Genomic DNA, 57,671 nt, shown 5'->3' with positions numbered 1-57,671 from the left:
ATATCGTTGATTTTCCAGCGCCACTCGGCCCAACAAGCGCAATCTTTTGTCCGAAGTTAGCCGTAAAAGTAACGTCTTTCAACACTTGAACTTCTGGTCGAGAAGGGTAGTGAAACGCCACATTTTTAAACGTAACCTCTCCGTTTATTTTTTCAGTCGGATGTTTTTGTGTCGCATTGATTTTTTCAGGGGTTTCGTCTAGCAATTCAAAGACTCTTTCGGTAGCACCTACTGCTTTTTGAATCTGCGCATACAATTCGGCGATACCCCCAAAAGAAGCTCCTATAAAAGTGGAATACAATACAAATGAAATCAATTCGCCGACTCCTTTTATTTCACCACTAATACACAAACTAACACCATACCAAACCACAGCAACGATAGCACCAAACAAACAAAAAATAATGAATGAAGCAAAATAGCCACGGTATTGACCTCCTTTGATGGCTAATTTTACCACTTCGTTAATTTTACCTTTGTAACGTGCAATTTCATACCATTCATTAGCAAAGGCTTTCACATTGGTAATGCCTTGCAGGGTTTCTTCAACAATTACCTGACTTTCGGCTACTTGGTCTTGTACGTTTTTAGAAAACTTACGAATGAACCGTCCAAAAATAACAGCAGCAACTGCAACTACAGGAACGATACACAACATCATTAAGGTTAAGCGCAAACTGATGGTAGCTAAGAAAATAATCCCTCCAATAATCAGGATGAATTGTCTTAAAAACTCTGCTATGGTAGAGGTTAAAGTATCTTGAATTTGCGTGATATCGGCACTAATGCGGCTGTTCAATTCGCCCACACGTTTTTGAGAAAAGAACGTCATCGGTAGTTTAATCAAATTACTATAAAGCGCCACACGGATATTAGCAAGCGTATTTTCGGTAAAGTTTACAAACAAAGATAAACGGAAGAATGAAAAGAACGATTGTAAAAACAATATGCCCATTAAGACATGAGCAATGTTTTTGGCTTTGATTAGGTCTTTGTTATTGACACAATCTACCAACATGCCAAGAAGTTTTGGAAAGGCTAGGGCTGTGGCACCAGTTAGTAATAGAAAAAACAATCCTAAGTAGAATTTCCATTGATGTGTGTGTGCATAGCGAAAAATAAGGGTTACCTTCTTTAAGGCATTTGCATTGAGCTTAGCTTTAGGTAAGTCATTTTCTTGAAATCGAGCCATTTCTGTTTTTTTTAGCAAAAGTAGTGTAAACTTAAAGCTAAAATGAGGTACAAATGATAAAATTTTGTGAAATAAAGACAGTGTTTTTATTTGTGAGAATTCAAACTTACTTTTTCATTTTTTTAAAATTAAATACACTACTTTTTTTATAATGCACTACGGGTTAGAACTACAAATAATGTAACCGATTTGTTTTTCAAATTTGTATTCTTTCTATTTTATTGTTTTATATTTGTTTCATGAATAAAAAGGTATTGTGTATTGGCGCCACGTTGCTTGATGAATTGTATTTTTGCGAACAAAAGTGTCTTTGGTACACATCAAATCCCGCTCAGAAAAGGAGTAGTGTTGGTGGTGTAATTGGCAATATTGCACAACATCTAGGATTACTGCAGTGTAAACCGTCTTTAATCACAACTTTAGGGAAAGACTCTGATGCAAAGTTTATCACAGAAAAATTAACTGAATCAAATGTAGATTATGGTAATTCATGTCTTACAGATGATAGTACGGGAAAATATGTATCCATACTAAATCCAGATGGTAATTTAGTGATAGCAGTTTGCCAGGACACTTCTGAGAAGTCAATTAATCCAATTTTCTTGGCCTCTAACTCTAATTATATTCAAACTTTTGAATACATCATTATTGACACTAATCTCTCCAAAGAAGCCATACAATGGATTATAAATTTTTCACGAACTCATCATCAAAAACTTATTATAGAGCCCGTTTCAGTACTAAAAGCTGAAAAATTAACGTCCTTAAATTTGGATGGTGTTTTTATGATAACACCCAATGAAGAGGAACTCAAGGTGCTTGCTCATCAAGATAACCTCTCTGAAACACAACAAACACAAAAAATACTAGCTCAAGGAGTAGAAATTGTTTGGGTTCGTAAAGGGGCATCAGGTTCTGTTTTTTATCAAAAATCGGATGCTATTGCATTAGGAGTTCCTGAGATAAACATTGTAGATAGCACTGGAGCAGGAGATGCAGCATTGGCGGGCTGGATGTTTGGTGTTATTCAAAAGCAACAAATTCAAAAGGCATTACAGCTAGCACATACCTTAGCTATAGAAGTGTTACAAATCAATGGTGCTGTAAACTACGATATTACTCCAGAAATATTAATTGAAAAAAATAAAAAATATTATAATGAATAACACTGATTTTTTGTGTATTAGTTCAGAGGTACAACAAGCTCTAGATCATAATTTGCCAATTGTAGCTTTAGAATCTACTATTATCTCACACGGAATGCCATGGCCTCAGAATGCCATTACTGCCAAACAAGTAGAGGAGGAAGTTCGAAGTCAAGGTGCAGTTCCAGCCACCATAGCCATAAAAGAAGGAAAATGTTATGTAGGTCTAACTAATGAAGCGATTGACGAATTTGCTCAAGAAAAACACGTATGGAAAGTTAGTTTGAGAGATATGCCTTTTGTTATTTCTCAAAAATTGCTTGGTGCAACTACAGTAGCAGCTACGATGAGAATTGCCGCTATGGCTGGAATAAAAATATTTGCTACGGGGGGTATTGGAGGAGTTCATCGTGGTGCAGCAACAACGATGGATATTTCTGCGGATTTAACAGAAATGGGGCACACAAATGTGGCTGTTGTAGCAGCGGGTGTTAAGTCTATTTTAGATATTGGACTCACCCTAGAGTATTTAGAAACGTTGGGGGTACCCGTGGTAACATTCAATCAAGATGAATTTCCAAGTTTTTATTCCTCAAAAAGTGGTTTTTCAACCCCATTGCGTTTGGATAGCCCACAAGATATAGCTTCGATGCTAAAAACCAAGTGGGATTTGGATTTAAAGGGTTCTGTATTAATAGCTAATCCTGTTCCTGTTGCCTACGAAATGAATGATACACAAATTCAGAAACATATTGTTGAAGCGCTTACCGCTGCAGAAGGAAAAGGAATAAAAGGAAAAGCAGTAACTCCATTTTTATTAAAATATATTGCAGACCACACACAAGGAGAGAGTTTGGAGGCTAATATCGCTTTAATAAAAAACAATGCTCGATTGGCAGCTCAAATAGCTGTGTCTTTCGTCAGATAAATTTAATACCAGCGCTTCTTATTTTTTTTTGATGCGGTAGATTTTCTTGATTTTTCCTTGTTTTTATTTCTAAAATCAGTTTTGGGTTGTGTTTCAGCTTCAGTTGTATTTTCCTTGAAAGGAAACGGATGATCAGTAATAATTTTGGCATTAATTCGAGTTAATCTCTCGATATTTTTCCAATAGGTGAGTTCGTCTTTTCCACAAAAAGAAATCGCTACGCCAGAATTACCTGCTCGTCCTGTTCTTCCTATACGATGAACATACGTTTCAGGAATATTAGGCAAATCAAAATTAATGACAAAAGGCAAGCTTTCTATATCAATGCCCCGAGCAGCAATGTCAGTGGCAACCAAAACTGAAATTTCTTTGTTTTTAAAAGCATCTAAAACCCGTTGTCTTGCCGATTGTGACTTGTCTCCATGGATTGCTTCAGCCAAAACATTATTTTTTCGTAAGGCTTTAACGACATTGTCGGCTCCATGTTTAGTCCTCGTAAAAACAATAACATTCTCTATTTTGTCATTTCGTATGATATGATACAATAATTTTCGTTTGTCTTCTTTTTCAACAAAATAAACTTTTTGATGTATTTTTTCAGCTGTTGACGCAACAGGTGTTACAGAAACATATTTTGCTTTGGTAAGAAAGGTGTCAGCTAATTCCCTTATAGGTATAGGCATTGTTGCAGAAAAAAGTAACGTTTGTCGATTCTCAGGTGTGAGTTTAATTATTTTTTTTACATCATTTATAAAACCCATATCCAACATCAAATCGGCCTCGTCTAGAACAAGGTAATGTAAATGATCTAAAGAGATAAAACCTTGTTTATGTAAATCAAGCAACCTCCCTGGAGTGGCAATTAAAATATCAACGCCTTTTTTTAATTGGTCTACTTGGTTATTTTGATTGACACCACCAAAAACAACCATCGATCGAATATTGGTATATTTCCCATAAGTAGAAAAGCTTTCTTCAACCTGAATTGCTAATTCACGCGTGGGGGTTACTACTAAAGTTCGAATTAACTTTCTTTTTGAAGCGCCTCCAACAATGCGATGTAAGGTATTTAATATAGGTATCGCAAAAGCAGCTGTTTTTCCAGTTCCTGTTTGGGCACATCCAACTAAATCGGTTCCTTCTAAAATTATAGGAATGGCTTGCTCTTGAATAGGGGTAGGATTTTCATACCCTTCTTCTTTTAAGGCTTGTTGTATATTTCGTAATAAATGTAAGTCTTCAAATGTCATCATGTAGCTTTCTTTTTTGAAAGAAGGGTCAAAGTTAACCATAAAAAAAGAAGAAATCTTACTTTGAAGACATTAAATGGTTTTATAAGCATAAAAAAAAACTAGTGTATACTCTAAAGATACATACACTAGGCTATACTAAAAAAGGTAAAACTATTTTATGATTGCTGAACATGCTACACGTGCACCAGCATTTCCTGTAGGTTGTGTTACAAAATCATCAGCTTTATCATGTACAATCAATCCTTTTCCTAGAATGTCTTTGTTGGTATCTCCACATCCGATACACCATTCGTCGGTTTTTAGAGTAATGGTAGCATTTCCTTGTTCATCTGCTGTAAAGTTTCCAATATCCCCCTTGTGATGTTCAGCATCGGTCCATTTGCCATGTTTTACGTGAGTTGGATTCCAGTGCCCACCAGCCGAAGTAGCATCGCCACTTGAGCAATCTGCTTTTTCATGAATATGAATACCATGAACGCCTGGTTTTAATCCTGATAATTTTGCTTCAAAGGTAACTATGCCATTTTTTTCAGTAAAAGTAGCATTTCCTGTAACTGTACTACCGCTTTTAGACTCTAGTGCAATGGAAATAGTATTTGTAGGAGTTGTACCCCCGGATTTACACGCTATTGCGATTGCAACAGCAATGCATGATGTAAGTAGTATTTTTTTCATAATAGAATTGATCTAAATTTTATTCAAATGTACTTATTTATGATCTATATTGTTTTAAATTTATCTTAAAAAAAAGAAACCATTCAAAATAATGAATAGCTTCGTCAACAAAAAAATAAACTAAAATTAATAACAGTATTGATTTTCTTTAACCAATTTAGCTGTTATTAGTTCTCTCAATCCTACAATATTAGGCATGTTGGTATATTTTGTAAATCGACGTAATCCCATAAGCATCATACGTTGTTCATCACCTTCGGCAAATGAGATGATGCTTTCTTTACCTCGTAAAGCAACAATATCTACAGCTTTATATAAGTATAGTTTTGCCATAGCAATTTGTTCTTGGACATTATTTTCACCTTGTTTTTTTGCCATTTTTTCAGTTCTTAAGACCGTACTTTCAGCCATGTATATTTCAATCAACATGTCGGCTGCGGCAGTCAATAATTGTTGGTGATGATCTAAATCCATACCATATTTTTGAACGGCAGCTCCGGCCACCATTAGGAACGCTTTTTTCAATTTGGCTAACATTTCTTTTTCTTCCGAAAATAATTCTGAATAATCAGGTGTGTCAAATGATGGAATACCCATTAGTTCCTCTTGTACTTTCATAGCTGGAACTAATAAATCGACATGGCCTTTCATCGCTTTTTTTATCAACATTCCAACAGAAAGCATGCGATTGATTTCATTCGTTCCTTCATAGATACGAGCAATACGAGCATCGCGCCATGCACTTTCCATTGGAGTGTCTTCTGAAAATCCCATTCCGCCATAAATTTGTATACCTTCATCGGCACAATTTTGAACATCTTCGGATACGGCAACTTTTAGAATAGAACATTCAATGGCAAATTCCTCAACCCCTTTCAATTCGGCTACTTGATGTGAGGCACCTTCCGATTCACGTATTTTAATTCGTGTTTCAATGTCTTTTGCGGCACGATAGGTAGCGCTTTCTCCAGCATAAGCTGAAGTAGCCATTTCAGCTAATTTGTATCGAATAGCTCCAAAATTAGCAATAGGTGTGTTAAATTGAACTCGTTCATTAGCATAATGAATAGCATTAGATGTCACACGGCGTTGCGCATCCAGACAAGCGGCAGCCAATTTAATACGACCAACATTAAGTGCGTTCATGGCTATTTTAAAACCTTCTCCACGACTTGCCAACATATTTTCCACGGGAACTTTGGTTTCATTAAAAAATACTTGTCGCGTAGAGGAGGCACGAATTCCTAATTTATGTTCTTCATCACCAAGCGTAATGCCATTTGAAGGGTCATTTTCTACAATGAAACCGGTGATGTTTTTATCGTCTTCAATACGAGCAAATACAATAAAAAGTGAACAAAAACCCGCATTTGAAATCCACATTTTACCTCCGGTAATTTTGTAGTGAGTACCATCTTCTGATAATACGGCTTTAGTTTTCCCCGAATTAGCATCAGAACCTGCTCCGGGCTCTGTCAAGCAATATGCACCAAACCATTCGCCTGAAGCTAGTTTTGGAACGTATTTTTGCTTTTGCGCTTCAGTTCCATACAAGGTAATGGGCATCGTACCAATTCCGGTATGCGCTCCAAAGGCAGTAGAAAACGAGCCAGTAGCCCCTGAAATGTAATCACAAACTAAGCAGGTATCCACGAATCCCATCCCCATTCCGCCATAAGCTTCTGGTACTGCGACACTCAAAAAACCCATTTCTCCAGCTTTTTTCATCATTTCTTCTGTAAAAGCATAATCTTTACTTTCAAAACGATTTTTGTTCGGCCAAATTTCTTTATCTACAAACTCTTTAACGCTTTCACGCATCATGATTTGTTCTTCCGAAAAATCTTCAGGAGTGAAGATGTCTTCACATTTTGTTTCTTTAACTAAGAATTGTCCACCTCTTGTAATTTCCATTTTTTTATTTTTTAATAGTTGGTTGTTATAGTAATTCAAAAACGCCAGCTGATCCTTGACCTGTTCCCACACACATACTTACTATTCCGTATTTTGATTTTCTTAATCGCATTTCTTCAAATAATTGAACCGACAACTTAGCTCCAGTACAACCTAGCGGGTGACCTAAAGCTATCGCACCACCATTGACATTTACAATATCAGGATTCAAACCTAATTCTCTAATGACAGCTAAAGATTGTGATGCAAAAGCTTCGTTTAGTTCGATTAAATCGATATCATTTAACGTTAAACCAGCTTGTTTTAGAGCTTTTGGAATGGCTTTGACTGGACCAATTCCCATAATTCTCGGTTCAACTCCAGCTGATGCAAAATTTACCAATCGGGCGATAGGAGTGATGCCCAATTCTTTGACCAGTTCTTCACTCATAATTAATACAAAAGCCGCACCATCACTCATTTGAGAGGAATTTCCTGCGGTAACACTACCATCGGCTGCAAATACTGGTTTTAGTTTTCCTAAAGCGTTCAGATTGGTATCGGTTCTTGGTCCCTCATCTTTATTTACCACATACGATTTGGTTTCTTTTTTACCGTTTTCATTGATGAACGTTTGTTCTACCGTAATCGGAACAATTTGCTGATCAAATTTACCTTCTGCTTGGGCTTTCAAGGCTTTTTGATGTGAGTTAAACGCAAACTCATCTTGGTCTTCACGCGACACGTTGAATTGTTTGGCAACAGCTTCGGCAGTTAATCCCATTCCCCAATAATAATCCTCGTGACCTGCTGCTGCCACACCATAATCCGGTGTAGGTTTGTAGCCACCCATCGGGATGTAACTCATGCTTTCGGCACCACCAGCAATGATACAATCGGCCATACCACTTTGTATTTTAGCGGTTGCCATTCCGATGGTTTCCAATCCAGAGGCACAATATCTGTTAACTGTTACCCCAGGAACGTCGGTTACTTTCAATCCCATTAAGGAAATTAAACGTCCTACATTTAAACCTTGTTCGGCTTCGGGCATGGCATTTCCTACCATTACGTCATCGATGCGTTTTTTGTCGAAATCAGGAAACTGAGCCATCATGTGTTCGATGGTTTCTGCGGCTAATTCGTCCGGACGTTTGAAACGAAAAACACCTTTTGGAGCTTTTCCAACGGCTGTTCTAAAGCCTGATACTATATATGCTGTTTTCATTTTTTCTATTTTAAATTTTAAATTATGAATTTTAAATTAAGTCTATTTTATATGATTGGTGATCATTTAAAATTTAGAATTTAGAATTCAAAATAATTAATTACGAAGCGGTTTTCCTTTTGTTAACATAAATTGGATGCGCTCCAACGTTTTTCTTTCGGTACACAAACTCAAGAAGGCTTCTCTTTCAATGTCTAATAAATATTGTTCACTTACTAAAGTGGGTTCAGACAAATCGCCTCCTGCCATGACATAAGCCAATTTGTTGGCAATTTTTAAATCGTGTTCTGAAATGTATTTTCCAGCTACCATTTGGTTGGTTCCTACTAAGAACATCCCTAAGGCTTGTTTTCCTAAAACTTTGATATCGGTTCTTCTTACAGGTTGTGTATACCCTTGGTCTGCCATTTGTAAACACACTTGTTTAGCGACTGCAATTTGACGGTCTTTATTCACTACCACAATATCTTTTCCTTTTTGTAAGATGCTTAAATCAAATGCCTCATAAGCCGAAGTCGCTACTTTTGCCATTCCGATTGTTAGAAAATGTTCTTGCAATACATTCAATTCCACATCGTTTTTACGGAATAGGTCGGAAGCGCGTAAAGCCATTTCTTTAGAACCACCGCCACCTGGAATCACACCAACACCAAATTCTACCAAACCAATATAGGTTTCTGCTGCAGCTACCACACGGTCGGCATGCATGGTCATCTCGCAACCACCGCCAAGCGTCATACCGTGAGGCGCAACCACAATAGGTATTGCCGAATAACGTACGCGCATCATGGTGTCTTGAAACATCTTGATGGCCATGTTCAATTCGTCGTATTCCTGCTCAACAGCCATCATGAAAATCATTCCGATGTTGGCACCTACCGAGAAATTAGCCCCTTGATTTCCAATGACCAATCCACGGTATTCTTTTTCGGCTAAGTCAATGGCTTTGTTGATAGCGGTTAAAACCCCTCCACCAATGGTATTCATTTTAGAATGGAATTCTAAGTTTAAGATACCGTCTCCTAAATCGAAAACAGTTGCGTCTGAGTTGCCCCAAACTTTGTGATTTTGTCTAATGTTATCTAAAATAATAAAGGCATCTTGACCTGGTTTTTCTTCTTGCGTTTTAGAAGTGGTATTGTAGTAACACGTTTTTCCATTTTTAACGCTGTAAAAAGAAGTATTACCTGACGCTATCATTTCGGTTACCCAAGCTGCAGGAGCATAGCCTTCCGATTGCATTAATTTGATTGCTTTTTCCACACCAATGGCATCCCAAATTTCGAATGGTCCGTTTTCCCAACCGAAACCGGCTTTCATCGCATCGTCTATTTTGTAAAAGTCGTCCGTGATTTCTGGAACTCTATTAGAACAATAGGTAAACATGGCAGCAAAGTTCTTTCTGTAGAATTCGCCTGCTTTGTCTTTTCCTTTTACTAAAACTTTAAATCTATCAATAGGTTTTTCAATAGTTTTAGTCAATTCTAAGGTGGCAAAAGATGCTTTTTTAGCCGCTCTGTATTCTAGGGTATTTAAGTCTAATGATAAAATTTCTTTTCCTTCTTTTTTATAAAATCCTTGACCTGTTTTACTACCCAACCATTTGTTTTCCATCATTTTGTTGATGAAATCAGGGAGTTTGAATAAGTCGTGTGCCTCATCATTAGGACAACCTTCATACAAACCGTTGGCTACGTGAACCAAAGTATCTAAACCAACCACGTCAACAGTTCTAAAAGTAGCTGATTTTGGGCGACCAATGACAGGCCCCGTTAGTTTATCGACTTCTTCAATAGTCAATCCCATTTCTTTAACCAAGTGAAACAAACTCTGAATTCCGAAGATACCAATACGATTTCCTATGAAAGCCGGCGTGTCTTTGGCTACTACCGAAGTTTTACCTAAAAATTGAGAGCCATAGTTCGTCAAGAACTCCAATACTTCGGTTGTTGTCTTTGGTCCCGGAATGATTTCAAACAATTTTAAATAACGCGCTGGGTTGAAGAAGTGCGTGCCACAGAAATGCGATTGGAAGTCTTCACTACGTCCTTCACTCATGAATTGAATTGGAATTCCCGAGGTATTTGAGGTCACCAGTGTACCAGGTTTACGGAACTTATCGATTTGTTCGAATACCAATTTTTTGATGTCCAAACGCTCCACAACTACTTCAATAATCCAATCGCAAGTCGCAATTTTCGACATGTCGTCGGTAGTGTTTCCTGTGGTGATTCTACTGGCGAACTTCTGACTGTAAATAGGAGAGGGGTTCGATTTTAAAGCATTGGCCAAATGGTCGTTCACTACGCGATTGCGTACCACTTTGCTTTCTAGAGTCAGTCCTTTTTTTTCTTCTGCTTCGGTGAGTGCATTTGGAACAATGTCTAAAAGCAATACCTCTACGCCAATGTTAGCAAAATGACAAGCAATCCCAGAACCCATAATTCCAGATCCAACTACGGCCACTTTTTTGATGATTCGTTTCATTTATAGTATTTTAAATTATAAATTTTGAATTTTAAATTAGTAGTGTTTTGGGATTGAATTGTTTTCAATTAAAATCATTTAAAATTTATCATTCAAAATTTAAAATAGTTGTTAGAAAATTTTTTTCTCTATTATTAAATCATTAATTACTTCGGCTACTTCCATAAAGTGATTAAGTTTTTCTTCACTGATGTTTTTCTTTATGGTTTCGTTGAATTTTAGTACTGTAGCTTTCGATAATTCTCTTTTCTCTTTTCCCAGTTCGGTGAGGTAAATCAATACGCCTCTACCGTCTTCTGGATTTTTTTTTCTAGTGATTAATCCTTTTTCTTCTAGTGTTTTTAAAGTACGTGTAAGCGAAGTAGGTTCCATACCCATCCGGTTACTAACGTAGGTTGATGGGGTGCCGTCTTCTTTATCAATGCTCAGTAATGCAAATCCTATAGCCATTGAGCCATCAAACTTTGAGGCTTCTTCGTTGTACATTCTAGAAACCGCTTGCCATGTTGCTCTAAGGATGTAATCTATGGTCTTATCTTTCATAAGATCTATACTAAATTTTAAACAAAGATAAATAAAAAATACTATGCATGCATATAAAGTGTGTTAAATTTTATGCGCGCATAGTATTTTTTTTTTTTTTAGAGTGTCATTATTTGATTGTAAAGTAAAGTAAAGTAAAGTAAAGTAAAGTAAAGTAAAGTAAAGTAAAGTAAAGTAAAGTAAAGAGAAGTTGTTAAACTATTGTAAAAAAAAACACCTACTTAAATATTACTTTAAGGAGGTGGTTTAGTTTAAGTAGATTCAACTACGCATCTGGAATGTTAGGTTCTACCAAGTGTTTTAATTTGTCTATTGACTCTTGCCAACCTAAATAGCACATTTCTGTTGGAATGGCGTCGGGAATGCCTTCTTGGGTTGCTATGTGTTCTGTGCCACACAATACCTTTCGTAAGGTTATAGTGGTTATCATTTGCCCGGGTAAGTTAGGGTCATCAAATACATCGGTATAGACTAGTTTTTCGTTAGGAATGATTTCCAGATATTCCCCACCAAAAGAATGACTGCTACCGGTACCGAAATTGGTAAATGCCATTTTATAATGACCTCCCACTTGCAGCTCCATGCTATGGACTTTGCAAAGAAAGCCATAGGGTGCTATCCATGATGCCAGAGCGTCGGCGTCAGTAAAGGCTTTATACACTTTTTCTGGAGTTGCTGTAAATACGCGGTGTTTTGTAACTTTATTTTTACTCATGATTTTAATTTTATGAAAAAATCTTTGTTTTTAATTTTTTAAGTTTAGAAAAATCAGTAGCATATATTATGAGTGTATAGATGTTCACTAATAACAAATAAAGCGACTATCACAAGTTCTAATACTTAAAGAAGTTTTTTTAAACACGTGATTTAAATTAATTTGATTCAAAAGAAATCATCCATTCAATTCCGTATTTATCTCTAAACATACCAAAATAAGTTCCCCAAGGGCTATTAATTAAAGGCATTTCTACTTGTCCGTAAGCAGATAAACCATTAAAAATACTATCAGCTTCTTCTTTACTTGATGTACTAATAGAAATTTTACTGCGGTGTTCGTTTTCATTTGTTGTGCCTATACTTTCTGGAACATCATTTGCCATTAATACATTGGGACCAATAGGTAATTCAATATGCATTATTTTGTTATGTTCATGCTCAGGAATTGGGAATTCATCACTAGCAATGTCTTTAAATCTGATAATTTTTGAAATTTCACCTCCAAAAACAGATTGGTAAAAAAGGAATGCTTCTTCTGCATTTCCGTTAAAATTGATTATGTGGATTTATTAAAGCCATTTAAATTTTATTTTAAAGATTGATTAAAGTATTTGTTTTGTTTAGGCACTAAAAAATAACAGCTTTATTTTCAAAGATAAAGCTACTATTTTACGTAATTAATTTATAGGTTTTTCTGCTTTTCGAATCTTTATGGTCAACTCTTCCGCACCTTCTTCAAGATTCATGGTTATTTCGTCTCCCATACTAATTTTAGAGGTAATGATTTCTTCAGCAAGAGAATCTTCTACATATTTTTGAATAGCTCTTTTTAAAGGTCTTGCCCCAAATTGTTTGTCAAAACCTTTTTCAGCAATAAACGCTTTAGCTTGTTCTGAAAGAGTTAGATGATAGCCTAAATCTTCGATACGAGCGTATAATTTTGATAATTCAATGTCAATAATTTTATTAATATCATGTTTTTCAAGTGAATTAAATACAATCACATCATCTATACGATTTAAAAATTCAGGAGCAAAAGTTTTCTTTAAAGCATTTTCAATAATTCCTTTAGAATGTTCGTCGGCTTGAGCTACTTTGGCAGCTGTTCCAAATCCGACACCTTGACCAAAATCTTTCAATTGACGTGCACCCACATTTGAAGTCATGATAATAATGGTGTTCTTAAAATCAATTTTTCTACCCAGACTATCCGTTAGATATCCGTCATCCAAGACCTGAAGCATCATGTTGAATACATCTGGATGCGCTTTTTCAATTTCATCCAACAACACCACACAATACGGTTTTCGTCTTACTTTTTCGGTTAATTGTCCGCCTTCTTCATAGCCAACATAACCTGGAGGAGCACCAATCAAACGTGAAACGGCAAATTTTTCCATGTACTCACTCATATCGATTCTAATAAGCACTTCTTCAGAGTCGAAAAGTTCTTTAGCTAATACTTTAGCTAGCTGGGTTTTTCCAACCCCAGTCGAACCAAGGAAAATAAACGATCCTATAGGGCGATTCGGATCTTTCAAACCAGCTCTATTTCTTTGAATTGATTTTGCGATTTTTAATACCGCTTCATTTTGACCAATTACTTTTCCTTGAAGTAGTTGTGGTAAATTAGCTAACTTATTACTTTCAGTTTGTGCAATTCTGTTTACTGGTATTCCAGTCATCATAGACACCACATCGGCTACGTTGTTTTCGGTTACTATAATACGATTGGCTTTGGCATCTTCTTCCCATTGTTCCTGTGCTAACGCCAAATCTTTTTCCAATTTTTTTTCATCATCCCGAAGTTTGGCGGCTTCTTCGTATTTTTGTCTTTTTACAGCCGAATTTTTTTGATCGCGTACCTCTTCTAATTGACGTTCTAAATCTAGAATTTGTTTAGGAACATCAATGTTTGTGATGTGAACTCGCGAACCCGCTTCATCTAAAGCATCGATAGCCTTATCGGGTAAGAATCGTTCCGACATATATCGATCGGTCAATTTGACACAAGCTTCTATGGCTTCTGCAGAATAGGTAACATTGTGATGGTCTTCGTATTTGTTTTTAATGTTGTTCAGTATGGTAATTGTTTCTGGTACTGAAGTTGGTTCCACAATCACCTTTTGAAAACGTCTTTCAAGAGCACCATCTTTTTCGATATATTGACGGTATTCGTCTAAAGTCGTGGCTCCAATACATTGAATTTCTCCTCTTGCCAGAGCTGGTTTAAACATATTGGAAGCGTCGAGAGATCCTGTAGCGCCTCCAGCGCCTACAATAGTGTGAATTTCGTCTATAAATAAGATGATGTCGTCATTTTTTTCCAATTCGTTCATGACCGCTTTCATTCGTTCTTCAAATTGGCCTCGGTATTTGGTGCCTGCTACTAAACTAGCTAAGTCAAGGGTAACGACTCTTTTATTAAATAAGATACGAGAAACTTTCTTTTGGATAATTCGTAAAGCCAGTCCTTCTGCAATAGCCGATTTCCCTACACCGGGTTCACCAATAAGCAACGGATTGTTTTTCTTTCTTCGGCTTAATATTTGTGATACTCGTTCAATTTCTTTTTCTCTACCTACAACAGGATCAAGTTTGCCTTCTTCTGCCATTTCGGTAAGATCACGCCCAAAATTATCTAACACTGGTGTTTTAGACTTCTTGTTTGTTTTGTTTGATGGATTGTTAAAATTAGCATCTTTTAACCCGTCATCATGACTTGAATCATCATTATAAGATTCGTTTTTTGGTAAATTTTCCATAAAATCGTTGTCGTTTGGCGTCATGTTTAAATATTGTTCTTTTGCCCTTTCATAATCAATTTTTAATTTGTTGAGCAATTTTGTAGTTGGGTCGTTTTCATTTCTCAGAATACATAATAATAGGTGTGCAGTACTGATAGAACTACTTTGGAAAACTTTGGCTTCCAAAAAAGTTGTTTTTAGTGCACGTTCAGCTTGCCGTGTTAAGTGTAAATTTTTCTTTTCAATATTGAGTTCGCTGTTCATGCTTGGCGGACTCAAAATCTCAACTTTTTTTCTTAAGTGTTCTAAATCGACCTCTAGATTATTAAGTATGGAGACAGCTTTTCCGTTTCCATCTCGTAATATGCCCAACATTAAATGTTCTGTACCAATAAAGTCGTGACCTAAACGTAAGGCCTCTTCTTTACTGTAAGTGATTACATCTCTAACTCTTGGAGAAAAATTGTCATCCATTATTGTTTTTTTTTAATTCTTGTAAAATTACAAATTCAAATGAATAATTGCAAAAACTATTCCTTTGAATTAACTTGTCAGTAAATTGACAAAAAAATAACCGCGATTAACAGGAAAAAATGGTTTTTTTATTAACTATTTAGTGGGGGTGTTTTGTTAATAAATCATTTAAATTAGTCTGTTAAAATGCTTTTTAATACTATTAAATTATGTATATTGCACGTTTGAATTTTAAACTAATTTACTTAATAAAATAACATAAATATGTCTGACGGAGAGAAGTTAATACCTATTAACATTGAAGACGAAATGAAATCAGCTTACATCGATTATTCGATGTCGGTTATTGTATCAAGAGCGCTACCAGATGTACGCGATGGGTTAAAACCTGTTCATAGAAGAGTTTTATATGGAATGTATGATTTGGGTGTGTTTTCAAATAGAGCACACAAGAAATCAGCGAGAATAGTTGGGGAAGTACTAGGAAAGTATCACCCTCATGGTGATTCTTCTGTATATGATGCTATGGTGCGTATGGCACAAGAGTGGAGTTTACGATATTTACTCGTAGACGGTCAGGGAAATTTTGGTTCTATAGACGGAGATAGTCCTGCAGCGATGCGTTATACCGAAGCGAGAATGAAAAAGATGTCGGAAGACATAATGGCAGACATCGACAAAGAGACGGTAGATTTTCAATTGAATTTTGACGATACCTTATATGAGCCCAAAGTAATGCCCACTAGGGTTCCAAATCTTCTCATTAACGGTGCATCGGGTATTGCTGTAGGTATGGCAACCAATATGGCACCTCATAATCTTAATGAAGTTATTGATGGGACACTCGCTTATATTGACAATGAAGAAATAGAAGTTGACGAATTAATAAATTATGTCAAAGCTCCTGATTTTCCTACTGGAGGAGTAATTTATGGGTATGAAGGGGTTCGTGAAGCTTTCAAAACAGGTAGAGGAAGAATTGTTCTTCGCGCCAAAGTAGGATTTGAAGAAATAAACGGTCGTGAAGCAATTGTGGTTTCTGAAATTCCGTATCAAGTCAATAAAGCCGAAATGATTAAAAAGACGGCTGATTTAATCAATGAAAAAAAGATTGAAGGGATATCCAATATTCGTGATGAATCGGATAGAAGTGGGATGCGTATTGTGTATGAATTAAAACGTGATGCTGTCCCTAATGTAGTCTTAAATACACTTTACAAATACACGCAATTACAATCGTCGTTTAGTGTCAATAATATTGCGTTAGTTAATGGAAGGCCTCAAATGCTGAATCTTAAAGATTTGATTCATTATTTTGTGGAGCATCGTCATGATGTGGTGGTTAGACGTACTCAATTTGAATTGAGAAAAGCAGAAGAACGAGCGCACATATTAGAAGGACTTATCATTGCATCAGACAATATTGATGAAGTTATTGCTTTGATTCGATCTTCAAAAGATGGTGATGAAGCAAGGGCAAAATTAATTGAGCGATTTACATTATCCGAAATTCAAGCTCGAGCCATTGTGGAAATGCGTTTGCGTCAGTTGACAGGTTTAGAGCAAGATAAACTTCGTGCTGAATATGAAGAAATCATGAAATTGATTCAATATTTGAAAGATTTATTGGCGAGTAAAGAGCTACGTATGAATCTCATCAAGGAAGAATTGATTGAAATTAAAGAAAAATACGGCGATGAAAGACGTTCTAAAATAGAATATTCAGGCGGTGATGTTAGCATCGAAGATTTAATTGCTGATGAAAACGTAGTCATTACAATTTCTCATGCAGGATATATTAAACGTACTTCGCTATCAGAATACAAAACTCAAAATAGAGGAGGTGTAGGACAAAAAGCAGCCGCTACTAGGGATCAAGATTTCTTAGAACACTTGTTTGTGGCAACAAACCATCAATATTTGATGTACTTTACACAAAAAGGAAAATGTTATTGGATGCGTGTATACGAAATACCAGAAGGAACAAAAGCCAGTAAAGGTAGAGCGATTCAGAATTTGATTAATATTGAATCGGATGACAAAGTTAAGGCATTTATCTGTACCCAAGATTTAAAAGATGAAGCCTACATCAACAGTCATTATGTGATTATGGCTACCAAAAAAGGTCAAGTTAAGAAAACACCTCTAGAACAATATTCTCGTCCAAGAGTAAATGGAATCAATGCCATTACTATCAAAGAAGATGACGAATTACTAGAAGCAAAATTAACTAACGGGGAAAGCCAAGTGTTAATTGCTGTAAAATCAGGTAAATTAGTTCGTTTTGAAGAAAGCAAAACTAGACCTATGGGAAGAACAGCCTCTGGAGTGCGTGGAATTACATTACAAAATGATCAAGATGAAGTGATAGGAATGGTTTCTGTAAATGATATGGAAAGCGAGATTCTAGTGGTTTCGGAAAATGGATATGGAAAACGTTCTTCTCTAGATGATTATAGAATTACAAATAGAGGAGGTAAGGGAGTAAAAACGCTTAACATAACCGATAAAACAGGTAAATTAGTTTCTATTGATAGTGTGACTGATGCTGATGATTTAATGATTATCAACAAATCGGGTTTAACCATTCGAATGGATGTATCAACCTTAAGAGTAATGGGTCGTGCAACACAAGGAGTGCGATTAATCAATTTAAAAGGAAATGATTCTATAGCGGCAGTGACTAAAGTTATGAAAGATGAAGAAGAAGAAGCAATGGCTATAGATGGAGAAGAATTAGAAATTGATCCAAATGCTATCATTGAAGAGGATTTGGAAGATGATGACGATACAGATTCAGCTGAAGAAACTGAAACAGATAAATAATAACCATGCCATATAATCCGTTGATTGTATGGCTTTTTTTAATATAACCTATTACAAATCATGAAAATAAAACACATTTTATTGACAGGAACTTTAATGGTTTCGATGTCAACTTTCGCACAAAAAGAGGAATTAAAAGCTTTAAAAAAATTGTATGGAAAAGATGAAATAAAAGGAGAAGATTTATCACAATATAAAGCGTTAGTTGATAAAGTAATTCCAATGGCAACTGAAGAAGGTGATAAAGTATATGCTTATTTCTACAAAAGTATGATTCCTGTATTAGAATCATTAGCTATTGATAAAACAATGCCTCCTTTACAAATACAAATGGCATTAATGAAGTTGATGAGTCCAAAATCAATCACAGAATTAGCAACAGGTTTAAATGCAACTTTGGATTATGAAAAAAAACCAGGAAATAAAAAGGTTTATACAGATGATATCAACGAAACCATCTCGTCTTTCAAACCCGATATGTTGAATTTTGCGATTGCATTGGGAAATCAAAAGAAATACAAAGAATCAGCCGAAGTATTATATTCAATTTATCAATTAGATAAAAAAGACACAGATAATTTATATTATGCTGCTAATTATGCCATCGAAGGGCAAGATTATGATAAAGCGCTACAGTATTACAAAGAACTAAAATCAATCAATTATATTGGAGATAAGATAATGTATTATGCTAAAAATAAAGCTAGTAATGCAGAAGAATCTTTCACGGAAAAAAGTGTAAGAGATAAAATGGTTGAATTAGGTACCCACATGGCTCCACGTGAGGAAAAATTACCTTCAAAAAAAGGTGAAATTGTAAAAAACATTGCTTTAATCTTAATAGAACAAGGTAAATCCAATGAAGCATTAGAGGCCCTAACGGATGCAAGAAAAGAAAATCCTGATGATGTAAGTTTAATAACATCTCAAGCGGATGTGTATTTTAAACTAAAAGATACCGAAAATTATAAAAAATTAATTAATGAAGCTTTGGCAAAGAAACCTAATGATGAAATTTTGTTATTTAATTTAGGGGTTACAAGTGCCAATTCAGGTCAACTTGCTGATGCAGAGAAATATTACAGAAAAGTTATTGAAATTAATCCAAATTATGTCAATGCTTATTTGAATTTGGCAGATGTTATTCTAAAACCAGATGCGAAGATAGTTGATGAAATAAATAAACTGACGAATTCAGATAAAGACAATAAACGATTCGATGTGTTAAAAGTTGAACGAAAAAAACTTTTTAATTCAGCTATGCCATTACTAGAAAAAGCCCATGATTTAGACCCTAAAAACGAAGATGTAAAAAGTGTGTTAAAATCAGTTTATAGCTTTTTGGAATTAACAGACAAAATTAAGGCTCTAAAAAGTGAATAATAATTAGTAATTTTAAAAAGTTAAACCAAATTTACAATATGCAAATTGACTTTCATTTGGTATATTTGCAATCTTATATTAAATAATAATGTGTAAGTGTGATCAATGTATTGTTCGTGAATTTAGCTCTCTTAAGGCACTAAACAAAGAGGAGTTAATACGTATGGCAGATTGTAAAACATCTTACACTATCAAAAAAGGAGAGGCTATTTTTGAAGAAGGAGAAACTGTCAATGGAATTTTTTGTGTAAAAGACGGGGTGTGTAAACTTTCAAAACTAAGTGCCAATGGTAAAGACCAAATTGTAAAACTTGTAAAATCAGGTGAATTATTAGGTCAACGTTCTTTAATTAGTGATGAACCTGCTAATTTGAGTGCTGTAGCACTCGAAGATATGCAAGTGTGTTTTATTCCAAAATCTGATATTATGGCATTTTTCAATAATAACAATCAATTTTCAATGAATGTCATGAAAACTATTTGTGGGGATTTAAAAGATGCAGACGATCATATGGTTTCTATGGCTCAAAAAAGTGTTAAAGAAAGATTAGCAGAAACGTTAATTTATTTAGAAGATACTTTTGGAAAAAATACAGATGGAACGTTGAGAATACAAATATCCAGAGAAGAGTTAGCAGGAATGATTGGTACTGCTACTGAAAGTTGCATCCGGTTATTATCAGAATTAAATAAAAACGGCTATATTGAGTTAATAGGAAAAAAAATAGCAATTATAGATAGAAATAAATTAAAACGAATGGCTGAATAAAAATTCAGCCATTTTTTATTTTTCTTTATGAAACAAATAATAAACAGGTAGGCCTAGCGCCACAATTCCTAGTCCCATACTTGTATTTTTTGTATCGTATAATACTAAATCAAAACAAATTAACCCAGTAATAAAGATGTATAGAAATGGTACAATAGGATATCCAAATGCTTTGTAGGGTCGTTCTGTATTGGGATCTTTTTTTCGCAAAATAAATAATCCACTAATCGTCAAAATATAAAAAAGTAAAGAAGCAAATGTAGCATAAGTTAATAAATCGCTATATTTACCTGACAAACACAAAATACTTGCCCAAAAGCATTGAAACCATAATGCTTTTTCAGGCACATCATAATTATTTAATGTAGACGCTTTTTTGAAAAACAAACCATCTTGAGCCATCGCATAAAATAATCTACCACCAGAAAGAATTAACCCGCTGTTGCATCCAAAAGTTGAAATCATAATTAATCCAGCCATAACAAAAACTCCTAAGTTTCCCATAATAACTGAAGCAGCAGCAGCACCCACTCGGTCTTGATTGGCAAACATAATACCATGCTGAAGTACTGACCCTTTTTGTATTCCATGTAGAGGGAGTAACGATAAATAGGCAACATTTGCTAAAATATAAATGACTGTCACGATGAGTGTCCCCAAAAAAAGACTTCTTGGAATATTTTTTTTAGGATTTTTAATCTCTCCCGCGATGAATGTAACATTATTCCACGCATCACTAGAAAATAAAGAATTGATAATCGTGGCGCCCATAGCACCCATCAAGGCTATCCCTGATAATTTAGTGACAGTAACACTTCCATTTTGATTTACAACTGTTTTACTGGCATCCCACATCGTACTAAAATTATTTTCAAAAACATCACTTTGTAGTCCCACATAAAGCCCTAATAGAATTAAAGAAAATAGAGCAATTAATTTGGCTGAAGTGAATATGAATTGAAGCGTTTTTCCATTTTTTAATCCTTTAGTGTTAATGTAAGTGAGCAGAACAATAGAAAAAATGGCGAGAAGTTGTTTGTTTGATATTATAATAAAAGGAAAATTAATTAATATTTTTTCTAAACTTGGAAAAAAAACGGCTGTGTAATTTGAAAAAGCAACAGCTACAGCAGCAATGACCCCCGTTTGAATTACGGTAAAAACGGTCCACCCATAAAGGAATGAAACAAATTTACCATATGCTTTTTGTATGTAAACATATTGTCCTCCAGCATTAGGCATCATACCTGCAAGTTCACCATAACTTAACGCAGCAGTCATTGTCAAAAAACTAGTTAAAAGCCATAACACTAGAATCCACGCGGGTGAACCAATATCTCTTGCCATTGCTGCAGTCACTAGAAAAATACCTGATCCAATCATGGAACCAGCTACCAAACTTGTTGCATCTACTAAACCTAAAGTTCTTTTCAGTTCTTGCTTTTTTTCTTTCATAATTTTATACTTAAATTACTCAAATATAATTCTTACTTAAAACTAAACTTTAAAAAGAATAAGACAAATTTTAAGAAATAAAATGAAACGATCTATTTAATCATATAAAAGCTTGATTTAAATCAAGCCTTCATGTATTAAATTTTAACCGTCCATCCAAAAGTATCTTCCGCGAGTTTGTATTGAATTTTGGTTAACTTGTCTTTTAACTGAGACGCAAAGGAATCTTCAATTACAGGAAGAACATATTCAATTTCTTGATAAGAAAAAGCGGCAATCGGACTTACAACTGCTGCTGTTCCAGCTCCAAATATTTCTTTCAAAGTACTATTTTGAGCAGCGGCAACAATTTCATCGACCAACACAGAACGTTCTTGTACATCAATACCTTCTCTTTTTGCTAGCGCAATAATACTCTTACGGGTTACCCCATCTAGAATACGTTCACTCGTTGGTGCCGTGTATAAAGTATCATTAATTCTGAAGAATACATTCATAGTTCCGGCTTCTTCCAATTTGGTATGGGTTGCATCATCAGTCCAAATAATTTGTTGAAATCCTTTATCGTTGGCTAATTTTGTAGGATAAAATTGTGCCGAATAATTTCCAGCAGCTTTAGCAGCGCCTATACCGCCATTAGCGGCTCTACTGTAATGATCTGCAATAACTACTTTTACAGCTCCTGAATAGTATGATTTAGCAGGCGATAATATAATCATAAAACGATATTGCGTAGAAGGTTGAGCTATAACTCCAGAGCCAATAGCAATCATAAATGGGCGAATGTATAATGTATTTCCTAGTCCTGACTTGACCCAATTTCGCTCCAAATCAATAATGGTTTTTAGACCCTCCATAAAAACGACTTCGGGAACCTCTGGCATTGCCATTCTCACTGCGGATTTATTGAATCGATGGAAATTCTCATCAGGTCTGAACAACCATACCTCATCATGCTCATCTTTATAGGCTTTCATGCCTTCAAAAATAGCTTGACCGTAATGAAAAACTTTAGCAGAAGGGTCAATTAAAAAAGGTTCGTACGGCTTGATGATAGGTTTTTGCCATTCCCCATTTTTAAAATCACAAACCAACATATAGTCGGTGAAAGTGTTTCCAAATGTAATATTGTCAAAATCTACATCACTAATTTTTGAATCTTGTACTTTTTGGATTTCAATTGCAAAATCAGAACTAGAACTCATGTGGTATGCTATTTTATGAATCCATACGAATCTTTTATCATCAAGATTAGTTTGAATATTAGTTAAATGATTATGTGTTGTTTTACACTGCTAAACTATAAAAAAAATGCTTATTTTTAAAAAATATTTAAAAAAAAACTTGATTATTAGTAAATATTTAATTTATTTAAAAAAAAACATCTGTATTTTATTAAAATCGAAAAAAAACCATCATAATTTCGTGTTAGAATTTAAAATCTCTTTATTTTTGTTTAAAATTAATTTATCAATAAAATGAAAAAAATAGTATATTCAGTTTTAGTGTTAGCACTACTTGTAAGTTGTAAAAAAAATGAAGAAACTAAAGTAAATAATTCAGATTCAGAAAAAGTTTCCTTTGTCAAGTTTGGCGATTCAATTTCAGAAGATGGAGCTATTTCGGCGGTTGAATTATTGGAAAAATACAAAACCATGAAACCAACGGACACCGTTGAAGTGAAAGTTCATGCAAAAATTGTGGATGTCTGTCAGAAAAAAGGATGTTGGATGAATTTAGACTTAGGCAATGATAAAACTGCGTTTGTCAAATTTAAAGATTATGGTTTTTTTGTCCCCAAAAATGCAGGAGGAAGTGAAGCCATAGTTCATGGAAAAGCTTTTGTAGAAATTGTATCGGTTAACGATTTGAAAGAATATGCAAAAGATGCAGGAAAATCAAATGCTGCGATTGATAGTATTATTGCTCCTGAAACGAATTATTCTTTTATGGCAGATGGTGTTTTAATAAAAAAATAAGAAATGAAATATAGTACATCTTTTTTTGTAGCCTTTCTGTTGTTAGTTTCAACAGTAAGTATTGCCCAAAAACGGAATCAATCCAATACAATTAACACAAATGATTATGCGTCATTTGGCGCTAAGTTTGAAGCTACTACTCGCTTATCAAAAGACAAAATGTTTAAGAAATATAAATCTTTAAAGAAAGGTGATACACTTAGTGTAAAATTTGAAACCAAAATTGTCTCTGTTTGTAAAAAGAAGGGGTGTTGGATGAAATTGGATTTAGGAAATGGGGAAACTGCTTTTGTGAAATTTAAAGATTATGGTTTTTTTGTACCTCTTAATGCTGAAGGGAGTAATGTCATTGTTTCTGGTAAAGCATTTGTTGATGTAGTTTCTGTAGAAGAACTCAAGCATTACGCAAAAGATGGCGGAAAACCACAAGCAGAAATTAATAAAATTAACAAACCAGAAATTACGTATTCTTTTTTGGCAGATGGAGTACTTATAAAAAAGTAATTTATGACTAAAATTCTAGTATTTTGCTGTTTTTTTGCTTTATTATCTTGTCAAAAAGAAGTAAAAAAAGATCTTATTAAAGAAAATAACTCGTGTAAAAAAGAGAAGAAATTTGAGATGTATGAAATGTCTGAATTAGCCACTCTTATGGAGCGTATGTATGCTTATAATATGCAAACCAGAGCTCGAATTATAAAAGGGGATACCGTTGGCGCTTATCCAACATTTTTTAATAAAATCTTTACAGCTAAATTCACGACTCCAAGCGATAATGATGCTTTTTTTAAGGAAAACGCCAAAAAATATATTGCAATTCAGCAGAAAATATACGGGAAGGAAGGTGATGTAAAAGGAAATTTTAACAAAGGTGCAGATGCTTGTATTGCGTGTCACCAAGGAAAATGTGGAGGACCTATTCCTAGAATAAAAAAACTCTATATTAAGTAGGCTTTGAAACGAGAAATTATTCAAACGCAAGATGGTTCGGCGAGTATTTTTATACCGGAATGGAATGAAAGTTATCATTCAAAACACGGTGCCATTCAAGAAGCCTATCATGTATTTATCAAAAATGGACTTTCTTTGTTTCAGGGAGATTCCATTTCAATTCTAGAAATTGGTTTTGGAACGGGCTTAAATGCTTTTATTACATTATTGGAAGCTGAAAAAAACAATCAAGCGATTGCTTATGTTGGTGTAGAAGCTTTTCCGGTTTCAATTGACGAAGTGAGTAAAATGAATTATCCAGAAGCTTTGAATGTTCTTGATAAAAAAAACATTTTTGAATCACTTCATGATAGTCTATGGGAAAACCAAAATCAGCTTACTTCAAATTTCTCACTAACTAAAAGGAAACAATTCTTTCATGAAATTAGCGATGTAAATCAATTTGATTTAATTTATTTTGATGCTTTTGGATACAGAGTGCAACCCGAATTATGGTCGGTTGTAATTTTTGAAAAAATGTACCAAGCTTTAAGAAAAGAGGGGGTTTTAGTTACCTATGCGTGTCGTTCCATCATAAAAAATGCCATGCTTGAAGCTGGGTTCTCAATTGAAAAATTACCCGGTGCCCCAGGGAAAAGAGAAATGCTGCGTGCTATCAAAAAATAAGAAGATTATTTTTCAGATTTTGGGCTAATAATTTGCACATTTTGAAAAATAATAGCCCCTTTTACCACACCTGATATGGTTGTTCGTAAAGCATCTATAATATGAATTTTTAACTCGTTTTTAGGGTAAATTAAACTCACTTCACGAGCAGGTTTAGGCTCTACAAAATGCCGTAATTTTACATGATCTTTTTCTTTTAAATCTAAGGTGTGTAAATAAGGAAGTAGGGTAGTGCCTAATCCTTCATCAGCTAATTTAATGAGGGTTTCAAAACTTCCGCTTTCCAATTGAAAATGATTGTGCTCTAAATTGTTGTTGTTTTTACAAAGGTTTAAAACACTATCTCTAAAACAATGCCCGTCCTCTAATAATAGCATTTCCTCTACATTTAAATCTTCAACTTCAATTTCTTTTTTACCATATATGCCATGATTCTCAGGAATATAAGCAACAAAAGGTTCGTAATACAATACGATTTCCTTAATTTTTTCTTCATGAAGAGGAGTAGCTGCAATGGCTGCATCCAAATGACCATTATTCAATTTAAAAATGATATCTTCAGTATGAAGTTCCTCAATAATCAGTTTGACTTTCGGGTATTTTTTTATGAAATTATTCAGAAACATTGGAAGAAGTGTAGGCATAACAGTAGGGATGATACCTAATCTAAACTCCCCACCGATAAAGCCTTTTTGTTGATGCACAATATCCAAAATGCGATCGGCTTCATTGACAATATTTTTTGCTTGATTTACTATTTTGAAACCAATTTCAGTGAGTTGTATAGGTTTCTTAGTACGATCAAAAATCAAAATACCTAATTCTTCTTCTACTTTTTGAATTTGCATGCTTAAAGTAGGTTGGGTAACAAAACATTTTTCAGCAGCTAATGTAAAGTTTTTGTGCTCGGCTACCGCCAAAACATATTGAAGTTGGGTGATGGTCATTTATAATATAATTTGATGCAAATATAAAAACAATCAATTTAAGTTATAGTATAAAATAAAAATTAATGTTTGGTAGATTCAACAACTCAATAAATTGTTATTTTTACAAAAAATAATACGATGAGTGATTTCTACAAAAAAATTTTGGATAACAACAAAAAATGGGTTGAAAGTCAGTTGGCAATAGATTCTGAATATTTTAAAGATTTAGCCAAAGGGCAACAGCCTCCATTATTGTGGATTGGATGTTCTGATAGTAGAGTTCCCGCAAACGAAATTATAGGAGCAAAACCAGGTGAAGTATTTGTTCATAGAAATATAGCTAATATGGTTATTCATAGCGATATGAATATGTTAAGTGTTTTAGATTATGCTGTAAACGTACTTAAAGTTAAACACGTTATTGTTTGTGGTCATTATGGTTGTGGAGGAGTGAAAGCGGCTATGGGAAATCAATCCATTGGTCTTATAGATAATTGGATTCGACATATTAAAGATGTATATCGATTGCATGAAAATCAGCTAAATGTCATTGAAGATGAAGAAGAACGTTTTAATAAGTTTGTTGAAGTGAATACGCAAGAACAAGTATTTGATTTGGCAAAAACTTCCATTGTTCAAAATGCTTGGCGAAATGGTCAAGATTTGACCTTACACGGCTGGACTTATGGGTTAAATTCGGGATATGTTACCGATTTAGGCGTTAACATGAGTTCCAATTCAGAATTAGATGAAGTGTATCGTTTGAAATTTTCTAGTTAGAATTTAAAAAGAAAGGCCATACTATTTGCATAGCCCCTCTAAACAAATCAAACAAAATAGACAAACTATTATTCCTAAAAATTTTGTATAATTGATAAGTAAATTGGCATTCCGAAAGTGATATTAAAAGGGAATGTAACTGCCAGAGCCATGGGTAAAAACAGTCCTGGATTGGCTTTTGGTGCTACAATCTTCATCGCAGCGGGAACGGCAATATAGGAAGCGCTTGAAGCTAAAATTGCAAAAATAAATCGATTTCCAATATCTTGAGTAATCATTTGACTGGCTACAGCAACTACACAACCATTCAATAGAGGAATGAGTATGGCAAATAAAGCCGCAAACCAACCACTTTTAAAGAAATCATCTAGTTTTTTTCCGCTTACAATTCCCATATCCAGTAGAAAAATTGCTAAAAAGCCTTTAAAAATATCCGTTGTGAAGGGCTTGATTCCCATGGCTTGTTGTTCGCTTGCGAGAAGGCCTATAACTAAACTGCCTAAAATCAATAAAACACTTCCATTGGTAAAAGAGTGTTTTACAACGGCACTCAATTGTGTTGTAGTATTATTTTCTTTACGATACATTCTCATCAAAATCACTCCAACAATAATAGCAGGAGCTTCCATCAGCGCCATAACGGCAACCATATGCCCGCCAAATATATATTTTTGAATTTCTAGAAAACTTACTGCTGTCACAAACGTTACTGCGCTAACAGAACCATACGAAGCCGCAATTGCACCCGAATTTTCGATACTGAATTTTCGTTTCAAGATAAAGAAACAATATATAGGAATCAAAACAGCCACCGATATTCCAAATAAAATAGACCAAATGATTTCGGTGTTAAAATGACTGTGAGCTAATTCTTGACCGCCTTTAAATCCAATAGAAAATAAAAGATACAAGGAAATGAATTTGGAAGTATTGTTCGGTATTTCTAAATCACTTTTTAAACGTGTGGCTAGAATTCCCAAAATAAAAAAAAGGAGCGCAGGATTGGTTAAATTGTCTGTTAATAAATTTAAGTTCATAAGATAATATATTTAATTAAAACATTGATTAGTAACGGAACTATTTGATGTTATAAAAAAAAATTGTTACTCTCTTTTACTAGCTCGTTCTAATCGGTCATTAATGGATGTTCCTAAATCGTAATGGGGTAATTTTTCTATTAGTATAAGATCTAGTTTCATTCGATCAAGTCGATGCATGGCGCTGTATAAATTCCTAGAGGCTTCTTTGAAATTTCTACTTTTTGAAAGTATTTCATATTGATGCACCGCAGGAAAGTCGAATTGAGTACTAAATGTGATGACACCGATTTTGTTTCTTTCATATTTTTTTATCATGGCGTCAATTGAATCTGATACTATGGTATTCGTTCTCGGTGCGTAATGTTTAGACAACATCCCTGGAGCATTTGGATTTACCTCTTTATGATTAGTAATTCGTATGGGGCCAATAGCTTCCTCGATTTCTTCTACTGATAGTGCGCCCAATCGATAGACGATGGGATTTTCGTTTTCAAATCCAACTATAGTTGACTCAATACCACTGGTACAAGGACCTCCATCTAAAATAAAAGGCAGCTCTTCTCCAAAATAATCATAAACATGTTGGGCATTCGTCGGACTTATGGAACCGAATGGATTGGCACTCGGTGCCGCTAAGGGAAAGTCTAAATTTTGTAATAATTTTAATGTGAGTTTGTGATTTGGTAATCTCAATGCAACCGTATCTTTCCCAGCAGTAATGATGTCAGGAATATTGTTTTTCTTTTTTAATAGCAATGTAAGCGGTCCGGGCCAAAATTTTGAGGCAAGTTGGTAGGCTTTTTCAGGGATTTCTCTTGCATACCATCCCATTTGGTCACTACTGGAAATATGAACAATTAAAGGATTGAACAAAGGTCTATTCTTTAATTCGAATATGTTTTTTATTGCTTTTTCACTAAAAATATTTCCTGCTAATCCGTATACGGTTTCAGTGGGAATGGCTACTAATTGATTCTTTTTCAAATAGTGGACAGCTTGTTGTATCTCTTTCAATTTAATTTTGTTTTATGGGTTACAAAAATTACAATATGTTGGATCTTCTTTTGTTTTTTGGTGCGGATACAAATCAACTTGCTCGAAAGAACATTTTTTACATTGATATGTAAAACTTAAGGTTGATTGAGTTGGCGCATGACATAATTCACAGGGTAAACCTTTGTTGACTCTACTTACTGAAAATCCTGGATGTTGACAATTAGGACATTGATGCAGAATGGTTTTCAATAATTTTTGAGCTACTATTTCTATTAATTTCATTCGAGTTGGATTATAATGCGCACGCATGTCAGTTTCTACATAAGCACTACCATAATTAGAAATCAAATGATTGAAATGCTTTAAAAGATTTTCTTTGGTATTTATTCCCTTAAAAAGCGCTTTATACTTTTCTTTAGAAGATTTTAAAATCACACCATGTGAAGGAAAATTAACTTTTTCTACAAACGCCATCAAATCCTCCTTTGTTTTCAATTCTGTAGCATCAAAATTGGTGTCCATACTAATTTCTCTAACAATCACTTCGATTTGATTTTTAGAATCCATGAAAATCATCATCTCATCGTCGGCAGTAGCAAACATGATAATGGGATGCATACCAAATGAACCTTCGCTAGCTATGGCTAAATCACAGTTATTTGCTTGCATCGCTAATACACATTTTTTTCTTAAAGTTTCTAATGCGCTATCTTTTCGTTCGATCTCACCTGAAAAAGTTCCAAGAGTATCGGTATCAAATTTTGTAGAAACAAAACATTCGACTTGTAACGCTTCTTCAAATATTGGAGCGATAACACGCTCTTTTTGATGCTTCGTTGCAATTAACAATTTTCTCCCCTCAAACATGTTTCACTAAATTGATTTCGATAGTCCCCTGAATTTGTAATTCATACTCATGAGATTCTGCCCATTGGATTAAAGAAGATAGTTCCTCTTTAGCATTTTGCAATTCAATTATCCTCTGTTTGGAATTTTCGTGTTTTATATTGAAACGAATTTGATTACTAAAATCCTCTAAATTATGGAAGTTGATTTTACTATTTAATAATGAAATAATAATTTCCTTAGCTTCATTTGGTTTAAAAACACCATCGATAAGTTTAATGTTTTGAGTAACTTCCATTTTAAAAAAAAATTAGAGTTTTTTTTATTGACCTTGTCCTAAAGAATATGCTGGTTTACCATTAAATTCGTATAAATTTTCAGTTTTAATAACATCAATCTTTGCATCTAGGGCTCTAGATAATAATCCAATGATATGATTTTTAAACATCAACTTTCCTTCTCTTGGTTTGAATCGGCAACGCCAATGGTCAGTACAATATGTTTCTTTGAATCCATCAGGCCATACTTTTATACCTCGATTGGTAATCATGGTTAAGTGTTTGTATTCTGAATTAATACTTTGAAGTATTTCAGCCAATTCATTAGGATCTGTTCCATTCCAATGTACAAATAAGTCAACTCCAACCAATTCTTTATTTTTCTGTGGTTTTTTCTCATATTTAGGGAGGTCTATTTGAACATTTTTATCATAAGAAACGGGTTTGAGTTGCGCAGGAACTTTCCCTAAGTTTGCTATAACCGCTTGGGCAAATTCTTTAGTTCCTACTTTTGTTTTGCTCACGCCTTCTTTAAAAATATCATACGTATGAATACCCTCTTCGATTGTTTTTAGCCATGCATTTTGTACTTTTTCAGCTACATTTGTTTGTCCAATATGTTTTAACATCATAACTGCCCCTTGCAATAACCCCGACGGATTGGCAACATTTTGACCTGCTCTTCTTGGTGCAGAACCATGAATAGCTTCAAACATAGCACATTCATTACCAATGTTAGCTGAACCCGCTAATCCTACAGACCCTGCAATTTGAGCGGCAACATCAGACAAGACATCTCCATATAAGTTTAAAGTTACAATCACATCAAATACTTCTGGGGTATCTGCTAATTTTGCAGCTCCAATATCTATAATCCAGTGTTCATTTTCAATAGATGGATATTCTTTTGCTATTTCATCAAAAATCTGATGAAACAAACCATCTGTTTGCTTCATAATGTTGTCTTTCGTAAAACAGGTTACCTTTTTGCGTCCGTTTACTTTAGCATATTCAAAGGCATAACGAATTATTTTTTCACAACCAGGTCTGCTTATGAGTTTTAAACATTGTACCACTTCGTCCGTTTGTTGATGTTCAATTCCCGCATACAGATCTTCTTCGTTTTCTCTAATTATGACAAGATCCATTTCAGGGTGTTTTGTTTCTACAAATGGAGCTAAACTCAAACATGGACGAACATTGGAATACAAGCCTAAGAACTTTCTAGTAGTTACATTTAAACTTTTGTATCCCCTCCTTGTGGTGTAGTAATTGGAGCTTTCAAAAACACTTTATTCTTCTAATAACATCCCACGACTCATTTGAGATTCCTGAAGTATTACCAGAAAGATACACTTTTTCACCCACTTCAATCTCATCGATTTCTATTTGAGCTCCTGCCGCTTTTATAATTTTTAGAGTAGTATCCATAATTTCTGGACCGATACCATCTCCTTTTGCAACTGTAATTCGTGTCATAATTATTTAATTAAAATTAACGGTACAAAGTTGTAATGTTTAATTCATATATTTTTATTTATATTTGTAATGAATTACATAAAATATTTTTATGAATTATACATTACATCAATTGCAAGTCTTTTTGAAAATTACCCAAACAAAAAGTATCACTAAAGCGGCTGAAGCGTTACATTTAACACAACCCGCAGTATCCATTCAATTAAAAAATTTTCAAGATCAGTTTGATATTCCTTTAACAGAGGTTGTGGGGAGGCAACTGTATATCACCGATTTTGGAAAAGAAATTAGTAATGCCGCAGAAAACATTATCAATGAAGTTAATGCGATTAATTATAAAACTCTCTCTTACAAAGGGATTCTTTCGGGAAAATTAAAAATTTCAATTGTATCAACTGGAAAATACGTCATGCCATTCTTCTTGACTGATTTTATCAAGAGCTATTCTAATATTGAATTTGAAATAGATGTTACCAATAAAAGTAAAGTGATTCGTGCCCTACAAAATAATGAAGTTGATTTTGCTTTAGTATCTTTATTACCCCATGATTTTAATGTGGAAGCAGAGTTGTTGATGGAAAACAAATTATATTTAGTTGGAAATAAAGATTTTATGGAGCACTATGAAGAGGAAGTCCTCGAACATTTTTTATTAAATGTCCCTTTTATTTATCGGGAAATGGGTTCTGCTACTCGATTAGCCATGGAAAATTACTTAGAAAGGAATAATATCAAACCTATATCAAAGATACAATTAACCTCAAATGAAGCAGTCAAGCAGGCGGTTATCGCAGGATTAGGAGTTTCAATCATGCCTTTAATAGGATTAAAGAATGAAATTGAAAAGGGAGAAATAATGATTGCAAAAGCTAAAAAGCTCCCAATTGTAACCAATTGGAATCTAATATGGTTAAAGGGGAAAAAAATGAGTCCCGTGGCACAAGAGTACCTGAATTTTATTAAAAGTACTAAAGAATATATTCATCAAACCCATTTCTCTTGGATTGATTCACATTAATCGTCAAGGTTTTCGTTGAATGCTGAGGGAAGAAGTTTTGGAATAAACTTAATTAATATGGGTAACAATAAGCTTCCGCCAGGCAATAGAAAGATTGTAAGGGAAGGAATACCCTTGCAGATGTCTAATATTTGTTTTTTTACCTTTTTCTTTTCTTCATCAGTTAAATCTCTTGCAACCGATTGTTTGAGTAAATACATTAGTTCTTTACTTTCAGATATTTCTTTTACAAGCCTTTTTTTATTGCGTTTAATGAGAACTTTTACGACAGAGTTGGTTTGGTTGTAAAAGTGTTTAACCGGATTTGAATAATTGAAATATTGAATTTTTTCTTTATGTAAGGTAATGAATTTTGAGGTAGTTTCAATGCTTTCAGTTACAAATAACTCATCAAGATGTAATTCCTGTGCTAGGGTATATAAGAAATATAATTCTTCATTGTCCAAAGCAAAATCACTCCACAACATGAGATTAGTAATATCAAACAAATAGAAGCGCTCCAATTCAAGTTCAAATGATGAAAGCGGTAGTGATTCGAGAGTATTGACCGTAATTTTAGAAAATTTTGTATAGCGAACAGATGCTTCAAATAATTTTATTAATAAATTGTCTTGTTGAGATTTATTGGACTTTATTTGAAGTGATAATGACACCAAACTCATGATGGTTTCTTCGATATTTTTAAAATATTTAGCACTTATTTTTTTTATTTTTAAAAATCGATGAAAGGCCAAAACATCAATAAATAATAATGCATTGGTAACGATATGAGAGAAGTTTTTACTGATGATGTCTTTGTTTGTTTGGACTCTCTCATTCAAAATGTTTTCTAATTTAGAATGAACATTAGCATGTAACAAGGCGGGCAATAGATCAAACCTTTTTTGTGAAGTAAGTTCATAGAATTCAAGTAATTTAGTAGAAAAATCTTCGATTTTGTAATCGTGAGTAGTGTAGTAATAGATTTCAAAAAGAGCATTCAATAAGGCTATTTTTGATACTTCTTCCGAATCCCAATTCTCTATTTCGTCCTCTGTAAAAGAAGGAATAGAAACCATATGACCATATATAAAACCTGTAGCTCTATTTTTTTTATAAAATGATAATGCCTCTTCTTCTTGATAAGAAAACGATGTTTTTTTTTCATAGAGGAATTTATCAATCCAACCGTTTATTGAGGGGTTTATCATCAGTATACTTGTTGATGAACAAAAATACAATTAATATTTGGTTATTCCATATTGGCTTTTGTTTTGTATAGTTCAATAGTTGATACTAAAAATCGGTTGTCTAGGATTATTTTTGATAATTGCGAACTCACTAAATTATTTTCTCTAGTATTGATAAGAAATATAGAACTCTCTCCAAATCCAAAAAGTCGCTCTTCTGCTTCAAGTAAAAATTTAGTGTCGTTGACAAGTTCTAAGGCAAGGTTTCTTTGGACCTCTATGGATTTTATTTCTTTTTGCTGTGCGCTGATCTTATTGGATAATGCCAGTTTTTCTAACTGTAAAGAATATTGTGTATCTTGTATTTTAAATTTTGTTAACTGTAGATTTCCTCGTTCTTTTCTCAAAAATAATGGAACATAAAAATTCATTCCCACTTTGTAATTATTAAAATTATATGAATTCCAATAATTAGGTTCGGAGAGATAGTAATAAGAGACGTCCAATTTTGGGAGTAATAAATTTTTCTTAAATTGTTGTTCAACTTCCAAAAGTGCTATTTTTTTTTGTAAAACATTGATCTTAGGATGATTTTCAACAAGTTGTTTTTCATCTATCAAATCGTTTGTTTTCAACACTTCATGTATTGTTTTTTCAAGATTTTCTTCAGGGATAATATCCTCTTGAAGTTCAAGGGGTATATTGTTTTCATACCACAAATAATTGGATAGCTCAAATTTAGATTTTGCCAGTTTTAATTTAGAATCTTCTAAACTTAACAATCTATTTTTCACCATAATTCTAGCTTCAATAGAATCAATAGAAGGTTTATCGCCTTGAAGAATTAATTGTTTAATGGCGTTAAATCGCGATTGGGCATTATTCAAATATGTTTGATAAAGTTGAACTTCACTATAATTTTTTTTCCAATTGAAATAGGCTATGGATGCTTCATAAACTACAGCTATGGCATTTAGTTTCCGCTCATTTTGACTCAATTGGATTTGAATTTTTGATTTTCTTATATCCGACATTCTTTGATTGATGAGCCACCCCTGACCTAAAGGCACAGAAACACCAAAAGAAGTTAAGCCTCTGTTGGGGACTATATTCTCGGGATTCACATACATCCCTTCTTGATTGTCAAAACCGGCTTTCACTTCGATGCCATACCAAGTAGGAATTTTAAAAGTGGTATTCAAAAGGGAATAATAGGTTTTATCTTTAAACTGTTTCGTGTCATAATCGACTTCAATTTTTGGATCAAAAGCTCCACGGGCAATCATCAATTGTGCTTGGGCAGCACTTACGGCAAGGTGAGCGCTTTTTACTAAGGGATGAAATGACTTGACATACCCTAAATATTCGTTATAGGTTAAAATTTTGTCTGTTTCATGATTTTGACAAAACCCAAGCAAAGACCATAGCAAGAATGATATTAAATACTTCATTATTTTTTATCTTTAGATGATTTACTTTTGGGTTGATAATAGTTAGGAGGAAAGCCATTTAGAGTTCTCCATATTTCATACCACACAGGAACATTATTGAGAAGCGCTAGAGTTTTTGCGCCTGAACCCATACTAATTTGTTTGGGCCATGGCACCTCAGTCGAATCGGGTGCAATTAATACTCTGAATTTACCATTTTCACTAATGAACGTCTCTACGGCTACAATTTTTCCTCCAAACGTTCCGTATGACATGCCAGGCCATCCCGAAAATACAATAGTTGGCCATCCATCAAACCAAACTCTGACTTTTTCTCCTTTATGAATAAGAGGTAAATCACTAGGAGCCACAAAGGTTTCTACTGCAATATCATATTTTTCAGGCATGATACTTACAATCTCTGTGCCTTCTTTGATGGTTTCCCCAATACCTGATTGTAGCGCTCTATTAATGTACCCATTTTGAGGAGCTGTTATAAAATACAATCCTTTTCGAATTTTATAATTCGAATACTGATTTTCTAGTTTGTTTACTTGTGCTTTAGTGTCATACTGATTGCTTAATGCAGTATATTGTTCACTCAACGCTTTTGATTTTTTTTCACTGTACTCAGCATCAATTCGATTGACTTCAACTCTTGCATTAATTAATTCGTTTTCACTAGCAATAAATTTGTTCTCTTGTGTAATGATTTTTGCTTCAACTTCTTGTAGCTTGAGTTTTTTATCCTCGACGTCTGATAGCGGTTTTAGTCCTTCTTTTTGTAAATTTAACGAACGATTGAACTGGGTCTGAGCAATTTTGAGTTGTGTTCGCACAGCAACCAAATCCATACTATCACTTTTTACTTTGAGTTGACCCTGTCTTATTTTATTCTTTGCTTGTTGTAACTTGAGTTTTTTTTCTTTATCAATAGCAAGAATCTGACTTGATAAGGATCCCACTTTTCCCTCATAAGATTGCTGAGCTTTTTTTTTGGCATCTACTTGATTTTTCGTTTTTTCAACTAGATGAGGATCTAAATAATCTTCTTTGATTTCTGATATGTATAAAATAGTATCGCCTTTATGAACAAAATCGCCTTCTTTAACATACCATTTTTCAATTTTTCCTGCAATGGTCGTTTGTATGGTTTGTGGTCTTTGATCGGGACTTAGTGTAGTGACTGAACCACTTCCTGAAATATTTTGTGTCCAAGGCAAGAATAAAATAAAAAAGCAAAGTATGGAAACTACAATAATTATTCGATTCAAAATTTTATAATGAGGTCGATTTTGTAAATTTTTAACCGTATTGAAGTGTTCAATATTTTCGGTAATTGAATTGTTTGAAGAAATATTGAGCATAATTATTTTAATTTAGAATCTGCAATTATTTTACCTTTATTCATTTGAATTATTCGATGTACTTTTTCTTTCCAATAAGGATTTTTAGAGGAGACAATTATTGTCCAAGGATTTGAAGGTAGCGTAATAAAATCAATTATTTTTTTTGCCGATTCTTCATCCATTTTATCTAAAGGATCTTCATAAAATAGTATTTTAGGTTTGTTTAAAATACTTCGTGCCATGAGAATTTTTTGGGCATTAGAGGAGGATAATTGTCTTCCTTCTGGGAAAATTTTGGTATCAAGTCCTTCTGGTAATGATTTGATGTATGTGCCTAAATCGACTTGATCAATAGCCCATTTGACATCTTCATGGCTTATTGTTTTATTGTTGAATGTGATATTTTCTAAAATTGTTCCTTCAAACGGAGTCTCGCCTTGAAGGATGATTCCAATTTGTGAACGATAATTATCAATATCAATCTTTCTGTAACTATCATCGTTGATACTAAACACGCCAGCATTAGGCTTTATGAGTCCAGCTAGTAATCGAATAAGTGTTGATTTTCCAGAACCATTTTCGCCTTCTATTAAAATAAATTCTTTCGGATCGACTTTTAAATGGATGTTGTCGAGGATTAAATCATTAGAATCTGGAAATTGATAGGAGACCCGTTCTAATTCGATACTAAGATTAAGGTAACAAGAATCTACTTCCTGAACGGATTGCTCTTCCATGCTTAAATCGGCTACTTGACCAATTTTTTCAATAGAAGTTAACACATCATACAAGGTTTCCAATCCCACAATAATCTTTTCCACAGAATTGATTACTAATAAAATAATGATTTCAGCAGCTACAAATTGACCGATATTCATTTTTTGATTCAGTACTAAAAACCCTCCTATAAGGAGTAAACTCGCTGTGATAAGTACTTTGAAAACAATGAGCTGAAGATATTGCCTTTTTATGATTCCGAAGTGTTTTTCACGATATTGAAGATAGTTATCTACTAAATAATCATTTTTGGATAACGCAAAAGTAAAACTATCTTTTCGTCTGAAACTATAACTATTTCGTGCCAATTCTTGCAACCAACTCACTACTTTATATTTGTATTTTGATTCCATTAAACTTGTGGATAAACCTGGTTTGAATGAAAATCTAAATATCGAGTAGAGTAGGAGCAAAAGAACGATACCAAAAGCAATAAAAAAGGGATGATAAAGCGATAACAATAAGATTCCAAACAGAATTTGCAAAAGAGCGGCAGAGAAATCTAGTAAAAGCTTAGATGTTCCTTTTTGAATGACAAGAGTATCAAAAAAACGATTTGCCAATTCTGGAGGATATTGATTGTAGTAGGATTCAAATTTTATTCTCGGGAGTCTGTAACTAAATTCGAAAGAAGCTCTAACAAAAATTTTTTGTTGTAAGTTTTCCGTAATTCTCAATTGCATTAGTGACAAAATTCCAACTAATGAGACTCCAAATACTACAACAACCACTAATAATATCCATGAAACACTAACTTGTCCCGATTGGATTAAATTGACAATCGCTTGGATGCCTAGCGGTAACGACAAACTCACCAATCCAGAGAATAAGGCATAGAAAAAAAGTTGAAGAATGTCTTTTCGTTCTAAATTTAAAAATTTAAAAAAACGTTTTAAAGGAGAATGTGTATTCATCTATACTATTTTTTCAATTAAGTTTAAATAAAATGCGGTAGGAGTTTGGTGCTCATTACAATCAGTAATTGTTGAAAGATGCTCCACGAGATAATGTTGGTGAAGTGCGCCTTCAATTATACTAGAAGCTAAGCTTGTAGCATATTCATAAGACGGGTTCACCGCAAGAATCATGTCTGTAATACGCTTAATTACTCTTTTATAAACCAAAAAGAACCCTATTTTATTTTCTTCATCAATTTCTTTTGTCAACCATGTTTTGTTGAATTCAGAAATGATTATTTTATTGAGTATTGCTTCATTTATATATACAGTATTCGAATCATCTGTTATTTTTTCAGTCACAATAGTTATTGCTTTCATGAGGCGTTTGCGTGCATCGGAGATGTTGTTGGTTTCAAACACCAATCGGTATTCAATCCATGCCCAATACCAAGAGGATAAATACAAGAGAAGTTTGTGTTTGTTTTCAAAATAACGATAAATAGAACTTTCATTAGAATGAATGCGTTCCCCTAATTTTTTGAAAGTAAAATCATCAAACCCAATATCATCAATTAATAGAATACTATGCTCAATGATTTTTTTTCCCAATTCTGAAGTCGTTGGGTCTTTTACATATAGTTTTTCGTGTACTGTAATGGTTACAGTTGAAAGTAATTTTTTCATATAAAAATATTTCACTTGCAAATTTAATAGTAACACTATTAATTAAAAAAATAATTAACAAGAATTTATCATAGTGAATGATTTGAAAAAAAAGCACCTTAGTGATGAAGTGCTTTATTAAGATTAACGTCTTACTCTGTTTTGTGTGAGAATTCATTTTAATTTGGTTTTAACATCTTCACCACAATCAAAAATCATTTGCTCGTTGCTGGGAAAGGGTATAGATTTTTTATCAAAAAAAGGAAAATAATCAGATTCGCAAGCATTTTTATCGCCATTATATCGAGAGTAGATATTTTCAAAAACAAACTCGCTAGTCAAAGGATAACTATTGATTAATTGATTCGTTTTACAATCAACATAATCAATTTTAGCAGTAATAGCACAATTTTTCAATTGTCTTGATTCATAAATCGTAGCTCGAATCGTTTTCATATTATCAATCATAATAGTATGACCCTGATTGTCTTTTACTTCATGTCCTTGAGCATCAAGAAGAGGTTTGGTTCCATCCTTCACTTGCTTTTCTTTAATGACTTCTTTCTCTTTGAGTTGCTCGGGTGAGATGGAAATTTGTCTAAAATTTAAAATAATGCTATAGTCATAATCTAGGTCTTTTTGACGAGTACTGTGATAAACGGTCCAATCATCGTTCAAGCCAAGTGTGCTGAAATTTAATAAATCATTTTCCAATCGAATAGGAATAACCACGTTTGTTTCATTTTTTGTTGATACAATAACAAAGTCTGTTCCTTTATATTTCGCGCTGGTAAGCAAACTACTCACATCCTTATACCCAGGATTTAGGGAGTTGAGAAAATTTAAATCAGTATACGCTCGTCTGAAATTCATTTTATCTTTCGTTGCCAATAATGCTTTTGAATTATCATACAAAAATTTAGAATACGAATTTTTGCTATTTACTAATGCATCTGAATAATCTGAAAAATCAAAGGTAGCCTCTTTGTTTTCTTTAATCAAATAAAGAGGAAGTAAAGGCTTGATAATCTCTTGACGTTGATGCAATTGAAGATACGTTTTATATATTTTTTCTGAATTACTGGGGTTGCCTTCTTTGGTCCAGATAGAAATATTTTGTAAGTCTCTCATTTTTACTTTGGCAAAGGCTTCTTCCAATAAATAAATATAGTCTTGTTTTCCTTTTGCATCTTTTCTATTTCGCAAATTTTCTACAGCGGTTTGAATCGCAGTATCATAATCCCCAGAACTTAGTGATTCTCTCGTTTGACGCACACCACATGAGGCTACTATTAATAAAAGTGTAAGGATAATTAATTTTTTCATGTAAAAATCATTTACTTTCTCACAAAAGGAGGTAGTAATTTACTACTCACTTCTCCAAAACCAATACGAACAGAGCCATTTTGACAATACCCTTTCATGGTTACTGTATCATAATCATTAATAAATTTTCGCTCAGTCCCATCAGATAATTTAATCGGTTTTTGTCCGCTCCATGTTAGTTCTAGCATGGAACCGTAACTGTCTTCGGTGGGTCCAGAAATGGTTCCAGAACCCATCATGTCTCCAGAATTGACACGACATCCATTAGAGGTATGATGAGCCAATTGCTGTGACATCGACCAATACATGTATTTAAAATTAGATTTAGACACTAATGTTGGCGAGGCATTTTCAGGGGTGATGTACACTTCCAAATTAATATCATAAGCATGTTTTCCTTTTTGTTGTAAATAGGGTAGTGGTGTGGGTTCTTGTTTTGGTCCTTTCACACGAAAAGCCTCCAAAGCGTCCATGGTAACAATCCAGGGAGAAATGGAAGTGGCGAAGTTTTTAGCCAAGAAAGGTCCTAAAGGAACATATTCCCATTTTTGAATATCACGTGCACTCCAATCATTCAATAAAACCATACCAAAAATGTAGTCTTCTGCTTCATTTACAGGAATATTTTCACCTAGGATATTGGCATCTGTAGTAATAAAGGCTGTTTCTAATTCAAAATCTACCAAACGAGAGGGACCAAAAACAGGAGTACTTTCTCCATTGGGCAATGTTTGCCCCATAGGTCGATGTACAGGAATTCCTGATGGAACTATAGTAGAACTCCTTCCGTGATATCCCACAGGAATGTGAAGCCAATTGGGCAATAAGGCGTTGGCTGGATCTCGAAACATTTTTCCAACATTTGTAGCATGTTCTTTACTCGAATAAAAATCGGTATAATCTCCAATTTGAACTGGCAATAACATTTCAATATCGTTAATAGAAAAAATCACTATATCGCGATGTTCTCTATGATCTCTCAGTTTTGGATTATTTTCATCAAACAATTCTGCCAAGCGATTACGAACCAATCGCCACGTTTTTTTTCCATCTGAAATAAAATCATTCAAAGTGTCTTGCATAAACATATCGTCGGTTAATTCGATACCGTCAAAATACCCTAATTGTTGTAGTGCTCCCATATCTATGGCGCAATCACCAATGCGAGTACCAATTGTTACGACATCTTCTTTGGTAAGAAAAACGCCAAATGGAATATTTTGAATGGGGAAATCACTATGCTCAGGCACTGAAATCCAGGATTTTCTATTCGGGTTGTTGGCTATATTTGGCATATTGTATAATGTTGATTTATTGTTGAAAAATTTGTAATCAAATATATCATTTAGAATTTATTTCACAAACATAATTCGTATTTTTGAAAAGTTATTTAAAAATTACCAAAAAATGCAACGAGACGAACAAATTTTTGATTTAATATTAGACGAACAAGATAGACAAATTCATGGAATCGAATTGATTGCTTCCGAAAATTTTGTCAGCGACCAAGTAATGGAAGCCGCAGGGTCTTGTCTAACAAATAAATATGCAGAAGGCTATCCAGGAAAACGTTATTATGGCGGTTGTGAGGTTGTTGATGTTGTAGAACAAATTGCAATAGACCGCGCCAAGGCATTATTTGGTGCTGAATATGTAAATGTACAACCCCACTCAGGTTCGCAAGCCAATACAGCAGTTTTTGCAGCGTGTTTAAAACCAGGGGATAAAATTTTAGGATTTGATTTATCTCACGGTGGACACTTAACACATGGTTCACCCGTTAATTTTTCAGGAAAACTCTATCAAACGTGTTTCTATGGTGTGGAAGCAGAAACAGGACAATTTGATTATGATAAAATTCAAGACATCGCCACAAAAGAACAGCCTAAATTAATTATAGCAGGAGCTTCGGCGTATTGTCGCGATATGGATTTTAAACGATTTAGAGCTATTGCCGATAGTGTCGGAGCCTTATTGCTTGCGGACATTTCACATCCCGCTGGACTTATTGCAAAAGGACTTATGAATGACCCTATTCCTCATTGTCATATTGTTACCACAACAACACATAAAACCCTTAGAGGCCCTAGAGGAGGTATGATTATGATGGGCAAAGATTTTGAAAACCCTTGGGGATTGACTACTCCAAAAGGAGAACCAAGAATGATGTCTCATATTTTAGATATGTCGGTATTCCCAGGAAATCAAGGAGGCCCACTAATGCATATTATCGCAGCTAAAGCGGTAGCCTTTGGAGAATGTCTCACGGATGAATTCTTTCGTTATGCTATGCAAGTTCAAAAAAATGCTAAAGCTATGGCAGCAGCTTTTAATAAAAGAGGGTATAACTTAATATCAGGAGGCACAGACAACCACATGATGTTGATTGATTTAAGAAACAAAAACATAACGGGTAAAGAAGCTGAAAATGCTTTGGTGAGAGCTGAAATTACAGTCAATAAAAATATGGTTCCTTTTGACAATAAATCGCCTTTTATTACTTCTGGGATTCGAGTGGGTACTCCAGCTATCACAACGAGAGGTTTGGTTGAAGAAGACATGGAAACAGTAGTTGAATTTATTGACCGAGTTTTAATGAACCATACGGATGATGCAGTTATCCAACAAGTGGCTGATGAAGTAAATGAAATGATGAGTGAACGAGCTATTTTTGTGTTTTAAATTACTATAAATATTGATACTAGAAACGTTTCAATTTTTTGAAGCGTTTTTTTTGTTTAAACAATTAAACTACTCCGAATAAAAATAATCTTTCATTAATAAAAAAATAGACTCTAGATATTATATATATGATTAATATAAAGGTGTTATTTTTTATATTATTAATTTTTACTGGATATTTTTATGATATTATAAATTTGTGCTATTAATTGAAAGGTTTGTGCTATTTTAATATTTCACATACAAGTATTTTTGAATAAATCAAAAAACAAACTTTATGGATCATTTAATATTACGACCACAATTAAAAGAAAAGTATGATAATTTTATTAATGGAAAATGGACACCCCCTACTACAGGACAATATTTTGAGGTGTTGTCTCCCGTTGATGGAAAATTAATGTCAAAAGCGGCCCATTCGGCAAAAATGGATATTGAAAATGCTGTAAATGCAGCTGAAGAGGCATTTAAAACGTGGAGTCAAACTTCAGCAACGGAGCGGAGCATTTTATTAAATAAAATAGCTGATAGAGTTGAAGCAAATCTTGATTTTATTGCTGCAGTAGAAACCTTAGATAATGGTAAAGCCATTCGCGAAACGATGGCTGCCGATATTCCCCTAGCCATCGATCATTTTCGTTATTTTGCAAGTGTGATTCGTGCCGAAGAAGGTTCGATTAATGAGTTAGATAAAGATACTGTTTCAATCATTGTACACGAACCTATTGGCGTTATTGCTCAAATCATTCCTTGGAACTTTCCAATTTTGATGGCAGTATGGAAGTTAGCACCAGCTTTGGCAGCGGGAAATTGTGTGGTACTAAAGCCAGCAGAAAGTACACCAATATCGATTATGGTTTTGATGGAAATAATAGAAGATTTACTTCCTGCAGGAGTAGTCAATGTAGTCAATGGTTTTGGTGCTGAATTAGGAAGAACTTTAGTCACAAATCCCAAAGTCGCAAAAGCTGCTTTTACAGGATCTACTGCAACGGGAAGAATGGTAATGCAATATGCAACAGAAAATATCATTCCAGTCACTCTAGAATTAGGAGGTAAATCACCAAATATATTCTTCCCTTCTGTTATGGATGCTGATGATGAATTTTTTGATAAAGCTTTAGAAGGGGTGGCTTTATTTGCATTAAATCAAGGTGAAGTATGTACTTGTCCATCACGATTATTAGTTCACGAATCTATATACGATAAATTTATGGAGCGTGCTTTAGCGCGAATCAAAGCGATTAAAACAGGAAATCCTTTTGATCCTTCAGTAATGATGGGAGCTCAAGCTTCCCAAATTCAAAAAGATAAAATCTTATCGTATATTAAGCTAGGAAAAGAAGAAGGAGCTGAATTACTTTGTGGAGGTGATGTGAACCATTTGGGAGGTACATTAGAAGGCGGTTATTATATCCAGCCAACCGTGTTTAAAGGGCATAATAAGATGAGAATTTTTCAAGAAGAAATTTTCGGACCCGTATTGGCTGTAACCACTTTTAAAACTACTGAAGAAGCTATTGCTATTGCTAATGACACAATGTATGGTTTGGGTGCTGGCGTATGGACACGTGATGCGCACGAATTGTATCAAGTACCTAGAGCTATTAAAGCAGGAAGAGTGTGGGTAAATCAATATCATGCCTATCCTGCAGGAGCTCCATTTGGAGGGTACAAACAATCAGGTATCGGTAGAGAAAATCACAAAATGATGTTGGACCATTACCGTCAAACTAAAAACATGTTGATTTCATACAACAAAAATAAATTAGGATTCTTTTAGAAATTAAGAATGTATGAATCGAACCGCAAATTCACAAATTGCTATTTTGATGAGTTTGCGGTTTTTAATTGAATTAAAATGGAAGCAACAAAGCGACTGGATGCTACTGAACAAGCTTTAATGTTGATTACCGAGCTCTCTATGAAGCATGGTGCGTTAATGTTTTATCAAGCTGGAGGATGTTGTGAGGGAACACAACCCCAATGTTTTGAAAAAAGCAGTTTTTATTTACGAACGGGTGATGTATGCATCGGAACGATATACGAATTTGAGTTTTGGCTCGATAAAGATTTGTTTGATTATTGGAAACATATGCATTTTACCCTTGATGTAACCGAAGGTATTGGAGCAGGGGGCTTTTCGTTAGAAACTCCTCTAGGAAAAACGTTTATCATAAAGTATCGTTTGTTTTCAGAACTTGAGCTTCAAAATTTGGAAGCTGTTAGAATAAATGAAATATAGTATTCAAGGGCTTAATTTCCGTAATTCATCAATTGGTATTGCTTAGGCGTTACTCCTTCGTATTTTTTAAACAAACGAATAAAGTAATTGCAATCCTCAAATCCTGATGCATAAGAAACTTCATTAACTTGGAGATGTGGATTACTAAGGAGTTTTTTGGCATATTTTATTTTCTCATTTAAAATGTATTCAATGGGACTCATGCCTAATTCTCTTTTAAAATAACGATAAAAAGAAGTGGTACTCATACAGGCTTTATCGCTCAAATCTTTTAAGCTAATAGTACCTTGAATGTTTTTTTTAATGTATTCAATTGCAGGTGTGATGGGACTGCTAATATCAATATATTTTTCGTTCTCAAATCGTTTGGTTGTCTGTGTTTGAATAATTCGAATGATAAGTTCTTGTAATGTTAAATCGGCAATAGCATCTTTAGTAAGTGAATTGCCCATACATTCTTTAATTAATTTATTGATGGTTCCTGCCAATTCGACATTATTGTAAAAAAAATAATTCTCATGGTCTAAACGCCAGGGATTGTCTAAACCTATTTTTGGATATTTTTCATTCAAAAAATCTAAAGTGTCGTTAATAATTTTATTGTCTATAGCCAAAGCAATACATTGGGTAGGATTTTCTTTGGAAGCTTCAGGAAAATCAATTTTCATTTCTACATTGGAAGGAACAATTACCGTTTCACCAGGTAAATATTCGAATTGAGGCTCGTCAAACAAGTGCATGATTTTTTTTCCGCGCAACATGCTAGTTACAACCAAATCATTAAACTTTAAAGGAACTAAATCCGATTTTTCATAAGTCTCGAAAATGTTCAATTCGCAATGATTTAAAGAAAATATAGTCCGATTTTCAACCAATGTTTTCAACGACTTTTCTTCGGTTAAAGCGGGTTTTTGAAGTAATGTTTTTAAAGACATAAAGTAAATTAAAATACTAAAATAGTAATTAATATCTAATAAGAACCCTTCTCTCTAATTTAATGTGTAAAATTATTATAGTTTTAAATTTTATAGGAAAAAAATCATATTTTTGAATGTTTATTTGAATACCTATATGAAAGTTTTTTTTTTAAGTTTTTTTCTATTTGGCATCCTCTTTTCTTCCTTTGCGCAGCACAATCATATTCATGCAAAAGTGATTGATGAAAAAAACAAATTGCCAATAGAGGGAATTTCTGTAACTCTAATTCCATTAAATAAGACTACCGTGACCGATGAAAATGGTAGCTTTACATTTAATGAAACCAAGGAACAAATTACTTCAATTGTTTTTTCAGGTTTCGGATATGAACCATTAACAATTACAGCGACAGATTTTAAATTAGGTGTGACTGTTTCCCTAAAACAAAAACCATTGACCACTCTAGAAGAAGTGATCGTCAATTCTGGGGCAAGTGTCAAACAACAAAACCAAATCAGTAAATTAGATATTAAAATGCGAGGCGTAAACAATTCGCAAGAAGTATTACGTATTGTTCCAGGATTATTTATAGGACAACACCAAGGAGGAGGGAAGGCTGAACAAATTTTTATAAGAGGATTTGACTGTGATCATGGAACTGATATAAGTTTGAATGTTGATGGAATGCCTATTAATATGGTGTCACATGCTCACGGACAAGGTTATGCAGATGCCCATTTCATTATTCCAGAAACCATAGAAAATGTCGATTTTAAAAAGGGTACTTACAACGCAGAAAAAGGAAATTTTAACACGGCTGGTTATGTCGATTTTAAAACAGCCAATTCTATTGATAGAAATATGATTAAACTAGAGGGAGGTATGTTTAATACGGGTCGTCTTGTAGGTATTTTTAATTTGTTAAATGACAAACAAAAAGCCAAACAACAATCGTGGTACATAGCTTCCGAATACCATTATTCAGATGGTTATTTCGACAATTCTCAACATTTTAATCGCTTTAATTTATTCACGAAATATCATGGTAAAGTTTCTGAAAGCAGTTTTTTACAAATTACGGCTTCCACCTTGCAAAGCAAATGGAACGCTTCTGGACAAATTCCGGATAGGGCTGTAGATCAAGGATTGATTGGGTTTTATGGTGCACTAGACCCAACCGAAGGTGGTGTTACGTCACGTTCTAATTTCAATGCACAATTACGCACCACATTAAAAAACCATGATTTCATAAAAAATCAACTATACTACACGAATTACGCCTTTGATTTACATACAAATTTCACATTTTATTTGAATGACCCAATCAATGGCGATCAAATTCGGCAGCGAGAAAACAGAAATTTGTTAGGATACAATGGAAGTTATAATCATGTGAGTTATGTTGGTAAAACTAAAATCACAACCGATGCAGGAATAAATGTAAGATATGATAAAACAAATAATTCCGAATTATCCAATACCATCAATCGTTTTACTATCATAAACCCAATAAAACTAGGAGATATCTCTGAATTAAATACGGCCATATATATTAGTGAAACCATTAAGTTTAATGAAAAATGGAACATCAATGCAGGGGTACGTTTTGACCAATTTTATAACGAATATAACAACAAATTAGCTACAGACCCAACGCTAAACGGAATAGGAATATATAAAGCTAAGGCAAATAATGTCAGCCCAAAATTTAGTGTTTATTATCATATAAATTCTAAAACACAGTTTTATTTGGCTTCAGGTAGAGGTTTTCATTCCAATGACACGCGTGCCGTGGTGGTTACCAACGGAAAAGAAATTTTACCTCCTGCTTATGGTGTAGATTTTGGAACTATTTTCAAACCAACTAAAAATTTGTTAATCCATTTAGCGACATGGTATATAGGGCTAAAACAAGAATTTGTATACAGCGGCGATGGGGGCATTGTTGAAATTACAGGTAAAACCAAACGCATTGGTTTAGATGGTTCTATTCGTTTCGAACCGATAAAATCATTATATCTTGATGTAGATATTAACTATGCACATGGCAGATACTCAGATGAGGAAAAAGGACAAGATTACATTCCGCTAGCTCCTATTTGGAGTTCAACAGGGGGTATTATGTATAAAAATAAAAATGGATTGAACGGAGGTTTACGCTACCGTTATTTATCAGATAGGCCAGCTATAGAAGATTACTCATTGACTGCTAAAGGCTATTTTGTTAGTGATGCTGTTTTGAATTTTACCAAACCACGCTACGAAATTGGCTTAAAAACAAGCAATCTCTTTAATGTTAAATGGAAAGAGACCCAATTCGCAACAGAAACACGATTGCAAAATGAATCGCAACCCATCACTGAAATTTGTTTCACCCCTGGAACTAAATTTTCAGCGTTATTGAGTATGAGTTATTTTTTTAAATAACCGTTACTTTTTTTTGCATAGTAAAATTAGTAAAAAGAACGCCTTTATATTCCTTTTTTTGTTCCGATAGCAAATTGTAGCGCATCTTTTTAAAGAAAGGTACAGCCGTAAGACTTACTTCTGCTGTAAGTGTTAATAAGTGAAGTTCTAACGCTTTACTTTCAAGAGCACGGTGTAAAAGTTTTGCAATTCCATTTCGTTGTACGTGTGGTGCAGTATATAACATATCTATAATGCCATTATGTTCCAAAGAACCAAAACCAACTACTTCGTCTTCTTTAAAAGCTATTAATGTATATTGTTTGACAATCAATTGCTGCCATTTAGTGTTATCTTGAACACTAGAGGTCCATATTTTAATTTGTTGAATGTCATAATCTGAAAAGCAAGAAGTGGTTATGGATTTTACAAAAACGTCCTGCATTTTAGAAATATCATTAATCGTAGCTTTTCGAATGCTATACATCGTTCTGAAAAATCAATCAATGGGTTCCCACAATTGTACTTTATTTCCTTCAGCATCTAAAATGTGAAGAAATTTCCCATAGTCGTAGCTTGTGATTTTATCCAAAATAGTCACGCCTTCTTGTTGCAATTGTGAATACAAATGTTCCAAATTTTCCACACGATAATTAATCATAAATGCTTGGTCTTCTTTCCCAAAATATTGAGTGGTTTCTGGAAATGGCGTCCATTGTGTTTGTGCTTTATGTTCTGAAGCATTTGTTTCATACCATTCAAAGGTTGCGCCATAAGGGTTTGTTTCAAGACCTAAATGTTTGGCGTACCATTCAGTAGTTGCTTTCGGGTCTTTACATTTAAAGAATATTCCTCCAATACCAGTTACTTTTTTCATGTTTTTTGAGAATAAATGATTTAACAAATTTCGATAAAATCATACAAAGATAAGTTTAAAAAGAAAATTTCTAGTAATCAGGAGTAAACTGATTTTCAAGCCATAATCGAGCATTGACAAATGCCTCAAGCCATGGCGTCACACTATCTTTTTTCTTCGCCGGATAATAAGCCCAATTCCATGGAAAAATGGAACGCTCGATATGGGGCATCATAACCAAATGTCTTCCCGAGCTATCACAAAGCATTGCGGTATTATAATCTGAACCATTTGGATTGATGGGATAAGAATCATGAGTGTATTTTGCAACAATAGGGTATAGCTTTTCGTCATAAGGTAAACTAAATTTACCTTCACCATGTGATATCCAAACTCCAAGTGTGGTTCCAGCTAAGGTGTGTAACATGACCGAATGATTTTCCTGAATGGTTACCGATGTAAAATTACTTTCATGTTTATGAGAGTCGTTATGAATCATTTTTCCGTGAATGTCATGTTCGGGATGAATCAATTCTAGTTCCATAAACAACTGACAACCGTTGCATATTCCTAGAGAAAGGGTATCTTTTCGCTCGAAGAAATTTTTTAGTGCTGTATTGGCTTTTGCGTTGTATTTGAAAGCTCCAGCCCAACCTTTGGCCGAACCTAATACATCGGAATTTGAAAATCCACCGACTGCTCCAATAAATTGGATGTCTTCTAACGTTTCCCTTCCCGTGATTAAATCAGTCATGTGAACATCTTTTACGTCAAATCCTGCCAAATACATTGCATGTGCCATTTCTCGCTCTGAATTGCTCCCTTTTTCACGAATAATTGCTGCTTTTGGACGTGGTTTGGTATTGTCAATAAGGGGTAATAATCCCGTAAAATGATTTGGAAAAGTATACGCTAAAGGAAATTTTCCCAAATTATCAAAACGTTCTTGTGCTTTGTTATTTTTGGTTTGCTTTTGGTCAAGTCTATATGAGGTTTCAAACCATAGGCTTCTATAAGTTTCAATAGCGAAATTCCAAGAATCAATGGTTAAAAAAGGTGTGTCTTGAACCGTACCAATTTTAAAAAATTCTATGTTTTCGAATGCTTTTTCAAACACGATATCGTCTTTTGCTTGAAGTACAATTCCAATATTTTCTGAAAATAAGATTTTAACTAAGTCGTTCTCGGCAAACGATTCAAAAGAAATTTGGGCTCCCAATTCCACATCAGCAAAACACATTTCAAATAAAGTTGTAATGAGTCCGCCACTTCCAATATCATGACCTGCAACAATTTGACGGTCTTTAATTAATTCTTGTATTGTATTAAATACGGATGTAAAAAAAGTTGCATTCTTAATGGTCGGTGTTTCAGAACCAATTTTATTTTGTGTTTGCGCAAATGAACTCCCTCCCAATTTAAAATCGTCTTGCGACAGGTTGATGTAATAAATAGAACCCGAATTTCTTTGTAACACAGGTTCTACAACTTTGGTAATATTTGAACAATTACCAACGGCCGAAATAATTACCGTACCAGGCGCAATAACGTCTTCGTTTTGATATTTTTGCTTCATTGACAGCGAATCTTTTCCTGTAGGAATATTAATTCCAAGTTCGATAGCAAAATCTGAACACGCTTGAACCGCTTCATATAAACGGGCATCTTCTCCTTCATTTTTACAAGCCCACATCCAATTAGCCGACAAGGAAACACTTTTTAACCCCTCTTTTAATGGTGCAAAAACAATATTAGTAAGTGCTTCTGCAATGGCATTTTTACTTCCTGCTTTAGCATCGATGAGTCCTGATATTGGAGCATGACCGATAGCAGTGGCAATTCCTTCTTTTCCCTTGTAATCCAATGCCATCACGCCAACATTATTCAAAGGAAGTTGTAAAGGTCCTACGCATTGTTGTTTGGCTACTTTTCCTCCTACACAGCGATCGACTTTGTTGGTTAACCAATCTTTACAAGCTACAGCTTCAAGTTTAAAAAGTTCTTTTATATAATGAGGGATGCTATCCTGAGAATATTCAACGGAGGCATAGGTTCTACCGATTGTGGTGTCGGTCAAAATAGTTTTTGGAGCACTTCCGAAAAGATCTTCCAAATCAAAATCCATAGGTTTTTCTCCTGAGGTTTGACTTTCAATTGTAAATCTATGATTTCCTGTAACGGTTCCTACTTCATACATCGGCGCTCGTTCTCTGTCGGCAATACGTTGTAACAACGCAACTGCTTCAGCTCCAATAACCAAACCCATGCGTTCCTGACTTTCATTTCCAATGATTTCTTTTGCTGAAAGCGTAGGATCTCCAATCGGTAATTTATCTAAATCAATCAACCCTCCTGGAACTTCAACCAATTCTGATAAACAATTCAAATGACCACCAGCACCATGATCGTGAATGGAAATAATAGGATTTTCATCACTTTCTACCAATGCACGAATAGCATTTGCAGCTCGTTTTTGCATTTCAGGATTGGAACGTTGAATGGCATTCAATTCGATTCCTGAACCCAAAGTACCTGTATCAGCTGAAGAAACCGCTGCGCCACCCATGCCTATTCTATAATTTTCACCACCTAATAGTACAATTTTGTCGCCTGGTTTTGGTTCTTCTTTTTGAGCTTGACTCATTTTTCCATAGCCAATACCCCCAGCTTGCATGATGACTTTGTCATAACCTAGTTTTCTGTTGTCAAAAGTGGTGTCCTGTTCTTGATGTTCGAAGGTCAAAATCGAGCCCGTAATTAAAGGTTGTCCAAATTTATTACCAAAATCAGAGGCACCATTTGAAGCTTTGATAAGAATATCCATTGGGGTTTGATACAACCAATTTCGTTCAGGCATCCCCTGTATTTCATAGGAACAATTATTTGTTAATCTCGAATAGGAGGTCATGTAAACGGCTGTTCCGGCTAGAGGTATCGAACCTTTTCCACCGGCTAATCGGTCTCTGATCTCACCCCCAGAACCCGTTGCCGCGCCATTAAAAGGCTCTACAGTAGTCGGAAAATTATGAGTCTCAGCTTTTAATGAAATTACTGATTCAAATGATTTTTTTTCATAATAATCGGGCTGATCAACGCGTTTAGGAGCAAATTGTTCCACAATTGGTCCTTGAACAAAAGCAACGTTATCCTTGTAGGCAGAGACAATTGAATTGGGGTTTGCAGCCGCGGTTTTCTTGATCAACTTAAATAAAGAAGACTCTTTTTCGACTCCGTCAATGATAAAAGTACCATTGAAAATTTTATGTCGACAATGTTCTGAATTGACTTGCGAGAAACCAAAAAGTTCAGAATCGGTGAGTTTTCGTTTTAATTTTTTGGTGAGATGCTCCAAATATTGAATTTCATCATCACTCAAAGAAAGACCTTCTTGAAGGTTGTAGGAAGCTATATCTTCAATCTCTCGAATAGGTTCAGGCTGGATCTGAATCGTAAAAATATCTTGATGTAATCCAGAATATTTTTGCGAAAGCATCGGGTCAAAATCAGAAAAATCACTTCGAATTTTTTGAAAGGATTCGATTCTCAAAATTCCATCTATTCCCATATTTTGCGTAATTTCAACAGCATTGGTACTCCAAGGGGTTATCATGGTGGCACGAGGCCCAATAAAAAAACCTGGAAGTTCTGTTTTGCAGCGTGGAGAAGAATCCTCATTAATCAATGAGGTATTGAACAGCCAATTTAATTTTGAGATTGTTTCTGTAGTGAATGCTTCTTTCGTTTGTACAGCAAATACAATAGCGGTTTCGTCTCCGAAAAAGTAAATCATGGTGTTGTTGTGTTGTCGCTTAGGATAAGATAAAACTTATCATTTGTAGCGTGTTGTTGTTGCTACAAATGTAACTTAAAAAAAAGAAGCAACCAAATGATGTTTTTTTTCAGATTAAAAATCAGGGAACAAATTGATAAGCACCAAGAGCTATAGTTCCTGTTCTCGGATTCCCTAAGATATCATTAAAATTACTAAAATTTGCATCGTTTGTTAAGGTACTATTCCACGCTTCGCTCAACCAAAGTTTATTAGAAGCAACATTTTTAAATTTAGGATTATAAGGATTTAAACTGGTTGCAGCGGTACTTCCTGGAAAATCAGTTGTGTTATTTGGTAAATAGAGGCTATTATTTGTAGTGTTGTTAAATTTAATTAAACAATGATTAAAATTATAATTAAATGTAACCCCTTGATCGGTTTTTTTGTCTAGATATAATTCGTTTTGATTACTACCATAAATAATACAATTATTGAAATTTGCGCCATCTAGATTACTAACATATCGAGTAGTATCTGTATCAATATAATTATTCAATAAAACCGCTACTTGTTTAGCATTATTCCAATTGTTATTAAAAGTACAGTGAGTGAAATTATAGGTGCCTCCAAAAGTACAAGCTAAATCGGCTTGGCCACAATAATTTATTACGAGATTGGTTCCCGATAGGGTTGATTTTCGAGCTAGAATTCCTGCATACGAACAATTATAAATTTGAGAATTAGTGATACTCAGATTGGGTTTATTCATATCAGAGAATAAAGCTAAGTTTTGTATTAAAATTCCAACCGTTGCATTTTTTATTGTAAGGTGGTTGATGAGATTATCCGATTTTATAGAATATGACAGAATTGCTCCCCATTGTCCGGGTACGTCTGAAAAATTAGGTTCTAATCGATCACCTTCAAAAATTACTTCATTTGTTAAATTTTCTGGATTATGATCTGTTGGAGCTAATCCGTTTACTTTTAGCGTCCCATTTTTAGCAATAATTAATCCAGAATTGTCGTGAAAATGAATCCGAGCACCTGCATCAACATTCAGGGTTTCATTATCAGGAACAAAAGCATAGCCATAGACAACATAAGGTTTGTCGTTTTTCCAATGATATTCGTCTCCGTTATTGGGATGCGAATGCTGTAACGTATGTCCCACCGAGATTACTTGTTGATTGGTATCGTCTAAACCTAAGTTGATTTGCTCATACGAATAGGTGTTGGGTGCTGTTTCAGTTCGATTAGGTCTAATAAAATAGGCATCTTGAATTAGGGTAACCAATTCTACGGTTTGTGGTCCACCGCTTACATTAGAAAATTGAATTTGATCAGTATATAAAAAGTCAGTAGGATTGGCACTAGCCACGTCACTAGTCACTTCAATAAAAATGAATAAACTGTCTTTGGCTAGAAGTTCAACATTACTAAAAATCTTACCTTGTGCTCCCGCATCTCCAGTCATTCCATCGACCATAATTCTATATTTCGAATTCAATCCTTTTCCCAACTGAATTTTCGGTATAGAGATGTCTTTGTTAGTACGATTATATACTTTTAGTCTATAAGTACTAGAAGCTATGTTTGTAAAAACAGTATCCAAATACACAGTGTCTTTAGAAAATTCTAATCCCCCTGTACTGGGTTCAAAAGCAAAATCGTTTCTACAAGAAGTAAGGGAAACACATAGTCCGATGAAAAGAACGAAGAGTAAATTGCGCATAGTTTTGATTCTATTGTTGGGTAAAAGTAGGAATTAATTCGGTAATACAAAAATCTTTACTGTTTGTAAATAACGTAAATAAATCTGATTTATTTTTTAATAAATTAAACTCTAATAACGTTTATCCAAAATGATTAATTTTGTAAAAAAAAGAATATGAGTGTTGAAAGAGAAAAAATGATTCAACTTTGCAATGATTGGAGTAAAAACACCTTAATGGAAACGCTTCAAATTGAATTTGTTGATGCAGGTGATGATTTCTTAATAGCGACCATGCCTGTCAATTCTAGAGTACACCAACCCATGGGATTATTGCATGGGGGAGCTTCAGTGGCTCTTGCGGAAAGTGTGGGGAGTGCTGCTTCCTTGATGTTTATAAATCCAGAAAAACAAGAAGTTCGAGGTATAGAAATTTCTGCCAATCATGTTAAAAGTAAGAAAGAAGGAATGGTGAAAGCGACGGCAAAAATTCTTCATAAAGGAGCGAGTATACATTTGTGGGAAATTAGAATTGTAGATGAACACGAAAAGTTAGTTTCGTTGTGTAAGTTGACTAATATGGTTCTACCAAGAAGATAAGACGATGCTGTTTTTAAAAGTTAAAGAACATTTTGATTTAAAATTACCGTTTGTAGTTTATTGTAAGCCTAATTCAAATCGATTAATAGCATTTCTTCAAAGAAATGATAGCCTTTTTGAGTTAGAAAGTACTCAATCTGGTTTTGCATTTGTTTCTTTTGATAATAAAAAAAGGTTTTGTTTACCCGAGTCACATTGTGATATTATTTTTGAAAAAGCGCCCACTACTTCATACATATTTGGTGCTACTCAAAGCATTTCGATAAATCCTGAAATTCAAAGCGCGCATCAAGATTTAGTAGCTTTAGGAATTCAAGAAATTGAAAAAGGGACATTAAAGAAAGTTGTGCTTTCCCGAAGCGAATCAATAGAAGTGCCTCAGTTTGATTTTGAATTATCATTTTTGAAGTTGATACAATATTATAAATCGTCTTTTAAATATCTTTTCTATCATCCTAAAATAGGTTTTTGGATGGGAGCCACACCCGAACAATTTTTGAAGATTACTAACAAAACGATTCAAACCGTAGCACTCGCAGGAACTGTACTTAATACATCATCTTCTCCTATTCAATGGACAGCAAAAGAAATTGAAGAACAACAAATTGTTACTGATTTTATTGTTAATCGTTTATCTAAATTTTCGCATCAAATTGAGATTTCAGAACCTTATAATTATGAAGCTGGATCGCTCACTCATATAAAAACAGATATTAAAGCCACGCTCGACACATTAGATCATATTGATTCCATTTTAGAGGAAATGCATCCTACGCCTGCTGTTTGTGGTTTTCCAAAAGATGAAGCAAAAACGTTTATTTTAAATAACGAAGGGTATGATCGCGAATTTTATGCTGGTTTTTTAGGGGAATGGAATAAAGATTTTCTTTCTTACAAAGAAGGAATGTCAGATTTATTTGTGAATCTAAGATGTATGAAATGGGAAGAAAATACAGCAAAAATATTTGTTGGAGGAGGTGTAAATAAAGGAAGTAATCCCCAAAAAGAGTTTACAGAAACAGTAAACAAGTCTCAAATAATGAGAAAAGTACTTTAAAAAATGTAATTTTGTAAAAAATAGATCAAAATGAAATTAGATATTTTAGCTTTCGGAGCACATCCTGATGATGTTGAATTGGGATGCAGTGGAACTTTGGCAAAAGAAGTTAGCCTTGGAAAGAAAGTAGGAATTGTAGATTTAACTCGAGGGGAACTAGGAACTCGTGGTACGGTTGAAATTCGAAATGCTGAATCAGCTAAAGCAGCACATGTAATAGGTGTGACAGTGAGAGAAAATCTGGACATGCGTGATGGTTTTTTTGTGAACGACGAATCGCACCAATTGAAAGTAATTCAAGTTTTGAGAAAATATCGCCCTGAGATTGTGATTTGTAATGCTGTAAAAGATAGACATATTGATCATGGAAAAGGAAGTAACCTTGTTTCTGATGCTTGTTTTTTATCGGGTCTTCGCCAAATAAAAACAGAAGACGGTGGCATTGCTCAAGTAGCATGGCGACCTAAGGTTGTGTACCATTACATGCAATGGATGAATACTGAGCCTGATTTTGTTGTCGATATTACTGGCTTTATTGATGTTAAAATGGATTCTATTTTAGCCTATAGTTCTCAGTTTTATGATCCTAACAGCAAAGAACCAGAATCACCAATAAGTACAAAAAACTTTTTGAATAGTGTATCGTTTAGAGCACAAGATTTAGGTAGAATTGTGGGATGCGAATATGGAGAGGGGTTTACCGTTGAAAGATATTTGGCAGTCAATAGCTTAGGAAATTTAAAATAAATTTCTATAATTTTCTTTGCAAAAGTTAAGTTTTACACTATATTTGCACTCGCAAAAGCTATCTAGCTTGTTAAAGCCAATAAATGGTGATTGTAGCTCAGTTGGTTAGAGCGTCGGATTGTGGTTCCGAAGGTCGGGGGTTCGAGACCCCTCATTCACCCTTAACATTAAAAAGCTTCGAGGAAACTCGGAGCTTTTTTTATTTGTTTTTTAAGGATAAGAGATGGTTTGGTACCAAAAAAACAAACCCCCAACTAATTTGTTAGGGGTTTTGTGAATGAAAACAAAATTATCTTTTTAATGAGAAATGCGCTTTAAATTGTTTAATAGCATTGGCTTCGGAGTAGTCTACAGAGAACCAGTAATCTGTTGAGAACATAGGGT

General features: G+C 34.2%; 49 protein-coding genes and 1 tRNA gene (1 of these 50 running past the window's edge). 19 read left to right on the top strand and 31 right to left on the bottom strand.

The genetic code is table 11. The features are described 5' to 3' along the window. On the bottom strand, positions 1–1,192 hold the 5' portion of the coding sequence (locus tag CLV55_RS11915) for an ABC transporter ATP-binding protein (RefSeq protein WP_112114048.1). It extends 596 nt beyond the left edge of the window; only the first 1,192 of its 1,788 coding nucleotides appear in the window; the start codon lies at positions 1,190–1,192; its stop codon lies beyond the left edge, outside the window. 239 nt (positions 1,193–1,431) lie between these two features. Here CLV55_RS11915 and CLV55_RS11910 point away from each other — a divergent pair, with 239 nt between their 5' ends. Beyond that, positions 1,432–2,358 (top strand): PfkB family carbohydrate kinase, encoded by a 927-nt coding sequence (locus tag CLV55_RS11910; protein WP_112114027.1) that lies wholly within the window; start codon positions 1,432–1,434, stop codon positions 2,356–2,358. Beyond that, complete coding sequence (locus tag CLV55_RS11905; protein ID WP_112114047.1) at positions 2,351–3,265, top strand: pseudouridine-5'-phosphate glycosidase; 915 nt, start codon at positions 2,351–2,353, stop codon at positions 3,263–3,265. Before CLV55_RS11910 ends, CLV55_RS11905 begins: the two co-directional genes overlap by 8 nt. A gap of 2 nt (positions 3,266–3,267) precedes the next feature. Here the strand turns inward: CLV55_RS11905 and CLV55_RS11900 are convergent, their stop codons facing one another. The 9 genes from CLV55_RS11900 to CLV55_RS11860 form a co-directional block, all read right to left on the bottom strand. Further along, on the bottom strand, positions 3,268–4,515 hold the full coding sequence (locus CLV55_RS11900) for a DEAD/DEAH box helicase (protein ID WP_112114046.1): 1,248 nt from the start codon (positions 4,513–4,515) through the stop codon (positions 3,268–3,270). A gap of 153 nt (positions 4,516–4,668) precedes the next feature. Beyond that, positions 4,669–5,193 carry a superoxide dismutase family protein gene (locus CLV55_RS11895; RefSeq protein ID WP_112114026.1) on the bottom strand — a complete coding sequence of 175 codons (525 nt, stop codon included), beginning with the start codon at positions 5,191–5,193 and terminating at the stop codon, positions 4,669–4,671. A gap of 126 nt (positions 5,194–5,319) precedes the next feature. Next, positions 5,320–7,107: an acyl-CoA dehydrogenase family protein gene (locus CLV55_RS11890; RefSeq protein ID WP_112114025.1), complete on the bottom strand. Its 1,788-nt coding sequence runs from the start codon at positions 7,105–7,107 to the stop codon at positions 5,320–5,322. Positions 7,108–7,132: 25 nt separating this feature from the next. Continuing rightward, complete coding sequence (locus tag CLV55_RS11885) at positions 7,133–8,314, bottom strand: acetyl-CoA C-acyltransferase (RefSeq protein WP_112114024.1); 1,182 nt, start codon at positions 8,312–8,314, stop codon at positions 7,133–7,135. Positions 8,315–8,410: 96 nt separating this feature from the next. Next, positions 8,411–10,801 carry a 3-hydroxyacyl-CoA dehydrogenase/enoyl-CoA hydratase family protein gene (locus tag CLV55_RS11880; RefSeq protein WP_112114023.1) on the bottom strand — a complete coding sequence of 797 codons (2,391 nt, stop codon included), beginning with the start codon at positions 10,799–10,801 and terminating at the stop codon, positions 8,411–8,413. A 111-nt stretch (positions 10,802–10,912) separates the two neighbouring features. After that, positions 10,913–11,344 carry a MarR family winged helix-turn-helix transcriptional regulator gene (locus CLV55_RS11875; RefSeq protein ID WP_112114022.1) on the bottom strand — a complete coding sequence of 144 codons (432 nt, stop codon included), beginning with the start codon at positions 11,342–11,344 and terminating at the stop codon, positions 10,913–10,915. 265 nt (positions 11,345–11,609) lie between these two features. Then, positions 11,610–12,059, bottom strand: coding sequence for an SRPBCC family protein (locus CLV55_RS11870; protein WP_112114021.1), 450 nt, complete (start codon positions 12,057–12,059; stop codon positions 11,610–11,612). A 157-nt stretch (positions 12,060–12,216) separates the two neighbouring features. Next, entirely contained in the window at positions 12,217–12,618 is a 402-nt protein-coding gene (locus tag CLV55_RS11865; protein ID WP_317048375.1) for a VOC family protein, read from the bottom strand. Positions 12,619–12,738: 120 nt separating this feature from the next. Further along, on the bottom strand, positions 12,739–15,282 hold the full coding sequence (locus CLV55_RS11860; protein WP_112114019.1) for an ATP-dependent Clp protease ATP-binding subunit: 2,544 nt from the start codon (positions 15,280–15,282) through the stop codon (positions 12,739–12,741). A gap of 264 nt (positions 15,283–15,546) precedes the next feature. Between CLV55_RS11860 and gyrA the strand changes: the two genes are divergently transcribed. From gyrA to CLV55_RS11845, 3 genes are all read left to right on the top strand, one after another. Continuing rightward, the gene (gene gyrA, locus CLV55_RS11855) at positions 15,547–18,108 is read left to right on the top strand and encodes a DNA gyrase subunit A (RefSeq protein ID WP_112114018.1); all 2,562 of its coding nucleotides are present in this window, start codon (positions 15,547–15,549) and stop codon (positions 18,106–18,108) included. Between the two features lie 60 nt (positions 18,109–18,168). Then, complete coding sequence (locus tag CLV55_RS11850) at positions 18,169–19,491, top strand: tetratricopeptide repeat protein (RefSeq protein ID WP_112114017.1); 1,323 nt, start codon at positions 18,169–18,171, stop codon at positions 19,489–19,491. Positions 19,492–19,579: 88 nt separating this feature from the next. Further along, positions 19,580–20,260, top strand: coding sequence for a Crp/Fnr family transcriptional regulator (locus CLV55_RS11845; RefSeq protein WP_112114016.1), 681 nt, complete (start codon positions 19,580–19,582; stop codon positions 20,258–20,260). Between the two features lie 15 nt (positions 20,261–20,275). On the opposite strand, the gene CLV55_RS11840 is transcribed toward CLV55_RS11845, so the two are convergent. Together CLV55_RS11840 and CLV55_RS11835 are read right to left on the bottom strand one after the other, a co-directional pair. Further along, complete coding sequence (locus CLV55_RS11840; RefSeq protein ID WP_112114015.1) at positions 20,276–21,715, bottom strand: APC family permease; 1,440 nt, start codon at positions 21,713–21,715, stop codon at positions 20,276–20,278. Between the two features lie 137 nt (positions 21,716–21,852). Then, positions 21,853–22,920, bottom strand: coding sequence for a branched-chain amino acid aminotransferase (locus CLV55_RS11835; RefSeq protein ID WP_112114014.1), 1,068 nt, complete (start codon positions 22,918–22,920; stop codon positions 21,853–21,855). A gap of 273 nt (positions 22,921–23,193) precedes the next feature. On the opposite strand from CLV55_RS11835, the gene CLV55_RS11830 reads away from it, so the two are divergent. From CLV55_RS11830 to mnmD, 4 genes are read left to right on the top strand one after another with little or no spacing between them, the layout of a single operon-like run. Further along, positions 23,194–23,694 (top strand): DUF4920 domain-containing protein, encoded by a 501-nt coding sequence (locus CLV55_RS11830; protein WP_112114013.1) that lies wholly within the window; start codon positions 23,194–23,196, stop codon positions 23,692–23,694. A 3-nt stretch (positions 23,695–23,697) separates the two neighbouring features. Beyond that, the gene (locus CLV55_RS11825; protein ID WP_112114012.1) at positions 23,698–24,198 is read left to right on the top strand and encodes a DUF4920 domain-containing protein; all 501 of its coding nucleotides are present in this window, start codon (positions 23,698–23,700) and stop codon (positions 24,196–24,198) included. 3 nt (positions 24,199–24,201) lie between these two features. After that, complete coding sequence (locus CLV55_RS11820; protein WP_112114011.1) at positions 24,202–24,645, top strand: hypothetical protein; 444 nt, start codon at positions 24,202–24,204, stop codon at positions 24,643–24,645. Positions 24,646–24,648: 3 nt separating this feature from the next. Then, positions 24,649–25,311, top strand: coding sequence for a tRNA (5-methylaminomethyl-2-thiouridine)(34)-methyltransferase MnmD (gene mnmD / locus CLV55_RS11815; RefSeq protein WP_112114010.1), 663 nt, complete (start codon positions 24,649–24,651; stop codon positions 25,309–25,311). 5 nt (positions 25,312–25,316) lie between these two features. Here mnmD and CLV55_RS11810 read toward each other — a convergent pair whose 3' ends face one another. After that, positions 25,317–26,258 carry a LysR substrate-binding domain-containing protein gene (locus CLV55_RS11810; RefSeq protein WP_112114009.1) on the bottom strand — a complete coding sequence of 314 codons (942 nt, stop codon included), beginning with the start codon at positions 26,256–26,258 and terminating at the stop codon, positions 25,317–25,319. A 120-nt stretch (positions 26,259–26,378) separates the two neighbouring features. Here CLV55_RS11810 and can point away from each other — a divergent pair, with 120 nt between their 5' ends. Further along, positions 26,379–27,020, top strand: coding sequence for a carbonate dehydratase (gene can, locus CLV55_RS11805; protein ID WP_112114008.1), 642 nt, complete (start codon positions 26,379–26,381; stop codon positions 27,018–27,020). Between the two features lie 74 nt (positions 27,021–27,094). On the opposite strand, the gene CLV55_RS11800 is transcribed toward can, so the two are convergent. From CLV55_RS11800 to CLV55_RS13045, 6 genes are all read right to left on the bottom strand, one after another. Further along, the gene (locus tag CLV55_RS11800) at positions 27,095–28,057 is read right to left on the bottom strand and encodes a sodium-dependent bicarbonate transport family permease (protein ID WP_112114007.1); all 963 of its coding nucleotides are present in this window, start codon (positions 28,055–28,057) and stop codon (positions 27,095–27,097) included. A 66-nt stretch (positions 28,058–28,123) separates the two neighbouring features. After that, a complete protein-coding gene (locus CLV55_RS11795) occupies positions 28,124–29,074 on the bottom strand; it encodes an L-threonylcarbamoyladenylate synthase (protein ID WP_317048373.1) in 951 nt (316 codons plus the stop codon). A gap of 12 nt (positions 29,075–29,086) precedes the next feature. Continuing rightward, complete coding sequence (locus CLV55_RS11790) at positions 29,087–29,923, bottom strand: DUF6671 family protein (RefSeq protein WP_112114005.1); 837 nt, start codon at positions 29,921–29,923, stop codon at positions 29,087–29,089. Next, entirely contained in the window at positions 29,916–30,200 is a 285-nt protein-coding gene (locus CLV55_RS11785; RefSeq protein WP_112114004.1) for a hypothetical protein, read from the bottom strand. The genes CLV55_RS11790 and CLV55_RS11785 overlap by 8 nt, the downstream gene beginning before the upstream one ends. Positions 30,201–30,224: 24 nt before the next feature. Then, positions 30,225–31,391, bottom strand: coding sequence for an NADP-dependent isocitrate dehydrogenase (locus tag CLV55_RS11780; RefSeq protein WP_262510383.1), 1,167 nt, complete (start codon positions 31,389–31,391; stop codon positions 30,225–30,227). A gap of 70 nt (positions 31,392–31,461) precedes the next feature. Further along, positions 31,462–31,659 (bottom strand): isocitrate/isopropylmalate family dehydrogenase, encoded by a 198-nt coding sequence (locus tag CLV55_RS13045; protein WP_262510382.1) that lies wholly within the window; start codon positions 31,657–31,659, stop codon positions 31,462–31,464. 91 nt (positions 31,660–31,750) lie between these two features. Here CLV55_RS13045 and CLV55_RS11775 point away from each other — a divergent pair, with 91 nt between their 5' ends. Then, on the top strand, positions 31,751–32,677 hold the full coding sequence (locus CLV55_RS11775; RefSeq protein WP_112114003.1) for a LysR family transcriptional regulator: 927 nt from the start codon (positions 31,751–31,753) through the stop codon (positions 32,675–32,677). Here the strand turns inward: CLV55_RS11775 and CLV55_RS11770 are convergent. The 7 genes from CLV55_RS11770 to fahA all read right to left on the bottom strand — a co-directional run bounded on the left by CLV55_RS11770 (position 32,674) and on the right by fahA (position 41,585). Beyond that, positions 32,674–33,867, bottom strand: coding sequence for an LETM1-related biofilm-associated protein (locus CLV55_RS11770; protein ID WP_112114002.1), 1,194 nt, complete (start codon positions 33,865–33,867; stop codon positions 32,674–32,676). The two genes, CLV55_RS11775 and CLV55_RS11770, sit on opposite strands and share 4 nt — an antisense overlap. A 41-nt stretch (positions 33,868–33,908) precedes the next feature. Continuing rightward, complete coding sequence (locus tag CLV55_RS11765) at positions 33,909–35,297, bottom strand: TolC family protein (RefSeq protein ID WP_112114001.1); 1,389 nt, start codon at positions 35,295–35,297, stop codon at positions 33,909–33,911. Continuing rightward, entirely contained in the window at positions 35,297–36,643 is a 1,347-nt protein-coding gene (locus CLV55_RS11760) for an HlyD family secretion protein (protein WP_112114000.1), read from the bottom strand. Before CLV55_RS11760 ends, CLV55_RS11765 begins: the two co-directional genes overlap by 1 nt. Before the next feature lie 2 nt (positions 36,644–36,645). After that, positions 36,646–38,316 carry a peptidase domain-containing ABC transporter gene (locus CLV55_RS11755; protein ID WP_112113999.1) on the bottom strand — a complete coding sequence of 557 codons (1,671 nt, stop codon included), beginning with the start codon at positions 38,314–38,316 and terminating at the stop codon, positions 36,646–36,648. Beyond that, a complete protein-coding gene (locus tag CLV55_RS11750) occupies positions 38,317–38,985 on the bottom strand; it encodes a TetR/AcrR family transcriptional regulator (protein WP_112113998.1) in 669 nt (222 codons plus the stop codon). A gap of 153 nt (positions 38,986–39,138) precedes the next feature. Next, the gene (locus CLV55_RS11745) at positions 39,139–40,290 is read right to left on the bottom strand and encodes a hypothetical protein (RefSeq protein ID WP_112113997.1); all 1,152 of its coding nucleotides are present in this window, start codon (positions 40,288–40,290) and stop codon (positions 39,139–39,141) included. An 11-nt stretch (positions 40,291–40,301) separates the two neighbouring features. After that, positions 40,302–41,585 carry a fumarylacetoacetase gene (gene fahA / locus CLV55_RS11740; protein WP_112113996.1) on the bottom strand — a complete coding sequence of 428 codons (1,284 nt, stop codon included), beginning with the start codon at positions 41,583–41,585 and terminating at the stop codon, positions 40,302–40,304. 112 nt (positions 41,586–41,697) lie between these two features. Between fahA and glyA the strand changes: the two genes are divergently transcribed. From glyA to CLV55_RS11725, 3 genes are all read left to right on the top strand, one after another. Then, positions 41,698–42,972, top strand: coding sequence for a serine hydroxymethyltransferase (gene glyA / locus CLV55_RS11735; RefSeq protein ID WP_112113995.1), 1,275 nt, complete (start codon positions 41,698–41,700; stop codon positions 42,970–42,972). A gap of 277 nt (positions 42,973–43,249) precedes the next feature. Continuing rightward, positions 43,250–44,755, top strand: a complete 1,506-nt coding sequence (locus tag CLV55_RS11730) for an aldehyde dehydrogenase family protein (RefSeq protein WP_112113994.1) — start codon at positions 43,250–43,252, stop codon at positions 44,753–44,755. A gap of 78 nt (positions 44,756–44,833) precedes the next feature. Beyond that, the gene (locus CLV55_RS11725; protein ID WP_112113993.1) at positions 44,834–45,217 is read left to right on the top strand and encodes a DUF779 domain-containing protein; all 384 of its coding nucleotides are present in this window, start codon (positions 44,834–44,836) and stop codon (positions 45,215–45,217) included. A gap of 11 nt (positions 45,218–45,228) precedes the next feature. Here CLV55_RS11725 and CLV55_RS11720 read toward each other — a convergent pair whose 3' ends face one another. Next, on the bottom strand, positions 45,229–46,152 hold the full coding sequence (locus tag CLV55_RS11720) for an AraC family transcriptional regulator (RefSeq protein WP_112113992.1): 924 nt from the start codon (positions 46,150–46,152) through the stop codon (positions 45,229–45,231). 136 nt (positions 46,153–46,288) lie between these two features. Here CLV55_RS11720 and CLV55_RS11715 point away from each other — a divergent pair, with 136 nt between their 5' ends. Then, positions 46,289–48,562: a TonB-dependent receptor gene (locus CLV55_RS11715; RefSeq protein WP_112113991.1), complete on the top strand. Its 2,274-nt coding sequence runs from the start codon at positions 46,289–46,291 to the stop codon at positions 48,560–48,562. On the opposite strand, the gene CLV55_RS11710 is transcribed toward CLV55_RS11715, so the two are convergent. From CLV55_RS11710 to CLV55_RS11695, 4 genes are all read right to left on the bottom strand, one after another. After that, a complete protein-coding gene (locus CLV55_RS11710; protein ID WP_112113990.1) occupies positions 48,555–49,028 on the bottom strand; it encodes a GNAT family N-acetyltransferase in 474 nt (157 codons plus the stop codon). The genes CLV55_RS11715 and CLV55_RS11710 overlap by 8 nt on opposite strands. A 12-nt stretch (positions 49,029–49,040) precedes the next feature. Beyond that, positions 49,041–49,418, bottom strand: a complete 378-nt coding sequence (locus CLV55_RS11705) for a VOC family protein (protein ID WP_112113989.1) — start codon at positions 49,416–49,418, stop codon at positions 49,041–49,043. A gap of 70 nt (positions 49,419–49,488) precedes the next feature. Further along, on the bottom strand, positions 49,489–53,187 hold the full coding sequence (gene purL / locus CLV55_RS11700) for a phosphoribosylformylglycinamidine synthase (protein WP_112113988.1): 3,699 nt from the start codon (positions 53,185–53,187) through the stop codon (positions 49,489–49,491). A 121-nt stretch (positions 53,188–53,308) separates the two neighbouring features. Continuing rightward, positions 53,309–54,904 carry a hypothetical protein gene (locus CLV55_RS11695; protein ID WP_112113987.1) on the bottom strand — a complete coding sequence of 532 codons (1,596 nt, stop codon included), beginning with the start codon at positions 54,902–54,904 and terminating at the stop codon, positions 53,309–53,311. A gap of 156 nt (positions 54,905–55,060) precedes the next feature. On the opposite strand from CLV55_RS11695, the gene CLV55_RS11690 reads away from it, so the two are divergent. The 4 genes from CLV55_RS11690 to CLV55_RS11675 all read left to right on the top strand — a co-directional run bounded on the left by CLV55_RS11690 (position 55,061) and on the right by CLV55_RS11675 (position 57,448). Beyond that, entirely contained in the window at positions 55,061–55,483 is a 423-nt protein-coding gene (locus CLV55_RS11690) for a hotdog fold thioesterase (RefSeq protein ID WP_112113986.1), read from the top strand. Positions 55,484–55,487: 4 nt separating this feature from the next. Next, positions 55,488–56,540 carry a chorismate-binding protein gene (locus CLV55_RS11685; protein ID WP_112113985.1) on the top strand — a complete coding sequence of 351 codons (1,053 nt, stop codon included), beginning with the start codon at positions 55,488–55,490 and terminating at the stop codon, positions 56,538–56,540. A 30-nt stretch (positions 56,541–56,570) separates the two neighbouring features. After that, on the top strand, positions 56,571–57,287 hold the full coding sequence (gene bshB1 / locus CLV55_RS11680) for a bacillithiol biosynthesis deacetylase BshB1 (protein ID WP_112113984.1): 717 nt from the start codon (positions 56,571–56,573) through the stop codon (positions 57,285–57,287). 85 nt (positions 57,288–57,372) lie between these two features. Then, positions 57,373–57,448, top strand: a tRNA-His gene (locus tag CLV55_RS11675). Positions 57,449–57,671 lie beyond the last annotated feature (223 nt).

Source organism: Flavobacterium aciduliphilum (assembly GCF_003268855.1).
Classification (GTDB): domain Bacteria; phylum Bacteroidota; class Bacteroidia; order Flavobacteriales; family Flavobacteriaceae; genus Flavobacterium; species Flavobacterium aciduliphilum.
The sequence above is the reverse complement of the archived record's forward strand: the minus strand, read 5'-3'. Positions and strand labels throughout refer to the sequence as shown.

Bases quoted from the DNA above. Each gene is read 5' to 3' on its own strand.
- CLV55_RS11860 (WP_112114019.1), bottom strand. From the start codon at position 15,282: ATGGATGACAATTTTTCTCCAAGAGTTAGAGATGTAATCACTTACAGT.
- CLV55_RS11830 (WP_112114013.1), top strand. From the start codon at position 23,194: ATGAAAAAAATAGTATATTCAGTTTTAGTGTTAGCACTACTTGTAAGT.
- CLV55_RS11690 (WP_112113986.1), top strand. From the start codon at position 55,061: ATGAGTGTTGAAAGAGAAAAAATGATTCAACTTTGCAATGATTGGAGT.
- CLV55_RS11840 (WP_112114015.1), bottom strand. From the start codon at position 21,715: ATGAAAGAAAAAAAGCAAGAACTGAAAAGAACTTTAGGTTTAGTAGAT.
- CLV55_RS11725 (WP_112113993.1), top strand. From the start codon at position 44,834: ATGGAAGCAACAAAGCGACTGGATGCTACTGAACAAGCTTTAATGTTG.
- CLV55_RS11705 (WP_112113989.1), bottom strand. From the start codon at position 49,418: ATGAAAAAAGTAACTGGTATTGGAGGAATATTCTTTAAATGTAAAGAC.
- CLV55_RS11765 (WP_112114001.1), bottom strand. From the start codon at position 35,297: ATGAAGTATTTAATATCATTCTTGCTATGGTCTTTGCTTGGGTTTTGT.
- CLV55_RS11890 (WP_112114025.1), bottom strand. From the start codon at position 7,107: ATGGAAATTACAAGAGGTGGACAATTCTTAGTTAAAGAAACAAAATGT.
- CLV55_RS11880 (WP_112114023.1), bottom strand. From the start codon at position 10,801: ATGAAACGAATCATCAAAAAAGTGGCCGTAGTTGGATCTGGAATTATG.
- purL (WP_112113988.1), bottom strand. From the start codon at position 53,187: ATGATTTACTTTTTCGGAGACGAAACCGCTATTGTATTTGCTGTACAA.
- CLV55_RS11770 (WP_112114002.1), bottom strand. From the start codon at position 33,867: ATGATAAACCCCTCAATAAACGGTTGGATTGATAAATTCCTCTATGAA.
- CLV55_RS11905 (WP_112114047.1), top strand. From the start codon at position 2,351: ATGAATAACACTGATTTTTTGTGTATTAGTTCAGAGGTACAACAAGCT.
- CLV55_RS13045 (WP_262510382.1), bottom strand. From the start codon at position 31,659: ATGACACGAATTACAGTTGCAAAAGGAGATGGTATCGGTCCAGAAATT.
- CLV55_RS11715 (WP_112113991.1), top strand. From the start codon at position 46,289: ATGAAAGTTTTTTTTTTAAGTTTTTTTCTATTTGGCATCCTCTTTTCT.
- CLV55_RS11790 (WP_112114005.1), bottom strand. From the start codon at position 29,923: ATGTTTGAGGGGAGAAAATTGTTAATTGCAACGAAGCATCAAAAAGAG.
- CLV55_RS11820 (WP_112114011.1), top strand. From the start codon at position 24,202: ATGACTAAAATTCTAGTATTTTGCTGTTTTTTTGCTTTATTATCTTGT.
- CLV55_RS11720 (WP_112113992.1), bottom strand. From the start codon at position 46,152: ATGTCTTTAAAAACATTACTTCAAAAACCCGCTTTAACCGAAGAAAAG.
- CLV55_RS11730 (WP_112113994.1), top strand. From the start codon at position 43,250: ATGGATCATTTAATATTACGACCACAATTAAAAGAAAAGTATGATAAT.
- CLV55_RS11910 (WP_112114027.1), top strand. From the start codon at position 1,432: ATGAATAAAAAGGTATTGTGTATTGGCGCCACGTTGCTTGATGAATTG.
- bshB1 (WP_112113984.1), top strand. From the start codon at position 56,571: ATGAAATTAGATATTTTAGCTTTCGGAGCACATCCTGATGATGTTGAA.
- CLV55_RS11800 (WP_112114007.1), bottom strand. From the start codon at position 28,057: ATGAACTTAAATTTATTAACAGACAATTTAACCAATCCTGCGCTCCTT.
- CLV55_RS11885 (WP_112114024.1), bottom strand. From the start codon at position 8,314: ATGAAAACAGCATATATAGTATCAGGCTTTAGAACAGCCGTTGGAAAA.
- CLV55_RS11745 (WP_112113997.1), bottom strand. From the start codon at position 40,290: ATGAAAAAATTAATTATCCTTACACTTTTATTAATAGTAGCCTCATGT.
- glyA (WP_112113995.1), top strand. From the start codon at position 41,698: ATGCAACGAGACGAACAAATTTTTGATTTAATATTAGACGAACAAGAT.
- CLV55_RS11900 (WP_112114046.1), bottom strand. From the start codon at position 4,515: ATGACATTTGAAGACTTACATTTATTACGAAATATACAACAAGCCTTA.
- fahA (WP_112113996.1), bottom strand. From the start codon at position 41,585: ATGCCAAATATAGCCAACAACCCGAATAGAAAATCCTGGATTTCAGTG.
- CLV55_RS11695 (WP_112113987.1), bottom strand. From the start codon at position 54,904: ATGCGCAATTTACTCTTCGTTCTTTTCATCGGACTATGTGTTTCCCTT.
- CLV55_RS11825 (WP_112114012.1), top strand. From the start codon at position 23,698: ATGAAATATAGTACATCTTTTTTTGTAGCCTTTCTGTTGTTAGTTTCA.
- CLV55_RS11870 (WP_112114021.1), bottom strand. From the start codon at position 12,059: ATGAGTAAAAATAAAGTTACAAAACACCGCGTATTTACAGCAACTCCA.
- CLV55_RS11710 (WP_112113990.1), bottom strand. From the start codon at position 49,028: ATGTATAGCATTCGAAAAGCTACGATTAATGATATTTCTAAAATGCAG.
- CLV55_RS11810 (WP_112114009.1), bottom strand. From the start codon at position 26,258: ATGACCATCACCCAACTTCAATATGTTTTGGCGGTAGCCGAGCACAAA.
- CLV55_RS11755 (WP_112113999.1), bottom strand. From the start codon at position 38,316: ATGAATACACATTCTCCTTTAAAACGTTTTTTTAAATTTTTAAATTTA.
- CLV55_RS11685 (WP_112113985.1), top strand. From the start codon at position 55,488: ATGCTGTTTTTAAAAGTTAAAGAACATTTTGATTTAAAATTACCGTTT.
- CLV55_RS11775 (WP_112114003.1), top strand. From the start codon at position 31,751: ATGAATTATACATTACATCAATTGCAAGTCTTTTTGAAAATTACCCAA.
- CLV55_RS11835 (WP_112114014.1), bottom strand. From the start codon at position 22,920: ATGAGTTCTAGTTCTGATTTTGCAATTGAAATCCAAAAAGTACAAGAT.
- gyrA (WP_112114018.1), top strand. From the start codon at position 15,547: ATGTCTGACGGAGAGAAGTTAATACCTATTAACATTGAAGACGAAATG.
- CLV55_RS11750 (WP_112113998.1), bottom strand. From the start codon at position 38,985: ATGAAAAAATTACTTTCAACTGTAACCATTACAGTACACGAAAAACTA.
- CLV55_RS11895 (WP_112114026.1), bottom strand. From the start codon at position 5,193: ATGAAAAAAATACTACTTACATCATGCATTGCTGTTGCAATCGCAATA.
- CLV55_RS11760 (WP_112114000.1), bottom strand. From the start codon at position 36,643: ATGCTCAATATTTCTTCAAACAATTCAATTACCGAAAATATTGAACAC.
- CLV55_RS11785 (WP_112114004.1), bottom strand. From the start codon at position 30,200: ATGGAAGTTACTCAAAACATTAAACTTATCGATGGTGTTTTTAAACCA.
- CLV55_RS11845 (WP_112114016.1), top strand. From the start codon at position 19,580: ATGTGTAAGTGTGATCAATGTATTGTTCGTGAATTTAGCTCTCTTAAG.
- CLV55_RS11875 (WP_112114022.1), bottom strand. From the start codon at position 11,344: ATGAAAGATAAGACCATAGATTACATCCTTAGAGCAACATGGCAAGCG.
- CLV55_RS11850 (WP_112114017.1), top strand. From the start codon at position 18,169: ATGAAAATAAAACACATTTTATTGACAGGAACTTTAATGGTTTCGATG.
- can (WP_112114008.1), top strand. From the start codon at position 26,379: ATGAGTGATTTCTACAAAAAAATTTTGGATAACAACAAAAAATGGGTT.